We start from the raw sequence: 57,671 nt of genomic DNA on the forward strand, positions 1-57,671 counted from the left end.
GCAGCGCCTTTGCAATAACTTGTAAGGTTATATCGCCTGCAGTATGACCAAATCTATCATTAATTGACTTAAAGTGATCCACATCAATAACCACTAGGGTAACATCCGAGGCTTGGACATTAAATAAGTGAAGCTCGTGATTGTAACGTTCATCAAAAGCCGCTCTATTAGGAAGTTTTGTAAGGCTGTCGAGTAAACTTTTAAAGCGTTGCTCGTTTAGGCGTTTTTTATATTTGGTTAGTTTGCCTTCTAAGCTGCCAATTCGCTCGTTAATTTCATCAAAGCTGGCAATCAGCGTTTCGCGGTCTTTTCTTTCTAGCTGCTCTTTAGCAATAAAGTCTTGGCTGAGTGATTTTAGCTCGTTATCAACTAATTCTTTTAAAGAGGAAATAGACGTAGCAGATTGGGTTTGCTCGTTTAAATGCTTTATTTTTCCTTCAATACGTTTATTTAGTGTATCGAACTCTTCACCCATTGATTTAGAGTGCTGGCTGGTAGATACAATTGATGAGTGCAACTCTTCTAATGTTTGGTTAAGCGAGACTAAAAAGCTTTGTGCCGATTGGCGCTCTTTACTGATATTTTTGACCACGACGCTTATTATATTTAAAGCAGCTTGCAGCAGGGCTTCTAAATTATCGTTTTCGGTAATTGTATTTTTTATTTGTTTAATTTGTTCAGTCGATTCATCCTCTAACACCAGCTCATTTGCAAGCTCTAACAGCTTTTTAGCCATACGAGGAGAAGCATTGGTACTTGTTTCATCCGTGATTGAAAGCTTGCTATGCAAAGCATGGTGATAAAAGTTAATAAGCTGATTTAATATCGGGATGTAGTCGTGCGTAGACTGTACATTATTAATTTCGTGGTCGAGTAAATGTCTTAAGGTGCGGCGGGTATCATCTGGTAAGCCTTTGGTTTTTTGTAAAAGCTTACCGGCTGTTTGTACGCTCGAAAACAGCTCTCGCTGATGGGCTGTTTGTAACGCCTCTTGGTTTTGCAGTAACAATAAAATGTCATCTATTAAAGGGGATAATATTTCAAACCCAACACCTTTATTTAGCGAACTTCTAAATTTGGCGAGTTTATTATCAAGCTCAATATCAAGCCCTTTACAGCTTAAAGACAATTTTGCAGTTAGATTTGATAAAGTATCAACTTGGAGCTTACGCGCATTTTCAATGGCTACCCTTGCTTCAATTGCTTGCTTTAACTTTTTATCTACAGCGTTAGAGTTTTCAGACACCTAAGCATACCGCCATTGTATTAATTACATTACCTTCAGTTTACAACAAAATCATATTAAGTGTAGTTATCTAATTAAAAACTTAGCATTTTTACTTAGACCTTGCATGTAAACTGAGCTATTAGGTTGTTTGTCGTTTTTAATTCACTTTTAATTTATGCCTTGTTAGGCTTATTTCAAATAATAAGTAACCTTGAGTCATTATGAAAAAGCGTTTAGTCCTGTCAATGTTAGCGGCCTGTTGTGCAGCCCCTGCGTTAGCCGATGTAAATTATTCTTTAAGTATTACACAGCCACAACATCATTTAGGTAATGTAAGTGTAGAGTTTCCAAAGTCGGCGCAATCGCATATCGATGTTAAATTGCCTGCATGGCGTACTGGTCGCTACGAAATATTAAACTTAGCCAATGGGGTACGTTACTTTGCGGCCACAGACGACAATGGCAATGCATTAAAATGGGAAAAAATTAATCACAGCACATGGCGAGTGCATTTAGCTGAGCCAACACACGTGAATATTGATTACCAAGTATATGCAAACGAGTTAGGTAAACGTGCACGCCACATAGATGATAGCCATGCCTTTATTGATGCGTCTGGCTTTTTTATGTTTAGTGAATCGTTTCGCCAAGAACCAGTTACCGTAGATTTAAAGGTGCCAAAAGCGTGGCGCTCTGTATCAGGTATGGAAAATGCGAGTAATAAACACAGTTTTAAAGCCGCAGACTACGATGTACTGGTAGACTCACCAATAGAGACAGGAATTAACAAACTTCATAAATTTGAAGTAGATGGCCGCCAATACGAGTTAGTTATATGGGGCGAAGGCAACTACGATGAGCAACTAATGCTTACTGATTTAAAAAAATTAGTCACCACAGGTAATGTTATTTGGAATAGCTACCCGTATGAGCGTTATGTATTTATGGTGCATGCTACATCGGGTGCTGGCGGGGCAACTGAGCATTTAAACTCAACCATTATACAGCGCCCACGGAATCGTTTTGGTAGCCGCGAAGACTACTTAGGCTTTATAAGTACCGCCGCGCATGAATTTATTCATACTTGGAATGTAAAAGCTTACCGCCCTAAAGGGCTGGCGCCTTATGATTACACCAACATGAACTACTCAAATTTATTATGGATTTCGGAAGGTTCTACTAGCTACTTTGAAGATCATCTATTAGTGCGCTCAGGCATAGAAACCACCGATGAGTTTTTTAAAGTGATGAGTAAAACGATTAATCGCCACTTACAAACACCGGGTCGAGAAGTACAAAGTGCCAGCGAAACAAGCTTTGATAAATGGATAAACCAAGGCGGCGACCACGCGCGTAATTACAGCACCAATATATATTTAGAAGGCTCATTGCTTTCTATGTTGTTAGATATACATTTATTAGAAACAACCCAGGCAAAAGTTAATTACCGCCAAGTACACAATGCTTTATACAACAAGCACACGTTACCACAAGGGTTTACTGAGCAAGATGTACTGGCAATATTAAAAGAGCTAACAGGTGAAGACTACACAACGTGGTGGCACGATAACGTGAGCACCCCAGCTAATATCGATTTTGATGCTTTATTAGGTAAAGTTGGCTTAAAGCTTACTCGCCCTGAGAGCGCTAAGCCATTAGCAAGCATTGATGCCACTGCAAAAAATAGCGGTGAGTTATTAACGCTTAGCCACGTTCGCAGAGGCGGAGCAGCATGGCAGGCGGGCCTCACAACAGACGATAAAATTGTGGCGGTTAACAAGCAGCATGTAGGAAAAGATTTAAAATCGAGCTTAGAAGTATTTAAAGCGGGTGAAAAAGTCACTATCGATTTTATTCGTCGCGATGCACTTCAATCGACAACCCTCATTTTATCGCAAGATTATGATAAACCTAAAAAGGTGGTTGCTGATAAAAATGCAACTTTATCTCAACGCGCTTTATTTAAAGCATGGGTGGGGGTAGAGCACCCGATTAATGTGCAAGCTGATTAATCATAATAGCGTTTAAAAAAAGGAGCTTTGGCTCCTTTTTTTATATCTTATGCAAAGGTATATCACTTAAAAACCAACCTAAAAGTGCTAATTTTAAGAGTACGTCCTATTATTGTGTTAATAACGACTCTAGGTTGCGTATAAATGAAGTCATTAAAAACCACTCAAATCCTCTCACATCAATTTGTGCTTAACGATCCGCTGCATCAGTTATTTGATGCGATACACAGTATTTCTGTGCAAGGATACGATGAGCAGCGCCGCGTTATTTATTGGAATAAAGGCAGTGAACTGCTTTATGGCTATACAAAGGAATACGCAACCGGAAAAAAACTAGAAGATTTAATTATCCCACCTCCAATGCAAGATGCGGTTATAGATGCTCATCGTGAGTGGCTCATAAACGATATCGAAATACCCGCGGCTGAGCTTACATTACAGCATCAAAATGGCAGCAATGTTACTGTGTTTTCAAGCCATGTTATGTTTACAAATCAGCATGGGGTAAAACAGATGTACTGCATAGACATAGACTTGAGCGATGTAAAACAAGCACAAGCGCAAGCTATGGATAAACAGCAGATGCTCGAAAAAGTATTTGAAGCCATTCCTGATTTGTACTTTTTACTCAAACCGGATGGCACCATAGTTGATTACCATGCAAATGATTTGAGCAACTTACATTTACAGCCTGAGCAATTTTTAAATAAATCGATGTTTAGCGTATTGCCCTATACTGTAGCCAAAATGTTTAAAGACAATATTCAAGAGCTGTTAATTCACAAAGGTAATGTATGCTTTGAATACGAACTTTTAGTACCCAAAGGCGTGTTGTATTTCGAAGCGCGAGTGAGTTATTTACATCATTCAGACCAAGTAATGGTGATAATTCGCGACATAACAGAGCAGCATGAGTCAAACAAACTTATACGTAAACAAGCCTATTACGATAGCTTAACGCTACTCCCTAATCGTTTTAATTCTTTAAAACGACTTACTCAGCTAATTAACACTGCGAGCGAAAAAAACACTTTAGCCGCTGTTATTTTTATCGACTTAGATGACTTTAAAAAAGTAAACGACACACTCGGGCATGAAATTGGCGATTCATTACTTATCAGCGCCGCTAATAAATTGAGCCAAATAGTTAATGAAAACGCGACCGTAGGCAGGTTGGGGGGCGATGAATTCATTATTTTACAACCAGAGCTACACAGTAAAAAACAGCTAGACGAGATTGTTACACGCTTACTTAAAAGCTTTAGAACCCCCTTTGAAATAGATGGTCGCGAATTGTTATTAACGTTAAGTATTGGCGTGGCTTTGTACCCTGATAATGGGGTAACAGCCTCTGATTTATTACGCCATGCAGACACAGCAATGTACCAAGCAAAAGCGCTTGGCAGAAACACCTACGCCTGCTTTACCAGCGAAATGAATACCGCCATAAAAAGGCGGTTAGCAATAGAAGAGCAGATGCATGTTGCTCTTGAAAAAAATGAATTTGAATTGTATTTCCAACCTAAATGCGATGCTAAAACACTTAAAATAATTGGGGCTGAGGCGCTATTACGCTGGAACAATAGTGTGCTTGGTAAGGTTATGCCCGATGAGTTTATTCCGTTAGCAGAGCAAACAGGTTTAATTATTCCAATTGGAAAGTTTGTTATTGAGCAGGCATTAGCATTTTTAACGCAGTGGCAGGCAAGCTCTCAACAAAACTACAGCATGGCAATTAATTTATCACCAAGCCAATTTAGAGATTCAGAGCTGCTAAGTTTTATAGCAAGCACGTTAGAAAAAACCGGAGTAAGTTCTAAAAATGTCGAGCTTGAAATAACTGAAGGTGTGTTAATGAGCGTACAAACCAATATTACAGAGTCATTGTATGCACTTAATAAGCTCGGTATTAAACTATCCATGGATGACTTTGGCACAGGCTACTCATCGCTTAGCTATTTAAGGCAATATCCGTTTGAGGTATTAAAAATAGATCGCAGCTTTATTTGTGGTATTACCGAAAACCAAGAAGACTACAGCTTAGTTAAAGCCACAATTGCAATGTCGCATAGCTTAGGCTTAAGTGTGGTAGCTGAAGGCGTAGAAACATCAGCACAACAAAAATTACTAGCCGAGCTAAATTGCGATTTGATTCAAGGTTACTATTTTAGTAAACCGCTGCCTGCGGTACAGTTACTTGATTTTAAAGCGTTATAAGTACATTTATTATAAGTGTTAACCTAGACCCATTGAGCTTTAAATAGCGTAAATTGAGGCGCCCACCGCATTTAGTATTTAAACCCTTTAGCCAAATAACGCTACGCATTAATATGATAGGCTTTACTGCTACTGCTTTGGTATTTAGATAAAACAAAACCTACGTAGTTAAATAAAACACCCACTAGATTGAGTAAAACTCATCCCGCAAACTTTAATACCCCTGACACTCATAATTCATTAATTTAATTCATGTGCATTTTATAAGCTAATGATGCTAGGTTTAATCATCACAATATTGAAGGAAATAATTATGAAACTAGAGTCATTAGCACTGCACCATGGTTACGAGTCTGAAGAAACCACTAAATCAGCAGCAGTGCCTATTTATAATACCTCATCTTACACGTTTGATAATACGCAGCATGGCGCTGATTTATTCGACTTAAAAGTACCAGGCAATATTTATACTCGTATTATGAACCCAACCAATGCGGTGCTTGAACAGCGTATTGCTGCAATGGAAGGGGGCATTGGTGCGCTAGCGGTAGCCTCAGGCATGGCAGCTATTACCTATGCTATTCAATGCTTGTGTGAAGTAGGCACTAATATTGTGAGCACCAGCCAAGTATATGGCGGTACATATAACTTATTTGCCCATACGTTACCGCGCCAAGGTATTGAAGCTCGCATGATTAAAGCTGATGATTTTAGCGCCTTTGAAGACGCGATTGATGATAATACCCGCGCAGTATTTTGTGAGTCCATTGGTAACCCGGCAGGTAATATTGTCGATATTGAGCGTTTAGCTAACATTGCTCATAGTAAAGGGGTGCCACTTATTGTTGATAATACCGTTGCGACCCCGTATTTATGCCGCCCATTTGAGTTAGGTGCCGATATAGTGGTTCATTCACTGACAAAGTATATAAACGGACACGGTACAGCTATTGGCGGTATGATTGTTGATTCAGGTAAATTTGATTGGAAAGCCAATGCCACACGCTTTGCAATGATGAATGAGCCCGATCCGTCTTATCACAATGTGGTCTATACCGATGCCTTTGCAGAAGCAGCCTTTATTGGTCGTTGTAGAGTAGTGCCACTTAGAAATACCGGTGCAGCACTTGCGCCCAAAAACGCATCTGACATTTTAATTGGCCTAGAAACCTTAGGTTTACGAATGGATCGTCACTGCGAAAACGCGCAGCAACTGGCTGAATACTTAGAAAATCACCCTAAAGTACTTTGGGTTAACTACGCTGGTTTAACATCAAGCCCACATAATGCAATGAGCCAAAAAATCACCAGTGGTAAAGCCTCAGGCATTTTAAGCTTTGGTATCGCGGGCGGCCTTGAAGCAGGCACGCGCTTTATTGATGCGCTTAATATGATCCTGCGTTTAGTTAATATTGGCGATGCTAAATCGCTGGCTTGTCACCCAGCGTCAACCACGCACCGCCAATTAAATGATGAAGAGCTTGCAAACGCAGGTGTGAGCCGTGATTTAATTCGCCTATCAGTCGGTATTGAAAACATTGCCGATATTATTGCCGATGTAAGCCAAGCGCTCGATAAAGCATAGTTATAAAATTAAGAACCTTGCGTGAGTAAAGAAGGTGCTTTTGTAGCGCCTTTTTTATTAGGTTTAATTTGCTTGGTTTGTTTTATAAATGCATTTGTATAAAGTTTATTTAAAACGCCGCTGTGTAATTGTTGAAACTTACGTATAAAAAAAGCTTTTTTAACCTTGGTTTTAGTAGCGCAGCTTGCAATATCGCTCTGTATGTCTGTATTTTGCGAAACAGGGTATGGCATAAGCGAAAAACCATTTACGTGGGTTTCCCAAATATGCTGTAAGTCGCAATCTACAGGGCGGCCAAATTGAACTGTGGCTTTAAGTAATTGCTTAGCCCCTTCATAGCTTATTGCCGTAGCACAACAGCCGGTCATTAGCTTTTTATGTATGACTAATTGCTGGTGGTTATTTAGGTTTTGCTGATAGGCAATAGGGCGAGTGCGGTTTTCATAAGCGGCGAGTTTAATAAGCTGCCAGGGCTGCTGTAGCTGCTCAATATTTTTTATCGCATTATGAATGCTCTCATCAATATAAAAGTCATCCTCGAGCACAATCGCGTAATCTAGTTTTTCATCAACTATCTTTTGCCATGCTTTACGGTGGCTTAAATAGCAGCCAATTTGGCCATTGCTTAGCGGATAGTGATACTGCTGTTTATTCAATTGCGGGCTGTAATGTAGGAACTTTTGTTGTGTACTTAATTGTGCGCCATCTACGGCATCAATTCGTTCAAATGACAAGTTAACACGTGCCAGTTGCGTTTGAGTATTTGCGAGTCGCTGCGCGGAGCGCGCTAAGTTTATTACAAATAATGCTGCCATGATGTTCACCCCCTACCGTTTTTAGCAATACTAAAGGGGGGCTGTTACACGCAAGTGGCAAATTTATGGCTTTTTTAAGTCAGCTCGCGGCTGCGCTAAAATGGCGTTTTTTTCTTCTTGGCTGAGGATGATCCAATCAAATATTTCTTCATTAGTTCGCCCGCAGCCAGTGCAATAACCGCTGCGGCGCTCACATATGCCTAAACAGTCTGTTTTTAACTTAGTGTTTGAGTGTGTGGGTTTTTGCATTTAATTTCCTAGCGGTGGAGCAATTTCAAAACGGGTAATATAGCGCGTTCTGCTTTGAGAGGTAAATAAGGTGATAACTGGGTGAGCTTCATCCAAAACAAAGTTACTACTGATTGAAGTTGCTGACTCTTTCGTATTTTCGTACCAGCCTTGTGACGCTACACATTGACGTATTTTATCCACTGTTTGTATATGTAGATTTGTGGCATGGGCTTGTTTGTTTTCACTCGTGCATTGATAACTAAACTGCTTATTATGTTGAGTAATGGTGCAGGTATTGCCTATAAAATGGGTATTAGCATGCCACTGGTTTATAAAATCATTCCCCACTTTATTTGCTTTTACTGCATTAAAGCCATTAGCGTGCGCATTAAGTAATGTGTTTAGTGGGCTACACGTGTTTTGCGTTTTTACTATTTTGGGCGCAGGGGCTTTTTGGCTTACACAACCTGTTAATACCAATAAGGATAAGGCTGTGATAATTGATTTATTCATAAGCAACGCTAAAAGAATTAGATAAGCTGCACCATACGCAACCTATGTAAAAAAATAAATACCATAACGTAAAAAGGCCCATAAAATATGGGCCTGTAAATGCGCTAAAACAAAGCAGCTGTATTATTTATGGCGACCTTGTAGGCATTTTACAACGTCTTCAAGGGCTAAGCCTTGGCGTTGTAGCAATACAGTAAGGTGATAAATTAAATCAGCCGATTCGTTAGTAAGTTCATCGTTATCGTGTTTCATTGCAGCAAGCGCTACTTCTACGCCTTCTTCACCTACTTTTTGACAGCTACGGCTTAAGTCTTTAGCAAACAATGAAGCGGTGTAGCTTTTTGCTGGGTCGTCGTTTTTACGCTCAACAATCACATCTTCTAATTGCGCTAAAAAGCTTAGGCTAGGTTTTGCGTCATCACCAAAGCAGCTTTGTGTGCCTAAGTGACATGTTGGGCCTTCTGGATTAGCCAGTACTAAAATTGAGTCGTAGTCACAATCGGTATGCACCGATACTACGTTTAAGTAGTTTTCTGATGACTCACCTTTGGTCCATAAACGTGACTTCGAACGCGAGTAAAAGGTTACTTTGTTACTTTCAAGCGTCGCCTTTAGTGCTTCGCTGTTCATAAAGCCTTGCATTAAAATAACACCAGAGCGAGCATCTTGAACAATCGCAGGGATCATTTCGCTTTTAGCAAAATCTACTTGAGTTTGGTTTTGTTGTGTTACTTGCATAGTCTTGCTGCCACTTGGTTATCAGTTAAAAATTGTTTTAATTCGCCAATGTTAATCACATTTTTGTGAAAAACGCTTGCTGCTAATGCGCCATCGACTTCGCTTTGTTTAAATACATCAACAAAGTCTTGCATACTGCCTGCACCGCCTGATGCGATTAAAGGAATATTACATAATGCGCGCATTTTACTTAACTGCTCATTGTCGTAACCGTTACGTACGCCATCTTGGTTCATACAGTTTAAAACAATTTCGCCTGCGCCTAAGTCTTGTACGCGTTTAACCCATTCTTCGGTTTTGTAACGTGTACGGCTTGATGCATTAGGATCGCCGGTTAATTGATACACTAAGTATTCGCCGGTCACTTCATCGTAAAAGCTATCAATACCTACAACAACACATTGCTTACCAAATTCATCATGCAGCTCTTTTATAAGCTCAGGGCGGGCAATAGCAGGGCTGTTAATACTTATTTTATCAGCGCCACGCTCTAGTACACGTGCTGCATCGGCTACCGATTTAATACCGCCAGCCACACAAAATGGAATATCGATGTGGCGGGCAATGCTCTCTACCCAATTTACATCAAGTAGGCGTTTTTCAACACTTGCGCTGATTTCATAAAAAACCAGTTCATCGGCGCCGGCATCGCTGTATGCTTTTGCCATTGTTAAAATATCGCCCACTATTTCGTGGCCTTTAAATTTAACGCCTTTTACTACTTGGCCGTCTTTTACATCTAAACACGGGATTATGCGTTTTGATAACATGCCAACGCCTCCTCAACACTAAATGCGCCATCAAGTAGTGACTTACCTAAAATAACGCCTCCTACGCCCAGCTCTTTAAGCTTTTTAATGTCATCAAGTGAGCTTACGCCACCCGAAGCTTGCACTTTAATGCTGCTGTTATGGCGACTTAAATCTTCATAAAGCTCAAACGATGGGCCGGTCATGGTGCCATCTTTACTGATGTCCGTACATAAAAAGTCAATAACGCCCAAGCTTACATAAAAATCTACAAGCTCAAGTAAAGCAAACTCAGATTCACTTAACCAACCGTGCGTAGCAGGTGCCCAGCCAGTGGCTGTTTTATTTACATCAAGGGCAATAACAAAGTGCTCGGCGCCAAATTGTTCAATCCAGGCTTTTACTTGCTCGCGTTTTTCTACCGCCATAGAACCAATAACAACTTGGTTAGCACCGGCTTTTAGCCAATCGCTTACATCTTGCTCTGAGCGAATACCGCCGCCCACTTGATACGGTACGTTAAGCGCTTTAGTTGCAGCTTGAATATGTTGCCACTGTTTTTTACTTGGATCGCGTGCGCCTTCTAAATCTACAAGGTGCAATTTACCTGCGCCGCTGTCGGCGTATTCTTTTAAACGTGCGCCAAGCTCAAAAGGGTAAAACTGAGCGGTGTCGTACTTACCTTGGTATAAACGAACAATTTGATTTTGTAATACGTCTAATGCTGGAATAATCACAAATAATCTCTTTATTGTTGGTTAATGGGCCGTTTATAACTGCCAATCAACAAAATTTTGTAATAAACGTGTGCCTACTTTTGCACTGCGCTCTGGGTGAAATTGCATGCCAGCGTAGTTGTCTTTTGCAACTATGGCTGAAAAGGTTTGGCCGTATTCGCCGCTTACAAGTGTTGCATCGTTCACGGTGTGCGCAAAGCTATGTACAAAGTACACTTGCTCGTCTTGTGTTAAGCCTTTGGTGAGTGCATGCTCTTTATTTACGCTTAAGTTATTCCAACCCATATGCGGCGATGTTAAATTGCCAACATCAAGGGCTTTTACTTGGCCTGGTATTTTACCTAAGCATTGTACGTTACCTTCTTCGGTGCTTTCGCACAGTAACTGCATACCTAAGCAAATTCCCATAAGTGGGCGCTGGTATTCGTTTATAGCTTGTTGCCAGCCATTATCTACAAGGCGTTTCATGGCAACAGATGCATGTCCAACGCCTGGTAATATTGCACGCTCAAAACCAGCTAATTGCTCTGGTGAGGTAATGACTGTTGGCGTTTGACCTAAACGTTCAAAGGCAAAACGAACTGAATTTATATTGGCACACCCGGTATTAATTATGGCAATCATAAACATCCCTTAGAGCTGGCTGTTTGTTGGGTCGTGTCTTGTGCTACTGCCATACGAAGGGCACGTGAAAACGCTTTAAATAAGCCTTCTACTTGGTGATGACAGTTACCGTCGCTCACCGATAAAATAAGGCTAATAGCGGCATTATCGCTTAAGCTTTTGAAAAAGTGCTCAACCATTTGTACGTCTAAATCGCCGGCTTTTTCGCGGCTAAAGTTAGCGTTTAATACAAATGAAGCGCGGCCCGATAAATCAATTTGTGCTTCAGCTTTACACTCATCCATAGGTAGCGCAAAACCATAGCGCGCTATTTGCGATTTAGTACCCAGCGCTTGTTTAAGCGCAACACCTAGGGCAATACCAATGTCTTCAACAAGGTGGTGCTCGTCTATGTGTAAATCGCCTTTCGCTTTAATATTTAGACCAATGTTGGCGTGGGTGCGAATTTGATCAAGCATATGATCAAAAAAGCCAAGGCCTGTTTCAATGCTACCGTTTTTAGTTTGATCTAGGTTTATGGCTACATCAATTTGGGTTTCTTTGGTGTTACGCGTAACACGGCCTTCGCGATTGGCAGTTGTAAGCTTTGTAACAATGGCAGGCCAGCTGCCATCATACAAAATGCCTTCACAACATAAGTTTTGAGCAAGGCCAATATCGGTTTGACGATCGCCAATCACGTATGAGCGAGCTAAATCAACCTTGCCTGAGCGCATAAGTTCAGTTAATAAACCTGTTTTAGGTTTACGGCAATCACAGTTTTGCTCGTCAAAGTGTGGACAAATTAATACTTCGTCAAAGCTAATGCCTTGGCTTTGCAGTATGTCCATCATTTTATCTTGTGCTATATCAAAGTCAGCAGTCGGGAAGCTGTCTGTGCCTAAGCCATCTTGGTTAGATACCATTACTAAGCGGTACCCTGCGGCTTGTAACTGTAATAAAGCCGGGATAACACCAGGTAAAAACGCTAATTTTTCTAGGCTGTCTACCTGTTTGTCGGTGATTGGCTCTTCAATTATGGTGCCGTCACGGTCAATAAATAAATAGGGGTTACTCATGATACTTCTTGTCCTGATAAAAGAGGTGAGGTTGCTGGCTTATCAAGGCCATCTAACCAAATTTTTACTTGCTCAAGTTCTTGCTCATTACCAATGGAGATACGTAGCCAATCGTCTTCACCGTATAGGGTAAACGCGCGCATCACTAAACCTTGTTCAAGTGCTACTTTAAAGTAGTTTTTGTCGGCTAATTTTAAGGTAACAAAGTTACCTTCACCAGTGAGAATTTTTAATGCAGCTGGGGATGCGTTTAACCACTGTACAAGTTTAGCTTTTAAACTATTTAAAATAGTCACTTGTCGGCGCATTGATGTTATTGCATCAGGCGCTATGGCTTGTGCTGCAATACTTGCTACCACACCCGATACCGGATACGGCGCAATCACTTTACGAATAGGTGCAAGTACACTTTCTTGTGCAAGTGTAAAGCCGGTTCTTAGCCCTGCAAGCGCAAACGCTTTAGATAAAGTGCGCAGTACCACTACATTACTATATTCGTTAATCAGCGCTGTAGCACTTTGCTTAGGGCAAAACTCAATGTAGGCTTCATCAACAATAACTAAAGCTTTACCGGCAAGTGCTGTTGCAATTGCTTTTACTTTTTCAAGGGGGGTTATGCTACCGGTTGGGTTATTTGGATTACAAATAAACACCAATTTTGAGCTGCCCACTGCCTCAACTATTTCATCAACACTGCCATCAAGTAATAACGCTTGGGTTAAGCCATTGATTGCAACGTTGTGCGTATCAGCGGTTACCTTGTACATACCGTAGGTTGGCAAAAATAACGCGATACTGTCTTTTGCAGGTTCGCAGTAGGTACGTACTAAAAGCTCAATGCCTTCATCGGCGCCACGCGTCATTAATACGTTTTCGCTTTCAAGCTCTGCATACGCAGCATAGCGGTCAATAACCAGTTGCGGTTGTGGATCTGGGTAGCGATTTAAATCTTCAATACTCAGTTCAATATTTTTAGCGTACGGGCTTTCATTGGCATTTAACCACGTTGACCCTGTTAGCTTTTCACTTTTAGCAGAGCTATAGGCAGCAAGAGCTGCAATATTTTGTGGTAATAAGCTAGTCGCTTGTGCGCTCTCATTGCTCATTTTTAATTGCCTCTAAACGAATTGAAACCGCATTTGCGTGTGCATCAAGGCCTTCTGCATCTGCTAGTGGCAAAATAGCTTTTGACAGCTGTGTTAGGCCACTTTTACTTATAGTTTGTACTGTGTAAGTGCGGAAAAAATCAAGCAAGTTTAAGCTTGAATAGGTTGCACTGTAACCGTAGGTAGGTAACACGTGGTTAGTACCCGATGCGTAATCGCCCGCTGATTCTGGCGTGTAGTCGCCAACAAATACCGAGCCTGCATTTTTTACTTTATCTAAGTAAGGTGTTGAATCTGCTAATTGCAAAATTAAGTGCTCAGGGCCATATTGCGCTGATACGTCAAATGCTTGCTCAACAGAGTCGACTAAAATAAGTGATGAATTAGCCAGAGCTTGCTCGGCTGTCTCTTTGCGGCTTAAGTTAGCAAGCTGGCGTGTAAGTGCCCGCTGCGTTTGCTCAATGATACTTTCGCTGTTACATAATAAAATAACTTGCGAGTCTGCGCCGTGCTCAGCTTGCGAGAGTAAATCTGCCGCTATAAATTCTGGGTTTGCACGCTCATCTGCAATAACTAGTACTTCAGAGGGGCCTGCTGGCATATCGATTGCCATTCCAGGGATCGTTTGCGCAACAAGCTGTTTGGCCATCGTTACAAAGCTATTACCTGGGCCAAAAATTTTGTTCACTTTAGGCACTGATTCAGTGCCGTAGGCCATTGCGGCAATTGCACCTGCGCCACCACTTTCAATTAAAGTTGTAATGCCACATAACTTAGCTGCATATAATATCGCAGGGTTAATGCTTTCATCACCTTGTACAGGGGTTGCAAGTACGACGGTTTTAGCACCACTTAATTGTGCAAGTACACCTTGCATAATAACCGATGATGGCAGTGGAGCACTGCCACCTGGTACATAAATACCCACAGCTTCGATGGCCTGATATTTCAGTTCACATTCAACGCCAGGTTGGGTTGATAACTTAATATCTTTAGGCAATTGCGCTTCGTGAAAACGTTTAACGTTTGCATAAGCGGTGTCAATTGCGTATTTAAGCTCTGCGCTTAGTGCTTGCTCTGATGCGTTTATTTCATCAAGCGGTACACGTAAACGAGGGTTAGCTCTATTATCAAACTTTTTAGCCATATCAAGTAAGGATTTATCACCTTGCTCTTTCACATCGCTCATAATTGTTTGGCATATAGCTTCAACCTTTGCGCTGGCAGAAACCGCAGGGCGCATTAGCGCCGCTGCTTGTACTTGTGAAGATTCCTCATTCCAACGAAGCATGGTACTTACTCCATCATTTTTTCAATTGGCATTACTAAAATAGAGTTAGCGCCTAGGGCTTTAAGCTGCTCCATTGTTTCCCAAAATAATGTTTCGCTGCTTACCATGTGTAGCGCTACGTACTCTTCGTTACCAGCAAGTGCAAGTAGAGTAGGTTGGCCAGAGCCTGGTAAAATTTCGCAAATTTCATCAAGTTTAGTTTTTGGCGCGTGTAGCATAATGTATTTGCTTTCTTTAGCTTGTTTAACACCACGAAGGCGCGGCATAAGCTTATTGATTAGTGCTAGTTTGTCTTCATCTTGCAGGTCTTTATTTTGAATTAAACACGCGTTTGATTCTAAAATTGTATCACCTTGAATCAAGCCGTTCGCTTCAAGCGTTGCACCGGTAGAAACTAAATCACAAATTGCATCTGAAAGACCGGCACGTGGGGCTACTTCTACTGAGCCTGTAAGCATTACAGTGCTTGCATTAATGCCTTCGCGCTTTAACCACTGCGTTAAAATTTCTGGGTAGGTTGTTGCAATACGTTTGCCTTCAAACCAGCTTTTATCACGTGGGCCAAGCTCTTGTGGCCATGCAAGTGCAAGGCGGCAGTAACCAAAGTCTAGTTTTGCTAGTTTGCTAACTTCGCTTGGTACACCTTGGCGTTCGCGTTCGGCTTGTACTTCTACTAGTACGTTTTCGCCAACAATACCTAAATCACAAACACCGTCCATTACTAAGCCCGGAATATCGTCATCGCGCACACGAAGTACGTCAATTGGCATATTGGTTGAGTGTGCAATTAAGCGTTGCTCACGTAGGTTTAATTTAACACCTAGTTGCTTTAGTAAATCTTGACAATCTTTAGACAGGCGACCGCCTTTTTGGATGGCGATACGTAGACGATTTGTGTTACTCATTATTCATTTTCCTTTAATTTAAAAACTAAAAACCCCGAGGGGAACCTCAGGGCGAAAATGAATCAATGTGTTTTGAATCGCCAGAGGTTCCTTTTAGGAATAACCTCTCAGCGAAAGACCTGACAGGTTATTCCGGTGAATGGTGGTGATGATGTACTGTTGTCAGGTTTAAGCGCATTTTTGTATCCTATTTTGCTTACCGCTATTTAGTGAGCGTTAAGCTTTAATCTGTTTCAATAAATTTCGCATTCATAAAAACATAAACCGCCTAGCTAAGGCAAGTTTTTTTTTACCAAATTAAAGCATATCTTATAACTGCCGATAATATTGAGAGCTAATCAGTATTTTTAGTTGTTTTAATGTTTAAATTGTAGGCAAATTGGGCTTTGTTGGTCAATTTATCTAATTTTTAATAAACAGGTTAAGGAGGGGAGTATGGATATAATGATCCCTTTTTTAGGGAAAATTTCGCGGTTAGAGCTTGAGCCAAAAAGTACATTTCATATTGCAGGTGTGCAAAATATGCCGCAAGCGCAAAAAATTAAGCTTGAAAATGAAAAAAAGCAGACGCTCAACAAAAAAAGATTAGCGCAGGCGCAGGGCAAAAAAAGTGCAAGTGCAGCTAATGAAAAAGCGATTACCGTAGATGACGAAGGGAATAAACATTTAGATACGTGGGCATGATCTAAACCCTTAATAGTAAAAAGCCACGTACAACTTTTTACTATTAAGGGCGTGTTGTTCTTTACGCTTTATATATTTGTTAGTGCTTTTTAGCTTTAATAATGTAAAAGCTAAATATAACAGCTACGGTAAGTTGCGCTATAAAGCCTTGCCACGTAGATTTTAAACCCAGTAGTGCAATATCGAAGTTTATCGGCATTACACTAATCGCGACTAAATCAGCCTCTTGTAATGCAATGACAGCTTTACCCATTAATACAAAGGCAAGTGCAAATAATAGGTAAGTTGTATACGCAAAAAACTTAGCAATAGGTAATTTAATCGAATATTTAACTAACACCCATGCAATAAGCGCTAATAAAACCACACCCAATGCAAAGCCCATCGCAACCGATGAATACTGTGCTTGCGAGCTTTGCGTTAATAACGACTGATAAAATAATACCGTCTCGAACACTTCACGATATACCGCTATAAACGAGAGGCCCGTGAGCCCCCATAGTGTGCCAGACTCTAATCGCGTATTAATATTTTGCTGAATATATGCCTGCCACTGCTGAGCACTGGTTTTACTGTGCATCCATACCCCAACATATAGCAAAATAATAGCTGCAAATAGGGCGCCTATACCTTCCATTACTTCACGGCTGGCACCACTTATTTGTATTAATGTTTGCGCTGCTGCCCATGTTAAGCCACCTGCTATGAGGGCCATTACCCAGCCAATATGAACGTATTTAAGCGCATCCTGGCGTTTGGTTTTTATAAGTACGGTCATTAGCGCTATAACAACTAATAGTGCCTCTAGGCCTTCGCGCAGCAAAATAACTAAACTGGCTGATAGCAAGGCGCCATCACTAAGTGTGGTGTCATTAAGTAGGTTGTTTGCTTTTGTTAATTGTGCAAGTACAGCATTAACTTGCGCACTGACAAGCTCGGTGTTTTTTTCATTTTTGAATGTGTTACGTAAGTTCATCAATTGTACTTCAATGCTTTTACGCAAGCTTTCATCGTATGCATTTAAGTTATTTTCTATCAGCTCAAAACCATCTAAATAGGCACTGATAGCCAGTTCGCTGGCTTTTGCATATTCACCATTAGCATGTGCATTTTGCGCTGCAATAAGTTGCGAGCGTGCAACGCTAAGTGGCTGAGCTTTGTTTTTAAATAAGTGTTCTGGATTACCGCGCAGCCACTTAATAAATTGAACTTGGGCAGGGGATTGATTTTGTGAAAGCTGCGCAGGGTTAAGATTAATGATGTCTGAAGTGCTGATTGTCTGGTTATTGTGTTGCGGCTTAGTTATATCTTGAAAAGCTAAACTTCCTACATAAAAGGCGAGTGACCAACGTTGTTGCTCATTAAATTGGCTAAAAGCAACCATTGGCGTATCGTCTATGCCATTGGATACAGCTTCATATAATCCCATAATTGTGCGATTTGTGGCTCGCTCTTTATCCGTAAAGTTGGTGGGCTGTGGTGTTAAACCTTTAGCAAGTGGGCCATCACCTTGTCCATTTATGCCATGGCACATAGAGCAATTTTCTGCAAAAAGTGCTTTTGTTTGTTTTAGGGGTAATAAAGATGTAGGCAAAGAAAGCTGTGGCATAAATTCAAGCAAAGACTCCCTAAGCTTTGAGCTGGCAGCACGAACACTTTGTACGCTTTGTTTATTTATAATGGCGTTATGTAAGGCGCCAGCTTGTATTTTTATATGACTGTATTGATTATTAGCACTGCTTAACTGTGTGGCTAGCGTGCTTATTAAATTTGCAAACTCAGACATTTCTTGAAATTCGTCTTTACTGACTACCTCGCCTTTTTGCACCGCGCCAACGTAATCAACCCCTACGTACTCTGCAAGTTGTGATATTTGTTTAATCTTAGCTTGCTCAGCAGGCGTTGAGGCAAAAGCAGAAAAACATAAAAAAGTGAGTAAGAACAAAGGAAAGAGAAAAACGTGGCGACGTGTAATGCCATAAAATAACGAAAAAACACTGGTATACTTACTGGACATAATTAGCCCTATAAAAAACATTTAAAATTAAAACTATTTTTATTACGCTTAAAATAAATAAAACCGTGCTAAAAATAATCCCCCATAAATAACTAACCCGCAGTGAATAGACTGCGGGTTTAATAAAGAAAACTTAGTGACTTTGCTCGGCAGATTTAATACTACTTTGAATGAGAGGAGAGATAGTTAAACCTTGCACAATAATAGAAAATATAACCACAACATAGGTCACAATAACGATTAAATCATGCAGATCACTGCCTGATATAAATACTTGATCCCGAGGAATAGCTGCAGCCATAGCTAATGCTAAACCGCCACGTAAACCACCCCATGTTAAAATTTTAACGCTGTGTTTGTCGTAGTTTTTAAAGCGCTTAAATATTACAAATGGCGCACCAACACTAATAAAACGTGCTAATAAAATAGCAGGGATCATAACAAGGCCTAAGCCAATTTCACCCATTGTTACTGGCATAGTGACAATCAGCATACCAATAATCAAAAACAACAAAGCGTTTAAAAAGCTGTCGGTGGCGTGCCAAAAGTCTTTAATATAGCGCGTGTTTTCAGGCCCTGTGCGCTCGGTTGCTTTTGCGCGAGTAATATTACCTAAAATAATACCACTGGTTACCATGGCAAGCGCACCAGATATTTCCCATACATTGGCAGCGGCAAAGCCCGCAGTTGGAATGGTTAAGGTTATTAATAGGCGTATATTTACATCTTTACAGTTAATAATTAAAAAGTGACCCACAAGGGCCATTGCTAAACCAAACACGATTCCACCTATGGCATCAACAAAAAACAGCTCTGCAATGTCGGCTGGGTTGGCATCGGTGCCAAAAAATGCAACAGAAAACAGCGTAGTAAAAATTACCAAACCAATACCATCGTTAAATAAAGACTCGCCTTCTACCTGTACCGAAATACCTTCAGGGGCGCGTAATTGTTTAATAATTGCCAGTACAGCAATTGGATCGGTTGGGCTTATTAAGGCGCCAAAAAGTAAACAATAAATAAAAGGGACGGGCCAGCCAAGAGCGGCAAAAATATAAAAACTTAAATAGCCAATTAAAAAAGTAGAGACTACGGTAGAGAACAAAACTAAAGCGGTTATTTCCCATCGTTGTTTACGCAGTGCCAACAGGTTAATTTCTAAAGCACCTGCAAATAACAAAAATCCAAGCATGCCTTTTAAAAGCAATTCATTAAAATTAATACTGGCTACAACTTGCGTCATTTCCAATGCAGTTGTATCGCCTAATAACTTAACTGAAATAATTAATAACAACGATATAACAACCGAGCCCGTTGTTATAGCAATCGTTGTTTGCATTTTAAGAACATACTGGTTTGCATAAGCAATAAAAATTGCGATAGCAGAGAGAAAACAAATGAGATACCAAGCATTCATTGGCTAACCTTAAATTTATTTTAGAGAACAAAAAAGAGCGAATTAAACGAGCCGTATATTACTCTTGTGACTAGGCTGTGTCACAGTATTTATGGGGCTTTTAGCACTTTTTTTATGTCTTTAGGAGACATATAGTTAATGCAAATTTACTGGTGTTATTGCTTGTAATGAAGAGATTAATACAAAGTTGCCTAGGCAACGTAGTGGCTAATTAATGCCGTTAATTGAATAAAGTAAACGCGGCTATTTTGCGGGTGTAATAGTGTAATTTAGTGTAAATATATGTATACAATTTGTATCTGTTTAAGGTTTCACTGATTTTGTGTGTTTTTTAACCTACTGTAATTTCTGTTGTTCTTACGTTTCCTAATACTTTACTTGTAAATTAAATGTTTAATTTTCATAACTCAAATTTGTAACATAAGCTTGATCCTTAATCGGGTACAAGTAGTTCCGGTTAATACAAATCCACTACAAACTAAATATTTTGACGGAGCGTAAACGTGAATTTATCAAAAATCACATTAGCAACTTTTGCTGCTTTAACCTTGGTTCAAGCAACAGATGCAGTAGCTGCGAACAAGAAATACCTAAATCAACAAACGGCTTTAAATAACATGATGCAATCAAATTCTGCATCCATTTTATCTACTAGCCCTAAAGACTTGATTGGGTTAAGTGTAAGGAACGAGTTAGTTGTATTAAAAGAGTTTATAAGTAATAACGGTGAAGTAACTCGCCGATATCAGCAAACATATCAAGGTTTACCAGTAATTGGTGACACTTTAAGCCTTTCATTTAAAAATGGCATGCTTAAAAAAGCCCATGGGGCTGCGGTGTACGATATTGAAGGCGATATAAACGATGTAAGCGCTAAATTATCTGTAAAACAAGCCATGCTTCAAAGCCAAAATGTAGGCATAGCTGCAAAAACTAAAGGTTTAAAAAAACACAATGAGAAATCAAGGTTAGCGATTTGGGTTGATCAACAAAGTAAGGCGCATTTGGTGTATGAAGTATCGTATGTAACCTACGGCAAATCGCCATCACGCCCTTATCAAATAATCGATGCTAATACCGGTGAGGTTTTGCTCAGCTACGATAACTTACAACATGCTGATGCTACGGGACCAGGGGGGAATCTCAAAACAGGTAAATACATTTACGGTACTGACTTTAGCAACCTAGATGTGTCTCAATCTGGTAACACCTGTGTTATGGATAATGCCAATGTAAGAACTATAAATCTCAATGGCGGCACAAGTGGCTCTGCTGCCCATTCATTTACTTGCCCAGAGAATACAGTAAAAGAGATAAATGGGGCTTATTCGCCGCTTAACGATGCTCATTATTTTGGTAACGTTATTTTTAATATGTATAACGACTGGGTGGGATCGCCACCGCTAAGTTTTCAGTTAAAAATGCGCGTACATTATTCAAGTAATTATGAAAATGCATTTTGGGATGGCAGTGCAATGACCTTTGGCGACGGGCAAAGCACTTTTTACCCACTCGTAAGCCTTGATGTATCGGCGCATGAGGTAAGCCATGGCTTTACCGAACAGAATTCTGGCTTAATTTACAGCGGTAAGTCTGGTGGCTTAAATGAAGCTTTTTCAGATATGGCTGGTGAAGCGGCTGAGTATTACATGAAAGGCACTAACGATTGGTTAGTCGGACAAGATATTTTTAAAGGCAATGGCGCGCTTCGCTATATGAATAACCCATCACAGGATGGACGCTCTATAGATAATCAAGGTAGTTATACCTCAGGCATGGATGTGCACTATAGCTCGGGTGTATTTAACAAAGCATTTTATAACCTTGCTACTACATCCGGCTGGGATACTAAAAAAGCATTTGTAGTCATGGCACGTGCGAATCAGCTTTATTGGAGTGCGAGTACAAATTGGGATTTGGCCGGTAACGGCGTTATGGACGCTGCGTGTGACTTAAATTACAACCCAAGCGATGTACAAGCTGCTTTGGCGGCAGTGGGAGTTAGTTCAAACCTAAGTGCAGGGAGCGATTGCTCAAGCACACCTGTGCCTACGGATGAGGCGTTAACAAATAAAGTGGCACGTACGGGGATCAGCGGCTCTGCAAAAGCGCAGATGTTTTTTACACTCGATGTACCAGCGGGGGCAACAGATCTTGAGTTTAATACCGCTGGTGGCTCGGGCGATGCAGATTTATATGTAATGTTTGGAAGTAAACCCACACTGAATACGTATGACTGTAAAAGTACCACCTCTTCAAGCACCGAAAATTGCAGTATTTCGAACGTCCAAGCAGGCACCTACTATGTAATGGTAGAAGCATGGAATGCTATAGCTGATGTATCGCTTACTGGGAGTTTTAACAATTCAACAGGAGGCGTCACACCGATTAACAGAACCGAGTCTAATATTAGTGTTTCAACTAATAGCTGGGCTCGATTTACTCAAGACTTAGGAGCGGGCTATAGTAATTTAACCGTTACTATTTCTGGTGGAAGTGGCGATGCCGATCTTTATGTAAATTATGGTTCAGCGTCGAGTACGTCAACTTATTTGTGTAGACCTTATAAAAATGGCAACAGTGAAACGTGTTCGTTTGATAACCCACAATCAGGTACATGGTACCTAGATTTAAGAGGGTACAGTAATGCAAGCGCAGTAACACTGAGTGTGTCTGCTAATTAAACATTGATACCAGGGGCCTAGTGCCCCTTTTTAATTTTATGGATACCAGTATTGCCAATTATAAGGAATACCAATGAAACCTTTTAAACTACTAAGTGCACTGAGCTTATTTACTACAATGGGCGTTGTAGCTCAAAGTGAAACAAACAAAGTGTGGGTAAGCATAGATTCAACTGCAGCGGCACATTATGAGTATACCCAGCATGGATTAGTGCAAAGATTGCCCTATGCACAGCGCTCAACAAGTGCGCTTGAAAATATAGACTTGGTGAATATACCTGCTGATCAGGTAAATAATCTAAGCGAATTTATGCACCACAATTATAATCGGTGCGGTGGGTTTGTGGCACATGATTCATGGCAAGAGGCGAGCAGTTACGCAACACAATTAGCCGCGGCGCATACTATACAAAATACATTAGCATTTAGTTATTCTATTGATAACGAACAAACAGTACAAAATTTAATGTCATCAATTAGCACCGTTAACCTCGATAGCACTGTTAACTCTTTAACCAGTTTTAATAATCGTTATTACACCTCACAAGCTGGGATAGATGCTGCAAATTGGTTAAACACATATTGGCAACAAATAGCGCAAAGTCGCAGTGATATTAGCATTGCAACTTACCCGCATAATTGGGCGCAATCGTCGGTTATAGTGACAATTGAAGGCAATGAAAAAGCAGATGAAATTGTTATTATTGGCGGCCACCTTGATTCGATAAATCAGTCAAACCCAAGTAATGGACGTTCACCCGGTGCTGATGATAACGCCTCAGGCATTGCTGTGCTATCAGAGGCGCTGCGCGCTATTGTACAAACTAATTACAAACCACAGCGTACGATTCAAATTATGGCGTTTGCAGCGGAAGAAGTTGGCCTTAGAGGTTCAAGTGATATTGCGAGCAGCTACCAATCGCAGGGTAAAAATGTAGTGGGCATGGTGCAGTTTGATATGACAGGCAATAATGGCAGCCTTGAAGATATAGTCATGATGACTGATTACTCTAACAATGCACAAAATCAGTTTTTAGCAGCGCTTTTAGATACCTACTTACCGCAATTAAATTATGGATTTGATCAGTGTGGTTATGGTTGTTCTGATCATGCGTCATGGTATCAGCAAGGGTTTGCAGCCTCTATGCCTTTTGAATCAAAAATGGGCGATATAAACCCGCTTATTCACACCCAAAGCGATAACCAATTTGATGCTCAACATGCCAGTAAATTCGCAAAGTTGGCAGTAAGTTATGTTGCCGAAATGGCAAAAAATGCCGGCGATACTTTGCCTCCTACTAATAACCAATTAACCAATGGGCAAACACTTAGTGGGATCACAGGGGTTGCAAAAGAGCAGTTTATTTACACATTAGCTGTGCCACAAAGTGCGAGCAATTTAAATTTTATTACGACTGGGGGCACAGGCGATGCAGACTTATATGTACGCTACAATCAAGCACCTACGCTGAACGATTATGATTGTAAAAGCACTACCTCAAGTAGTAATGAACGTTGCGATATTAATCCCTCTAGTGAAGGAGTTTACTATGTGATGGTACACGCATGGAATGCGATAGAAAATGTATCCCTAACCGGAAGTTACAATGAAGGGGGGAGTATTGAGCCTATCAATCGGAGCATAACAAACATTAGTGTTTCTGCTGGGAGCTGGCAACGCTTTAGCCAAAGTTTAAATACGCAGTACGCATCATTAGATATAACAATGTCTGGTGGCAGTGGCGATGCTGATTTATATGTAAACTTTGGCACTCCTTCTAGTGATTCTGAGTACTTGTGCAGGCCATATAAAAATGGCAATAGCGAAACCTGTTCGTTTTCTGCGCCACAAACAGGTAATTGGTATATCGATTTAAAAGGGTATAGCAATGCCAGCAATGTCACGTTATCTATAAATGCACAATAACGTGTAAAGGGGTGTGAGCCCCTTTGCAAAATTCTAATTTCAATTGGCTTGCCCTTATAGCCAGGCTTACGTAAAATCTCGCTATTATTTTTTGTAAAGTGACTGGTATTATCAAACAGCTGTTTAGTGCAACCGGGCCGTTAGCGTTATCTTTAGATGGATACACGCCTCGCCAACCTCAAATTGATATGGCCGTTGCCGTTAACGATGCATTAAAAAATAGCACGCAGTTAGTGGTTGAAGCGGGCACTGGTACAGGTAAAACGTTTGCCTATTTAGCGCCTGCCCTTAAATCTAAAGGTAAAACAATTATCTCTACAGGCTCTAAGGCCTTGCAAGAGCAGTTATACCACCGCGATTTACCTCAGCTAGTAAAAGCACTTAATGCATCTAAAAAAACCGCATTATTAAAAGGGCGCGCTAATTATCTGTGTACTTATAGGCTAAACCAACATGTAGCCCATGTACCAACAGACGATCCTGATGTAATGCATCAACTTGCTATGGTTGCAAAATTTGCCAGTGAAACACACTCGGGTGATTTAGCTGACTGTATTGGTATTGAAGAAGACGCCAAGGTACTGCCCTATGTTAATTCGACAGCCGATAATTGTTTAGGCAAAGAGTGTCCAGACTTTCAATCATGTTATATACGCAAAGCGCGTTTGAATGCAGCCGAAGCGGATGTAGTGGTTATAAACCATCATTTATTTTTTGCTGATATGGCAGTAAAAGACTCCGGTTTTGCCGAACTTATGCCCACTGCCGACGCTTATATTTTTGACGAAGCACACCAGCTTAGCGAAATTGCCAGTGACTACTTTGGTGAAAGTATTAGCACTAAAAAGCTGGTGGATTTAATTAACGATTTACGCGCTATTTACCGTGCAGAAATTCCCGATATGCTGCAACTTGGCAAAAGCCTTAATAAGCTAGAAACCAGTGTGGCTGATTTACGTTTACAGTTTGGTGTAGATGGTAGCCGAGGTGATTGGCGCGAAAAGCTCAGTGATAAATTAATTTGCGCGGCGCTGCATCGGGTAATTAGCGATTTAGACTTTGTTTATCAGGTATTAAAACTGTGCCTAGAGCGCAGTGATAAAATAGAGCATCCGTTTGAGCGCACTTTAGCGTTTAAAGGTCAGTTAGAGCGTGTTTTTGATACCGCACAAACGGGCTTTAGCTATTGGTACGAAACCACGCGGCGCTATTTAACGGTTAATATTACGCCACTTAATGTCTCCGCTAAATTTGCTCAAATGATGAAAGACACCGGCGCAGGGTTTGTATTTACCTCAGCCACGTTATCGGTTGATAATAAGCTCGATCACTTTAATGCAAGCTTAGGTATTACTCCTGCGCAAAGTATGATGGTTGATAGCCCCTTTGATTATCCTAATCAGGCGCTTTTATGCTTACCACGATATTTGCCTGAATCGCACGCAGAGAACATGCCTCATGCAATTATAAAATTAACCCTAGAGCTGATTAAATCGGCTAAAGGGCGTTGCTTTGTGCTGTTTACAAGTTACCGAATGATGCATTTGGTGGCTGAGGGGTTAACCACACAAATGGACTACCCAGTTTATATGCAAGGGCAAATGTCTAAGCGTATAATACTGGAAAAATTTACGCGCCATGGTAATGCGGTATTGTTAGGTACTGCCTCGTTCTGGGAAGGGGTTGATGTACGTGGTAGCACGCTAAGCTGTGTTATTATCGACAAGTTACCTTTTGCAGCACCGGATGACCCATTACTGCAAGCCAAAATGCAAGATTGCCAAATGCAAGGCAAAGACCCGTTTGCTCATATACAGTTACCGCAAGCTGTTATTGCGCTCAAGCAGGGCGTGGGGCGTTTAATACGAGATAACAAAGATAAAGGCGTGCTGGTTATTTGCGACAACCGATTAGTAACGCGCCAATATGGCCAAGTATTTTTAAAAAGCTTACCGCCGATGCGCCGCACGCGAAGCTTAGAAGATGCAAACACATTTTTAAAACACATTAACTAGAGTACTAAAATGATTAAAAGTAATATTCTTGCCCTAGACGCCTCAACCGAAGCGTTATCTATAGTTTTACACTTTGAGGGGCAAACATTTCATCATTTTGAAGAATGCCCACAGCAACATAGTCAAAAAATACTCCCTTTAGTTGATGAGCTTCTTAATAAAGCACAGTGTAAATTAAAAGACTTAGACGTTATTGGCTTTGGCCAAGGGCCAGGTAGCTTTACCGGTGTACGCATTAGTGTTGCTATTGCACAAGGGTTAGCTTATTCAGCCAATTTACCATTAGTGGGCGTATCAACCTTGGCAATTATGGCCCAGCAAGCGTACGAACAAACGCAGGCACCAGTAGTGTATTCAGCTATAGATGCGCGCATGGGAGAAATTTATTTTGCCCAATACCGAGTAAATAACGCACGCATGGAGTTAGTAAATGAAGAGTGTGTTATAAAACCTGATTTATTAAGCAAAGAGCACATAAGCAGTGAAGAGTTACACGCGATTGCCGTTGGCACGGGATTTAAAAGTTACCCTGATGCACTTAAAAACGTTAGCAATATAACCATAAATACAGTCATTACTTTGCCAGATGCTCGCTATATGCTTAGCCATGTAGACACGGCCTTTTTAAAGGGCGAGGTTGTTAAAGCAAGTGATGCGCAACCTAAATATGTGCGCGATACAGTAACATGGAAAAAACTACCGGGTCGCGAATAAGCACAAGAGTTGCAAATTGGGTGTTTTTAAATCATAATTTTTAATATGTTTATTGTTGGAAGTTATCTATGACTTTGCCAATTGGCGCTGGTTTTTTTACTGGGGATATTCCTGCAAAGGTTACCTCTACAAAAATTATACCCTCTAAACCACAAGGTTTAGCGGATGATAGCGCCACTCAAAAAATAAACACAGATTATGTAAAAACTAGTAAAGCGGGTGTAGAGCTTGCTAATCAATACTTTAGTCAAAGCACTAGTAACGCAAAGTACAGCCAAACTATTTATGACCAACCAAGCCCAACGGTGAGTAAAGCAATTTCAACATATACTGAATTTGCAAATTTAGAGCGTCGCGCCGAAGTACAAGATTTAATAGGCGTCGATATATACGCTTAGCCCCAGTAACAGTAAAAAATAAAAAGCCCGAACACAGGTTCGGGCTTTTTGCGTAAGCTTATGGCTACTGTTTAATAAAGCCAATTAGTTTATCGGCAATATCTGTATTATTTTGAGCACCGTTAAAGTTTTCACTGCCTTTACCGTAGGCAAATACTTGTACATCTACAGCGGTGTGTCCGCCTGTTGTCCAACCAGTAAAGCTGGCGTCACTAATAATACTTTTAATGGCTAAATTAAGCGCTGTTTCGCCCATTTTTTTCGCTTGTTCAAGTTTTACTTTATTAGCCGGTGTATATTCAATACCTGTGTTGGCGCGCCAAATAGGCTCTAGGTCATCAGCAGCGAGTAATTGCTTTGTCAGCTCAACGGCTGTTGCTTTAACGCCTTTAATAACTTCTGTATCCCACTTATATTGTCCGTGCGCACCGAGGGTTAACCCACCAGTTGAATGATCTGCAGTAACCACTAATAAAGTATCAGGGTTTTTATCAATATAGGCTTTTGCTTTTTCAATCGACTGTGCAAAGTCATCCATTTCAGCCATGGCACAGGCTACATCGTTAGCATGTCCACACCAATCAATTTGGCTGCCTTCAATCATTACAAAAAAGCCGTCTTTATTTTGGCCGTCGAGTAAATCAAATGCTTTAGCTGTTAGTTGCGTTAAGTGGTTTGAATTAGCATCAAGCGCAAACGGTAGGCCCATTGGGGCGTATAAGCCAAGTGCCGGTACTTGTGTGATCTGACCAAGGTTTTTTATATCATCGCTATATTGATAACCAGCTGCTTTAAATTCATCAACGAGGTTACGGTCTTCTCTAATAAAATACTGCGTACCGCCCCCTAGCATTAAATCAACAGGGAATTTACCGGCAATTTTGTTATCTATGTATTCATTAGCAATGGCATCGTAATTTCGACGTGATTCGTTATGTGTAGCAAAACTAGCTGGGGTGGCATGGTTAATTTGCGAGGTAGCTACTAATGCCGTTGTCATACCGCGTTCTTTTGCTATTTCTAGCATGGTTTTAACGGGCTTTTTGTCTGTATCGACTGCAATGGCACCATTATAACTTTTGTGGCCGCTACTCAGTGCGGTTGCACCTGCAGCACTGTCGGTAACATAAGTGTGATCGTCAGGGTAAGTACGCGCCATGCCTGTTAAAATAGTATCAAATACGGTTGTTTCAATCTGCTTGGTGGTTGGATCATCTTTAAAATAACGATAAGCGGTTGTATAGGCAGGACCCATCCCGTCACCAATCATATAAATTACATTTTTAGGTGCATCGCTTGCATAAACACTGGTAGATGCACATAAAAGCGCTAATAAGCTAAGTTGGTTTTTCATTTTTATCCCTATGAATGTGCTGTTTAAATAGCACCACAATTGTATATGGTTACGGCGTGTTGAATTTGCAGCATAAATACCAAACATGCGCTGCCCAGAAATTCTTTCTAAGGCGATTAAATTTTTTGCTAGGTTTTTACTCAGCCCACAAGGTTACAAACCTCGTACCAGGATTTAACCGCCCGTAGATTGAACAAGTTTCAATCCACAAAGTTCAATACGCCCTCGTATAATAATGAAATGAAGTAAGAATAAAAAGTAAAGTATATAAACAGGTTTGGCTAATTGTCACTAAAACAATACAGCCATTTTTTTAGCTTATGTTAATTATAGTGTAATGAATATAGTGGTATACATTACCTACCTGAAGAGTATTTAAGCTCTGTTTGTAATTATTTATTGAATTAATGAAACTTAAAATATTTTAAGCTGTTGAAATTAAATACATAATTAAAATTCAAAAGTTAACCTTACAAATAAAGTGGTCTTTATAAATATAAAAAATATAAAAACTTTTGGTATTAGAGGTCTGACAACTAGTATGTTATAAATAATGTCGCACGTTAAAAAGAGGTGTCTGTTGCAGCCATTTGAAATAAAAACAAGAAATATAACATTGCGTGGCTTACAAAAAGGCACTGGCGATGAGCTGGTTATAGCCTTGCATGGGTGGCTAGATAACAGTAATAGTTTTACACCTATGCTAGATAAAGTTAATCCGCAGCATACTTGGTATTGTGTTGACTTTGCTGGGCATGGGCTATCTGATTGGCGTGCACAGGACGCTCATTATTATTTTGTTGATTATATTGACGATGTGTACCAACTTATAAAGAGCTTAGGGGCAAAAAAGGTACATTTAGTCGGCCATTCAATGGGCGCAATGGTGGCTGGTTTATTTGCTAGTTGTTTTAGTGAGTATGTGCATTCAGTTACCTTTATTGAAGGGATTGGCTGTGTTACAACCCCCAGTGATGAAGTATGTGAGCAATTAAAAGGGGCGATACTGAACAGAGAGCGCGCCTTCAACAAAAAAAAGCGCGTTTATAAATCGCAATCAGCGATTATCGAAGCACGTGCAAATACAACAGATTTAAATAACGAACTGATCACCTTATTGATGAGTCGTAATATTAAGCAAAGTGAACTAGGGTATGAGTTAACAACAGACCCTAAGCTTAAAAATCACTCAGGTTTTAGGTTTGATGAAGCGCAATGTATTGGTGCAATAAAACAATTAATTGCACCAAGCCAATTAATTTTAGGTAACCAAGGTTATTCGTTTGTAAAACAAAATTTGGCCAAGTATATTAGCTATTACAACAACTTGAAGGTAATTAATGTAGATGGCGGGCATCATTGCCATATGCAAAGCAGTGGGTTATGTTTTGAGCATATTCAAGCCTTTATGCTGCAAAATGGTGCATGTTAATTGTAAATTAGCGCCAAATGTGGGATTATTCCTGCATTAGAGTATTTGCTCAATTGTTAAAGTGCCTTACTTAGATTAAGGTTAATAAAAATATAATTATAAACAGGGGCTAAGAGTGGAAAAAATCTGGCTTAAGCGCTACCCAGAAGGTATGCCTGAAACAATCGATCCTGAGCATTACAACTCGTTACTCGAAGTGTTCGAAAAAAGTTTTACCGATTACAAAGATTTACCTGCATTTACGAATATGGGTAAAACATTATCGTATGATGAAATAGATACAGCGACACAACGTGTTGCCTCGTATATTCAAAATGATTTAGGTCTTAAAAAAGGCGACAAAGTTGCCGTAATGATGCCTAACTTGTTACAAACGCCTATCGCTATTTTAGGTATTTTACGTGCAGGTTGTGTGGTGGTTAACGTAAACCCACTTTACACAGTACGAGAGCTTGAGCATCAATTAAAAGACTCTGACGCGTCAGCTATTTTTATATTGGCTAATTTTGCAGACACGCTTGAAAAAGCACTTGCAAAAACTGATGTAAAACACATTGTTGTTACCCAAGTGGGCGACATGGTGGGTGGTATTAAAAAGCATATCGTTAATTTTGTGGTTAAATACATAAAAAAAATGGTACCTAGCTACAGCCTACCAAATACAATTAAGTTTTCAGATGTGTTAGCAGGTGACCCTGCAAAGTATACGCGTCCAGAAATGAGCTTATCTGATCTGGCCTTCTTACAATACACAGGTGGTACAACCGGCGTATCTAAAGGGGCGATGTTAAGTCATGGCAACATGGTTGGTAACCTTGAGCAAGTATCGGGCTGTTTAGATAAAGTATTAGACCGTGGTACTGAAGTTGTTGTAACTGCATTACCGCTTTATCATATATTTGCGTTAACGGCTAACTGCTTAACGTTTATGAAATACGGTGGCTTGAATGTATTAATTACAAACCCACGTGACATGCCGGCTTTTGTTAAAGAGCTTAATCAGCATAAATTTACTGCTATTACCGGTGTAAATACCCTGTTTAACGGGTTACTTAATACACCAGGGTTTGCAGAGCTTGATTTTAGTCATTTAAAAATGTCATTAGGTGGCGGTATGGCGGTACAACGTCCTGTAGCTGAAAAATGGCAAAAAGTGACTAATTCTAAATTAATGGAAGGTTACGGTTTAACTGAGTGTGCACCGCTTGTAACTGTAAGCCCGTACGATTTAGAAGCTTATAATGGCTCTATTGGTTTACCTGCTCCTAATACCGAAATTAAGCTAATGCTTGAAAACGGAGAAGAAGCGGCAAAAGGTGAACCCGGTGAGCTATGGGTTAAAGGCCCACAAGTTATGCTAGGTTACTATAACCGCCCAGATGCAACCGCAGAATGTTTGCAAGGTGGCTGGTTTGCTACCGGCGATATTGCCACATACGACGATGAAGGTTTCTTCTATATTGTTGACCGCAAAAAAGACATGATCATTGTATCGGGCTTTAATGTGTTCCCAAATGAGATAGAAGAAGTGGTTGCCATGCACGACGGCGTACTAGAAGTCGCGGCTATTGGTATCCCGCACGATGTAAGTGGCGAACAAGTTAAAGTTTTTGTTGTTAAAAAAGACCCTTCTTTAACTGAAAAAGATATAATAAATCACTGTCGTGATAATTTAACTAATTACAAGGTGCCTAAACTCGTTGAGTTTAAGGATGAGTTACCTAAAACAAATGTAGGTAAAATTCTCAGAAGAGCCCTAAAAGATTAGTAAACTATAAAAAAGCCGGCATTAGCCGGCTTTTTTATTGTAGGAGATTAAGTGCAATACCAATTGATCGAAACACAAAATCAACTCAACACCTTTGTTGAGCAAATAAAAAACAAGCCTATTTTAGCCATAGACACAGAGTTTATGCGCCGCCGTACTTTGTACCCTGAAGTTGCACTTATTCAAGTATATGATGGTGAGCATCTCGCCCTTATAGATCCACTTGCCGAACTCTCGTTATTTGAATTTTGGCAAATATTACAAGATCCATCAGTACTGAAAGTGTTGCATTCACCCTCAGAAGATATTGAAGTATTTCAAAAATATGCAGGCTTTGTACCTGCTCCATTGTTTGATACACAATTTGCTCTTCAGCTTTTAGGCGAAGGCAACTGTATGGGCTTTGCGCTAATGGTAAAAGAGCTATTAGGCATAGAAATAGACAAAAGTGAATCGCGAACTAATTGGCTACAGCGCCCATTAACTAAAAAGCAGCTCGATTATGCAGCCGCTGATACGTTTCATTTACTGCCTTGTTTTGAACTAATAATTGAGCGTATAAATAAAGCTGAGTTATTTGATATTGTAATAAATGAGAGCGAGTTAATTGCAAATAAACGCGCCTTTCAAACCCCAGATGAGCTGCTTTACAAAGATATAAAAAACGCATGGCAACTAAAACCGCACGAGCTCGCGGTATTAAAAGAATTAGCTGTATGGCGTCGTAATAAAGCTATTCGTAAAAATTTAGCGCTTAACTTTGTGCTTAAAGAGCACAACATGACGGAAATTGCTAAACGTGGGCCTTCGAGCTTAAATACGCTAAGACAAATTCCGGGTGTTGAGTCGATGGAAGTAAACCGCTCTGGAGTCGAAATACTAAAGTGTATTGAAAAGGCCAAAGCACTCCCGGTTGATGAGCATCCGCCAGTGCTTAAACGTTTAATTGATTTTCCGGCTTATAAAAAAGTAGCTAAAGATATTAAGCAAAAAATTACGAAAGTGGCAAAAGAGCAGGGTATACCAGAGGATGTAATGGCCTCTAAAAAGCAAATTAATCAGCTTATTAGCTGGAATTGGAAACTCACCGATGAGCAAAAGGTAAATCATATTAAACCTGATTTACTTAATTCTTGGCGCTACAGTTTTGTTAAAGAGGCACTTAAAGAGTGGGATAATTAAACCCACTTTATAAGCTAACAGGCTATGTTATACCAATTCGCAATAATATTTAATCATTTTTAGGGGCTAAACGTGTCGCTATCTGCGTTAAAAAATTCTCATTTAGAACAACTAAATAGCGATTTTTTTGCCTTGCTATCAACACGTTTTTTCATCCTCAAAATAGATCACTTAATTATGCGAATTGGTATTAAAAATCGGGCGCTACGCTGAACGTTAAACGCTTATGTGTAATGGGGTGATCTAGCGCCAAATACTCGGCATGTAAGTGTAACCTGTTGGCTTTTTTACCGTAATGTGTGTCACCAATAATAGGCATATTCAGCCCTAAGTGATGAGCGCAGTGTACCCTTAATTGGTGAGTGCGGCCCGTTTTAGGGTAGAGCTGTAGGCGTGTAATATTGTTTTTACGTTCAAGCACCTGCCATGTAGTAAGTGCGGGTTTGCCGTTTTTATAACAAACAAGCTGGCGTGGCTTATCGTCAAAATCAAGTCGCAATGGCAGCTCTATCTTGCCACTGTCCTTAGGCACAATACCATCAACCAGCGCAATGTAACGTTTATCAATAGTGCGGGCAATAAATTGCTTTTGTAGTGCTTTGTGGGCTCGTTTATTGAGCGCCACCACTAATAAACCTGATGTAGACATATCTAGTCTGTGCACAATTAACGGGCCTGTAGCGTGCGGAAATTGCGTTTGAATACGTAAATACACAGAATCTTCAATATTGACACCTGGTACAGATAAAAACTCGCTGGGCTTGTTTACAATAACAATATCATCATCTTTATAGACAATCGGCAGCGTTTTACCTTCAGCAGGGTTAACGAGTAGCGGGTTATCTTCTATGCTGAGGCCTTTTAACATGTGCGATAAAATAGGTTGGCACTTACTGTAGCAAGAAGGGTAATAGTTTTTATGTTGGCGTATTGCCGATTTAGGTGCGGCCCCCCACCAAAACTCAGCCATAGCCACTGGCTTTAAATTATTAAGATAAGCGTATTGTAATAGCTTGGGTGCAGCGCAATCTCCCGCACCTGATGGCGGAGTATGCTCTGGCAATGCTGCAAATATGGCATTGAGATCTTTAACTTCATGCTCTGCATTTAAAAACTGGTACTGTGCAAACACTTGCTTTTGTAAGTTTTTAGATAAAACTTTACGGCGTTTTTTTAACTGTTTTATTTCGTCGTGTAGAGCATTAAGCGCCTGCTGTTGCTGAGTTATTTTATCATGCCAGTGATCTTTTATGCTTTGATAGTATTTTTTATCTTCTATGCTTTGTTTGGCCAGTTCATTCAAGCTTGCTTGTTGCTCAGGCGTTATTGCTTGGCTGTGCTCAATTACAAGTGCACTGCGCGCCTTTTTACGTGTTTTTCTATTGGCTTGCATTACGCTTTGTTGAGCGTGTAACTGCTGCTCAAACGCGGCTTTATCGGCATTTAATGACGCTGTTAATTTATTCAATGTACTTGCATTTTCTAGGGCATGTATTTGCGAATTTATGTCGTTAATTATTTTACTTTTTTTTAAATAACCCACATCTTCCAGTGCCATTGTAGATACATTAGGCACGCATTTTACATCGGTATTTAAATTTTCAAGCTGGCCTGAATACGCCGCTAAAAAGCCAAGTTGTTGTTGCTGGTTTTGTACAACCAGTACACCAAACATTTTGCCATCATTCGTTGCTGTATTGCTGCTGTCATTTTCGTTATACGGTAAATGCGTTTCAAGTTGCTGCTGCAATTGTGTTGCGGCTAAAACAGATAACGGATGAGGCTGGTAGTAAAACGGAAACGTAAATTTATCTGGAAGCGGTATAGAATCTACAGAGCAATCAAATAAAGTAAAACAAGAAGCGTGATTTAACATAGCAAAGTAATAGCAAGCATAAAGCAAAATAATAGGCCCATAATAACATATTCACTTAAGGGGTACTTGCTTAATCCTCTGCGGTTACTAAACCGCGCTTAGCTAAAAAGCGCACTAATAATAGTGTTAGGTTTTCTCTGCGTGCATTATTTGGCCATACCGCGTAATAACCAAGCGGCTTGAGTTGCCAGTTAGGTAAAATGTGAATGAGCTCTTCTCGTGCTAATTGTTTTTTTACTAGGTTTTCGGGCAATATGCCTAGCCCCAAGTTTTCAGATACAAAGTGACTTATTGCAAGCGCACTATTTACATTTACGCGCGACTTTTCACAAATACACACCACTTCGCCATTTGGAGAGGTAAAATCTACAGTGCTGCCGCGCATACTAAAATGAACCCAATCCCACTGTTTTAAATCGTTTGGGTGCGTAGGGGGTTGATGCTTACTCGCGTACTTACTTGAGGCAACTAAAAAGCGTTTACTCTCTCCAATTTTACGCGCCATGAGTGAGCTGTCTTCTAGCCAGCCAACTCGAATACTTAAATCGAGCCCTTCATCCATTATATTTATTACTTGGTCTGTGTAATTAAGAGACAAGTTCACTTTTGGGTATGTTTGCACAAATTCTGCAATCGCGGCCGAAATTTCGGAGCTTGCTAAAAAGGCGGGCAGCGATATTTTTAAAGACCCTATAGGCTCATCACCCACAGAGTTAATTTCGTTCAAACCTGCCTCTGCGTGTTTTGTTATGTTTTCTACGTGGGCGTAAAATTTTTCACCTTCAGGGGTAAGCGACAATTTACGGGTTGTTCTATGTAATAAAGTGACGCCTAAAAACTGTTCTAAGTCAGAAACACATGGCTAACACGTGAAGGTGCTATGCCAAGCTCCTTAGCTGCAATACGAAATGAGCCGCCAGCAACCACTTTGGCAAAAATAGCCATGTGTCGTAAATAGTTAATCATTGTTCTGAAAGTCGGAATTGTATTGCGCCGTTATTGTATCTATTCGCTTGTAAATCGAAAAGTTATATTAGCTGCGAATTCAACATTAGCTTTACAGCCCAATAATTTGGTTGTTAAAAAAATCAGGAATAACAATGAACACATTACAAAAAACTATAGTTGCCGCAATTGCTTTAGCGTGTACCACACCTACTTTAGCTAGTGCAGAGGGGTTTTATGGAACTGCACATGTTGGCTATAGTTCGCAAGCAAATGACTCTCAAGCCATTGGTAACAATATTGCCGTAGATAGTGATTTTCCATCTGAATTTGATGCCGGTGAGGGTAGTGTAGGCAGTATTGGTTTAGGTTATCAGTTCAATCCTCAATTTAGAGTAGAGGCGCGTATTAGCTATCATGATACTGACTATAGCGATACAAAAGTTGGCGTGGGTGCACGTGAAGGTGAGTAGTATGTATTAAAGGGGGATTTAAAGACCACCACTTATACAATTGAAGGCTTTTACGATTTTGATAACAGCACCGCGTTTACGCCTTATATTAAAGCAGGGTTAGGGGCTTGCCGATAACAGCTATTCTGCAAAATTAGGTGTTGCAGGCATTAGAGCCTTTGACGCGTTCGATGGAAATGTTGATGGCTATTACGATGCGTATGCTGATGACGATTCAACTGAATTTACATGGAATATTGGTGCAGGGGTTAACTATCAAATAACTAAAACTATGTCGTTATACACAGAGTATCAATACATTGAATTTGATGATGTGCAAACGGGACAAGATGCATTTACCGATGGCTTTAAAATTGACAGTGCAGCAAGCCATGAGCTTTTACTTGGTTTACGTGTAAACTTTTAAATTTAAAACACAAAATATTGCACCACATACATGTAGTGAGTGTGTAAAGCAAAAAGCGGCATTTAAAATGCCGCTTTTAGTTGTGCTACTTTTTTTCTTCGTCAGGTAATGTCACGTTGAGCTCAAGTACCGCTAAATCATCTTCGTTTTGATCAAACTGTACCTGCACTGCATCAGTGTTTACATTTACGTACTTACGGATCACATCTAAAATATCTTGTTTTAATTGTGGTAAGTAATCCGGTGTTCCGCGTTGCGAACGCTCGTGCGCGACAATGATCTGCAATCGCTCTTTTGCTAATGACGCGCTATTTTTCTTTTCTGAGCGGAAGTAGTCAAGTAAAGACACATTAACCTCCAAAAATCCGTTTAAATAAGCCTTTTTTCTCAACATCTAAGAATCGAAAATCGACTGTTTCACCGAGTAAGCGATTGATTGCATCAGCGTATGCTTGCCCTGCATCTGAATCACCATCAAGTATTACTGGTTGGCCTGAATTAGACGCACTCAATACCGCTTGCGACTCAGGAATAACACCTAGTAAAGGAATCGACAGAATATCTTTAACATCTTCTACCGATAACATTTCACCTTTTTCAACTCGCTCAGGGTTGTAGCGTGTTAATAATAAGTGTTCTTTAATATTTTCTAGGCCTTCTTCAGCACGTTTCGATTTGCTGTGTAAAATACCTAAAATTCTGTCTGAATCTCGAACCGAAGATACTTCAGGGTTTGTTGTCACAATTGCTTCATCAGCAAAGTACATCGCCATCATTGCGCCGGCTTCAATACCTGCAGGTGAATCACACACAATGTAGTCAAAGTCTTCTTTTAGTTCGTTTAAAACGCGCTCTACGCCTTCACGGGTAAGGGCGTCTTTATCACGTGTTTGTGATGCGGGTAGTAAAAATAATTTTTCAACGCGTTTATCTTTAATAAGCGCTTGATTTAGGTTGGCTTCGCCGTTTATTACGTTTACAAAATCGTATACTACGCGGCGCTCACACCCCATAATTAAATCTAGATTACGTAAGCCAATATCAAAATCGATAATAACTGTTTTATAGCCTTTTAAAGCTAAACCGGTGCCTATTGCAGCACTTGATGTTGTTTTACCAACACCGCCTTTACCAGAGGTAACGACAATTACTTTTGCCATGAGATTTATCCTTTAACCAAAGCTGAAATTTCTAATGATTCGTTTTTTTGTTGTATTTGTACTGCATTGCCCCAGTGCTCACCTTGTAATGAGTCGCTGATCCAGTAATTGCCATCAATTGAAACCAATTCGGCTTCGAGCTTTTGGCAATAAATGCAGGCGTCTTTAATCCCTTTTGCACCTGCAATAGCACGCCCGCGTAAGGTGCCATAAATATGCACATTACCATCGGCTATTACTTCTGCACCATGGCTAACTGCACCAAGTACAATTAAGTCTCTGTCTTTTGCATAAACTTGCTGCCCTGAGCGTACCGTGCCATTAATTACTTGCGCAGGTAGGTACACGTTTTTTTCAACAATAGAGGTATTTGGCGCCTCTTGTTTAACGGGTGCACTTTTAGCATCTTGCGAGTAATTTAGTACAGAAAGGCCAGCGGCTTTAGCTTGCGTGTGTTGCTCATCTGAGCCATTACAAACACCTACAGCATTAAAGCTCATACGCTCAATGAGAGATTTTAAATGTACAAAATCAAGTGAGCTGTTTTTAATTTCTTCTAAATTAACAACAATAGGCGCTCCTTCAAAAAAACGAGGAGCTTGGGCTATTTTTACATACAACTGTTCTGCTAGAAGGGCGATATCAGTGCTATAAAGATGCAATACTGACAACGTGAAAAGGTTCCCTTTTAGCTCAAAAATTTGTTCCGACATACACGCTCAATTGATTTGTCTGATTAGAAATTAATTTTAGATAAACGTAGGCTGAATAAGGCCTTTAATGAAATTTCTAATCTAATTTTTCTAACTTATTATTACTCTCATGTTATAGTGTGCGGCAATGTTAAGCAAGATTAAATAGGGCCATTATGCTCACTGCGGTATATAAAAGTAAGAAAAAAGCGGATACCTTCTTATTTGTTGAAAAAAGAGATGATTTTAGTAAAGTGCCTGAACCTTTACTGGCTATGTTTGGTCAACCTATTTATGTAATGATTATCAATTTAGCAAAGCGTGATCATTTAGGCGGTGCCGACCTTGATACAGTAAAAGCAGCGTTAGCTGACCCAGACAAGGGTTACTATTTGCAAATTCCACCGCCGGAAGAAAATTTACTTAGCCAATTACGAAAAGAAAACGGAGTTGATAGTGATTAAAAAGTTAGCCGTAATTTTATGCTCAGTGTGTTTAAGTGGCTCTGTAGTTGCTAAAACGCAGGCCGAATTTCAAACTTATTTAAGTGACTTAAAACAAGAGGCCATTGCAAAAGGGTACGATAGCAAGTTAATAGACGATGCATTTGCGACTGCCTCATACAAAGAAAAAGTTGTATCGGCTGATAAAAACCAGCCAGAGGTTAAAGAAACCCTCGAAACCTACTTACCAAAACGTGTACCGCAATGGAAAATAGATCGTGCACGTAAACTCTACGCAGAAAATAAAGATGTACTTGAACAAGTTGCAAAAGAGTTTGGCGTACAAGCACGCTTTATAGTGGCATTATGGGGCCTTGAAAGTAACTTTGGCACAATACAAGGTGGCCATAATGTTATTTCATCGCTAGTGACGCTTGCCTTTGATGGTCGTCGTGAAGCACTTTATAAGCGCCAGCTTTGGGCAGCATTAGATATTTTAAAGTCAGGCCATATTACGCTTGATAAATTTAAAGGCTCTTGGGCTGGAGCAATGGGGCAAACTCAGTTTATGCCTACCTCTTTTAACGCCTACGCTGTTGATTACAATAACGACGGCCGTAAAGATATTTGGACCACCAAAGAGGATGCATTTGCATCGATTGCCAATTATTTAAAACAAGAAGGTTGGAATGACTCACTAACTTGGGGTCGCCAGGTAAAATTACCTGAAAATTTTGACAGTAAATACGTGCTAAAACGTGGCACTAAAACACGTAAGCAATGGTTAGAATATTGGAACGACTCAGAGCGCTCGCTTGCAGACTGGCAAGCACTGGGTGTACGCAAAGCTGACGGGTCTGACTTACCTAATGTTGATGTACGCGCTGCACTGGTAATGCCTGATGACATTAATGGGCGTATGTACTTAGCGTATGATAACTACAAAGTGTTTATGCACTGGAACCGCTCATATTACTTTGCCACCAGCGTGGGCTATCTATCAGATAGAATTGGTTATCCAAAAATATAATTTATACGCTGTTGTGAGATAAAAAAAGCCGCTAAGCGGCTTTTTTTATTTGTTTAATCATGTTCTTTTTTAAATATTTTATCTTTTAAATCGATAACCTTGCCAATTCCTGAACCAAGCTTCATTAGCTTATTAAGCTGCTCTGGGCTTAAGCGTTGTAACTCTGAAGACCACTTAGTAACCGTTTCGAGTAGGTTGTGGATTTCGCCCATTTGCTTTTGTGCATAGCGCTCTTCTTCGTTGTTTGCTTCGTCTAAAAGGTTATCACGCAGCAAACTTAGGGTAGGGTCTATTTCACGCTTTTTACGCTCTTCAAATACGCGATTAGCCATATCCCAAATTTCACCCGCTGGGGCGTAATATTCTTTACGATCACCAGGGATATGATGCACTTTAATTAATTGCCATGACTGGAGCTCTTTAATTCCCATGCTTACATTGCCACGCGAGATACTTAGCGCATCGGCAATCTCATTTGCGGTCATGGGCTCTTTGGTGATGATCAGTAAACCGCACATTTGGCCAATCGTACGATTGAAACCCCAACGGCTGCCCATTTCACCACAGTGCATAACAAAGGCTAAGTTTTTTTCAGATAGACTCATAGCTTTTTAAGTTTCAGTAAATTCAGAAAGTAATGCTAGCACGCTGATTTTGGATAGCAAGATTTTAGCTACTTTATAAATCGATTTTAAAGACTAAAGTATGATTTAGATTAATATTTGCACATCTATATTGGGGTATGTTGTACACACAACAATACATAAATAAATCCTTTTTTTATTTTTTTCAATTGCGATGGAATGACTATGAAAGCTGCAATAAATACTCAGTATAAAGGTAAATTACAAATAACAGACCTTCCTAAACCACAGGTGGGTATTAATGATGTGTTAGTTAAAATAGCGGCTTGTGGTGTTTGCCACACCGATTTACACGCATGTCATGGCGACTGGCCTGTAAAACCCAAAATGCCGTTAGTACCCGGGCACGAAGGTGTGGGTATTATTGAAGAAGTCGGCAGTAACATAAAGCATTTATCAGTTGGTGATAGAGTAGGTGTACCATGGCTTTATAGTGCCTGCGGACATTGTGAATTTTGTTTAGAAGGTAAAGAAACCCTCTGTTTATCTCAACATAATACAGGCTACTCAATTGACGGTGGTTATGCAGAGTATTGTTTAGCTCATGGCGATTACGTTATAAAAATTCCTGATGGTTTAGGTTTTGCTGAGGCTGCACCATTATTTTGTGCAGGTGTTACTACGTATAAAGCATTAAAAGTTTCAGGCGCAAAACCGGGCAATTGGGTCGCTATTGTGGGTGTAGGTGGGCTTGGTCATTTAGCCGTGCAATACGCAAAAGCTATGGGCTTTAATGTTATAGCTGTTGATACGGGAGAGTCTAAATTGGCTCTAGCAAAAGAGTTGGGAGCCGATATAACACTTGATTTTAAACATGTTATACCGAGTGAAGCAATATTTGAGCAAGTAGGTGGTGCACACGCGGTTGTGTGTACCGCTGTATCTAAACCAGGTTTTGAACAAGCTTATAAAAGTGTACGCCGTGGTGGTAAGTGTGTATTAGTCGGTTTACCTCCAGAGGATATGCCGCTACCTATTTTTGATACCGTACTTAATGGCGTCTCGGTAGTCGGTTCCATTGTTGGTACACGTAAGGATTTACAAGAATGTTTAGAGTTTGCAGCTCAAGGTAAAATAAAAGCCATTATTGAAGAAAAACGGTTAGAGGATATTAACGAAATTTTTGATGATATGCTTAAAGGTGAAATTAACGGCCGAATTGTTGTTACTATTTAATTAAATAGCTACAGCAAAAAAGCACGGTTTGGAAAAAACAAAACCGTGCTTTTTAAACATCTAAACTATTAAAGTGTGTAGCTAAAACTTAGTTTTGCATTACGCTCTTCGCCTGGCATACCACCTAAAAACATGGCTTTAGAGTAGTACTTTTTATTAAATAAATTGTTTAAATTAAGCTGCATGTGCCACTTATCAGTGGTGTACGAAACTGCTGCGTCGTACACCGTGTAGCTTGGTACATAGCCATCAGGAATACTAAACGAGCTAGAGTTTGTGCTTCTGTTATCTACAAAAGTAATACCGCCACTTATGTTAACAGCCTCAGGTAGGTTAAACATATCGGCGTAGTAGGTAACCCACGTACTTGCCGTTACATACGGTACGCCTTTTTGGCGCGTATCGTAACTGCTGCTATTTGGATTAGATTTATCGCGGGCATCTTGGTATACGCCGTTTACATTTACTTTCCATTGCTCGTTTAAGTGCGCATTTAAATCGAGTTCAACGCCTTTGGTTTGCTCTTCACCATCGTAGTAGCTCTCTACTACATCAGGTCCAGACACACCGGCTTCATACAGTGGGTTTGTGTATTCAAGGTTTGTACGCGCGCTTTCAAATACCACCAGTGATGCTAAAAGCTGATCATCAAATGCTTTAAATCTAAAGCCTAAATCGTTACTGATAGACTCAGAGTCTTCACGGTCGGCCTCTGTACCTGCTACTGAGCCTAATACACTGTAGGCAGTACGGCCTTTAGCGTGGTTAATAAACACGGAAAAGTTTTCAGTAGGCTGATACGTTGCGCCTAAGTTATAAGTTAAGCCACTGTCTGATGTGTTTGCTTCAGGCGTTGGCTCAGCGCGGCTTGAGCTATAACGCTCATCTACACCATAGTGCTCATATGTTTGCTTAATGCGATTATAAGCAACACCAACTCGAGTTGTAAGCTGCTCAGTAATATAGCCTACGTGCTGAATACCTAAGCCCCACGCTTGTACTTTTTTATTGTAGTCACTGGTTTTTAGCGGGTCGTAGTCATCAAAACTACCTGTTGGCCAATTTGGCGAGCGCATATCATAAATATATGGCAGCGTGCCTTGGTAAAGTACATTTCCTTCGCTGTCGTAAATAACTTTGTCTGCATCGTAAATAGAGTACTGTTTAAAGCGAATGTCTCTGTCTTCGTAGTTTGCATTAATCAGTAATTCGTTATCCACGTCGCCTAACATAAAGTCATAGCGTAAATCTAAGAAATACTGCCATGACTTTTCATCAGCTTCGACTTGGCGGTATTCTTGGCGTCGCGCTGCAAACGGGTAAAGCACACCGTCTTCAACTAACGGGGCACGCGGGTCGTTATTTATAATGCCATCGCGTGTTGAATACACGTAATTAAACGCGCCAGTTTGACGAGCAAAGCTTGATGTGTAGTTACGGTACTGTAACTGCTGATTTAAAAATAAATCATCTGTAATAAAGTAATTATGGGTTAGCTTAAAGCGAAGCTCTTCACCTTCATTATCATCCGCCATAGGAGAGATAATACCGTTAGTACCAAAATCGTACGGGGTAAGGCCATCGGTTGATGAAAGCGAATCTGCCAATTGTGTTTGTTGAGCCGCAGTTAATTGAACACCATTACCAGATGGGTCATTTACTAAATCTGCGCCAGTTACTTCACCTGCAGTTAAACCATTGGCGGTTTCTGCATTATAAATTCGAATAGGGTGGCCAATAGAATCTACTGCAATTGAGTCTTTAATATAGGCAGCAGAGAGCATGATATCTTGCTTGTCACTTAGTATGTATTTAAGCGAGGTATAAATTTCGTCGCGGTCTTCTTTTAAATCACGAAAGCCATCGCTTGAGGCCGTTTTAGCCATTACGCGATACGCTAGGTCATCGGTAATCGCATTGGTGCTATCAAAGGCAAGTGAATAACTATCCCACTGGCCAAGTTCGGCAGATATTTTATGTTTTTCTTCAAACTCTGGCTTTTTTTCAATCAGATTTATAACACCACCAGCACTGCCTATACCATATAAACCGGTAGCAGGGCCTTTAAGTACTTCTACCGACTCAACATTAGTGAGTGAACGAGTTGGGTTAAATGTATTACCTAAGCCTGCACCGCCATACATACCATCGTAAGTGTAATTAGCATCAAGACCACGAATGACTAAATTGTCGCCTATACCGTAGTTATTACCGGCTTGAGTTAAACCACTTACATTACGTACAAGCTCTTGTAGGCTATCTACACCTTGTGACTCTATAAGTTCACGGTCAATAATAACAACCGGAGCCGGTGTTTCCATTAACGACATGTCTGATTTAGTTGCAAGGCCTGAGCTCATTACAACTTGGTTTTGCTTTTCGTAAACGCTGATGCGCTCAATGTCTTTTTCAGCCGTTGTTGCAGCAACCGCTAATGATGCGTTTAAACACGCAAGTGTAACAAGAGAGTATTTGAACTTTTTCATATTGATAATTATTCGCATTCCATAAAGTGTGCGAATAGTAATAGTTATTATTCGTTAAGTGAATAAAAAATTCTAAAAAAGTGAAATTAATTGCGTGGTCGGTGGTTTATTGCTCTAAAAAGTAAATTTAAGGTTAAATTGTTGCGGTAAATAAAAAGCATGAAAGTGTAAGCTTTCATGCTTTTGTAAAATAATACATTAATTAGTGACTATTTTTTATAAACAACGCCTGCTTTCATAACAAAAGGAATGCGCTCAAGCACAGAGATATTTTTAAGTGGATTACCTTTTACGGCAATAATGTCGGCTGCAAACCCTGATTTTAGCTGACCCAGTTTATTATCCATTTTTAATAGCTTTGCACTGTTAATGGTGGCAGCCTGTATTGCTTGTAGTTCGCTCATGCCAAATTTAACCATACGGCTAAATTGTTTGGCGTTATCGCCATGAGGGTAAATAGCAGCATCGGTACCAAATACCATATTTACACCTGCTTTTACTGCGCGGTTAAAGCTGTCGCGTTGCTTTTTAGACACTTGACGTTCTTTATTGAGGTTTTCTTCATCTACCCCATTTTGCTCACCAAAGCTCAGTGTGTATTCTGTATTATAAATGTCCATTGATAACCACGTGCCATGTTTTTTAGCAAGTGCGATGGCTTCATCATCTAAAAAGCTGGCATGTTCAATACTATCTACGCCGGCTTTTATAGCTGTTTTAATACCACTTGTGCCATGTGCGTGAGCGGCTACAGGTAAATCACGCATGTGGGCTTCATCTACAATTGCTTTCATTTCTTCAAATGAATACTGCTGTACACCCACTTTTGTCCCTTTAGAAAAAACGCCCCCCGTGGCGCAAAACTTAATGGCATTAGCGCCATACTTTATGTTTTCTCGTACTTTTACACGTGCAGCCCATGGGCCATCGGCTACCCCTGTTGAAGTGTATTTTAGCTCTGGTGGTAAACGGTTATTATCGCAATGTCCGCCTGTGATCCCAAGCGAAGGGCCAGCTGCCCAAATACGCGGGCCTACAATATCTCCGGCGTTAATACCATCACGCACTGCAATCACGCTATAGCCCTCGGCCCCTACATTTCTGAGGGTAGTAAAACCAGCAAGCAATGTTTTTTTAGCAAAGTGCGCGGCTTTAATGGCCATGCGCGGTACCGACTGACTTAAACGCTCACTTCGAGATACCGTAGGGTCGCTGGTCAAATGTACATGCATATCCATAAGGCCCGGCATTAAAGTGAGCTCGGGTAAATCAATATGCTGATCATTTTTGCTCATGCTCGGCTTTTTGTTTTGTGCAACATCAGTGATCACCCCATTATCAATGGTGATCAGCGGCGATTGAATAACCTCGCCTGTGTGTACATCTACCATGGCTTTAGCAGATATATAAGTAAGGGCTTGCGCGTTAAAGCTTCCTAAACACATAAGTGCAACGGAGGCGCTGAGTAGCTTTTTTTTCATTGTTTTTTCTTCTGGTGGCGGTTTAATTAATTGAAATGTAACAACCTAATATAAAAGTGTAAATATAATAGGTTAATCGCCACTTATCGTAATTTCTTTATTAACGCAGGTTAAATGCGCATAATCGGCTGACGATACTAAAAAGGATTACCATGAAATCAATTAAATTAGCCTTAGTTGCCAGTGGCGTTATGTTTGCTTTAAGTGGCTGTATGAACACACAAACCAGTAATAACACTGGCAATAGTGCACAGCTAAACACGTCAAACGCACCTGCAGCTATTGTTTCAGAGCTCTCTTATGAGCAGCAATTAGATGTACTTGTAGCACAGTACTACAACGAGTTACTCAGCTTTAAACCTATAAATGCAACTTATAGTGGTCGCAGTGAATTTAATGATAAGTTTACCCCCGCTATTACCCAAAAGAATAGGGCAAAAAAAGCCGCGTTTTACAAAAAGTATCAACAACGTTTAACACTTATTGATAAGTCGCAGTTAACAGGGCAAGCGTTACTCAGCTATGAAATATTACAAAGAGACCTAGCACTTAATTTAGAGGGAATGCAATTTCCAAGCTATATGCTGCCTATTAACCAAATGGCGGGAGCGCATAATACCTTTGCAGGTTTTGGCTCGGGACAAAGTGCGCAGCCATTTAACACCGTAGAAGATTACAATAATTTTATAAAACGAAGCAAAGGCTTTATTACGTGGCTCAGCAGTGTAGAGCGCGCGATGGCGAAGGGGATTAAAGCGGGCATTACCTTACCAAAACCATTAGCTAAAAAGCTTCAGCCACAATTTGCTGCGCATGTGGTTAAAAATGCAGAGGATTCGTTATTTTGGGGGCCAATTAAAAACTTACCAGCCTCATTTACCGCACAGCAAAAGCAGCAAATAACGGCGCAATATAAAGCACTTATTATGCAGCAATTAGTGCCTGCATATAAAAGTATGAGCGACTTTTTAGCCAATCAATACATTCCTCAAAGCCGAGAAACGGTAGGTTATAGTGACTTGCCTAATGGTAAAGCTTGGTATGAATATCAAATTAAAAAAAATACCACGTTGAGCCTTTCTGCAGATGAAATACATGAGATTGGTTTAAGTGAAGTTTCGCGTATTTTAAGTCAGATGAAAAAAGTAAAACACGAGGTAGGTTTTAACGGCACTTTGGTTGAATTTTTTCAGCACTTACGTGATTCGGACCAATTTTATTACGATACGCCAGAGGCATTAATTGCTGCGTATGAAGATATAAAACAAAAAATAGATGCGCGCGTCCCTTTACTGTTCGATGTTGCGCCTAAAGCCCCTTATGTTGTAAAAGCGGTTGAACCTTATCGAGCCCAATCTGCAGCGGGTGCATCTTATGCAGCGCCGGCACCCGATGGCTCTCGACCAGGTATTTTTTACATCAATACTTATAATTTAAAAGCGCAGCCAAAATTTTTATTAGAAACGCTCTCTATTCACGAAGCCGCACCAGGCCATCACTTTCAAATTGCTTTACAGCAAGAAATAGATGGCCTTCCAGATTTTAGAAAATTTGGCGGCTACACGGTATTTGCCGAGGGCTGGGCGTTGTACGCAGAAAGCCTAGGAAAAGAGCTGGGCTTATTTACCGACCCTTATATGTGGTACGGGCGTTTGGCCGATGAGCAACTTAGAGCAATGCGCTTAGTGCTTGATACAGGCTTTCATGCAAAAGGCTGGACTCGACAGCAAGGTATTGATTACATGCTGGCAAATTCGTCAATGGCTAAAAGCGATGTGATAGCGGAAGTTGAGCGTTATATTGCATGGCCTGGCCAAGCACTGTCGTACAAATTGGGGCAATTTAAAATTCAACAATTACGTGACTACTCTAAAAAAGAGTTAGGTGATAAGTTTGATATTAAAGCGTTTCATACGCAAATATTGATTGATGGCGCCTTGCCTATGCCTATTTTAGAGGAAAAAATTAAACGTTGGGTTGCTGCCAGTAAATAGCAAAACTCACAAAGCCCGTACAAATAAAGGCACGGGCTTTGCGCACGCTGTAGCAATACGTTAGAATGCGCGCTCTTTAGGGGTGCGAGTAAATTATGTTTGATCAAGAGTTAGCAAATACACAGTTTTGGCTTAAAAAAAGCTTAGCCGATATGAACCAAAACGAATGGGAAGCGATTTGTGATGGTTGCGGAAAATGCTGTTTAAATACCTTTATTGACAGTGAAGATGAAGACGAATTTACCGCCACCGATCAACTACGTGAAGGCGAAGAGCTTATTTTCACCAACATTGTTTGCCAATACCTTGATAACAATACCTGTGGTTGTAGCGAATACGAAAACCGCCAAACGCTTGTCCCTTCTTGCGTTAAACTGACCAAAGCCAACCTTAAAGATATCTTTTTTATGCCGCAAAGCTGTAGTTATCGCCGTCTTCACGAGGGGCGAGGTTTAGCCTCTTGGCATCCGCTATTAAATCAGGGTGACAAAACCCAAATGCATGCACTTGGTATTTCTGTTAAAGATAAAACCGTAAAAGACTGTGACGTAAAGCTCGATGACTTTGATTTATACATTGCTGAGTGGCCAACAAAGGATTGCGACTGATGAGCGAGTTTAAGGCTGTAATAGGTTTAATTAATCCTAAAAGCCCGACAAATGTTGGCGGCGTTTTACGTGCCGCGGGTTGTTATGACGCTAAACAAGTATTCTTTACCGGTAGTCGCTACTTAAATGCTAAAAAGTTTCATACCGATACTAAAAATGTTGTTGAGCGTATTGCACTTACCGGCACTGATAACCTACTCAGTGTAAAACCTGAAGGCGCAAAGGTTGTGGTTATTGAGCTGATTGAAGGCGCCACGGCGTTACCTGATTTTAAACACCCTGAAAACGCATTTTATGTATTTGGGCCAGAAGACGGCTCAGTACCAAAAGAGGTTTTAAAATGGTGCGATGAAGTGGTTTACGTACCTACAATTGGTTGTATGAACCTTGCGGCCACCTGCAATGTGGTACTTTACGACCGTTTAGCCAAACTTGGTGGGGTAGAGAGCAGCGACTCAACTATTATTAATTCTCGCGATACCAATAATAAAATGAAGTGGGTAAAAGCTTAAGTACCCACAGCTGTAATTTTAATTAAAATTTCTTTTACTTTATGTACTAAGTTCTACACTTTAGGAACATATTGTAAATGAAATTTAATTATGCGTTTATTTTTAATCCTCATACTCTTTTCATCTTATTGTTTTGCTGAGGTTCCTGTGACCTACATGCAAGATGATACTCGTCACACTGTAATAGGTGAGCGCTATAAATCGGGTTACCTATTTAGCGCGCCAAACAGCAATCAAACAATTCATGTGGTTACATTAGACTGGCCGCCTTACATAGGTAATAAGCTGTGTAACAAAGGCTGGGTATATCAATTTAGTACGGCGATTCTACATAGCGCTGGTTATAGTGCTTATATAGAGTTTGTTCCTTGGGCGAGAGCTGTTCGTTCTGTGGAGCTCGGTAAAGCCGATGTGTTAATGCCAGAGTATTATATTGAAGATACAGCGCCATCTGATTACATAGAAGGTAAAACACGCCGTAAGCTTTTAGGGCTTTCTAATTCGTTTGAAGGCGGTAACATAGGTTTTTTAAAACGCAAAGGCGAGCCCGACAGGTTTAATGGCAATTTAAAGTCGCTTAAAGGCTCGCGTATTGGTGTTGTAAGAGGGTATCAAAATACCCCTGAGTTTGATGCCATGATGGATAACAACGAATTTATCATCATTAATGCCGTTGATGATTTACAGCTGGTAAAGTTACTTGCGGCAAAGCGTGTAGATTTAATTATAGGCGACCCCGCTGTGTTACTTTACTCGGTAAAATATGCAGCTTTACCCGATAGCGAAAAACAGACCCTACTTAGTGCTATCGAACCAGAAAGCAAGGCAATTCAATATAACCCTTTATATTTTGCGATTAGTAAAAAAACACCAAACTGGCTCACTGTATTAGAAGATATTAATACTGCTTTATATAAATTTAAAAATAGCGGCGAAACCCAAAGGATGAAACAGGCCTTATTAAATGAATGTGATTAATTGTAACGTTCCAATTATTTTGTACTTATATTATGTCGCAAACGTGTAAAATCATTTTCAACTTGTTAATGGAGTGAAAATGACGTGAGTGAAATAAATACCAATCAATCATTTGCGGTCAAAGAGCAACAAAATAAAAATTACCTGTTACCGCTGACTGCAATGACCACACTGTTTTTTTTATGGGGTTTTATTACCGTTTTAAACGACGTACTAATCCCTCGTCTAAAAGGCGTTTTTGACCTAACTTACTTTGAAGCAATGCTCGTACAGTTTTGCTTTTTTGGCGCCTATTTTATTGTCTCTATTCCAGCTGGAATTTTGGTTAAACAATTAGGTTATAAAAAAGGCATACTAACCGGCCTAGTGGTTGCCTCAATTGGCTGTATGTTGTTCTACCCTGCGGTGGTGGTGCATGAATACTGGTTGTTTTTAGGTGCTTTATTTGTACTGGCTGCTGGTGTAACTGTTTTGCAGGTTTCTGCGAACCCGTATGTAGCTGCTTTAGGGCCAGAAAAAACCGCCTCATCTAGGCTAAATTTAGCGCAAGCACTTAATGCCTTAGGGACAACAGTAGGCCCGTATGTTGGAGGTATCCTGTTTTTTGGTACCGCAGGTACATTAGCGGCAAGTGCTGCTACTGCTGAATCTGTAAAAGTACCTTATTTAATGTTAGCAGCGGCCTTACTTATTATTGCTATCGTATTTGCCTTTATTAAGCTTCCTGAAATAGAGGGCCATAAAGAAGAAAATAACCCGGTTAATGAAACTCGCTCACTAACACAGGCACCTCATTTAACAATGGGCGTATTTGCTATATTTTGTTATGTCGGTGGTGAAGTGGCTATTGGTAGTTTTTTAGTTAACTTTTTTGGCGAAGCACATATAGCTGGGCTTGAAGAGCACGCTGCTGCTGCACTGATCAGCTACTATTGGGGCGGAGCAATGGTTGGCCGCTTTATTGGCTCTGCTGCACTACAAAAAATAGCGCCATCTAAAGCATTGGCATTTAATGCCTGCATGGTAATTGCCTTATTACTTGTGACTATATTTACGCAAGGCAATGTAGCCCTGTACGCGGTACTGGCCATTGGTTTATTTAACTCAATTATGTTCCCGACTATATTTTCTGTAGCGATAGAGCGCTTAGGCTCATTAACCAGTAAAGGCTCTGGTTGGTTGTGTTTGGCAATAGTAGGGGGTGCCTTGGTGCCTTTATTACAAGGTTACATTGCTGATGTTGTTAATATTCAGCAAAGCTTTTTTGTTCCGCTAGTGTGTTATGTATTTATTGCTTGGTATGGCTTAAACGTGGTTCGTTTAGCTAAAAAGTGGTAAATACTCCCCGATGAAAGAGCGACTGAATACGTATTCAGTCGCTTTTTTATTACTACTTTATAGGAACGTTCCAAGCGCTAGTTTGTTTTAAAAAAAATAGAGTTGTTACAACTATATAGTGAATAGAGCTGGTTCTTTATTCTTATTTTAAGTACATAAACTGCTTATCTACCTCATTAACGACGACATACCTTTAAATTTTTGCTAAAAATATAATTAATAACAAAAAAATAAAAAGGGCAGTCATGCTTAACTCACTTAAATTCACCTCAAAAGTGACTATTGCAGCATCTATGGTACTGGTTATTGTACTGGGTTTATTTGCTATAAATAATTACATCGCTATGCGTAACCAAACGCAACAGCAGCTCGACTTAGTCCTTAAGCAAAATTCAGAATCTACCTCACAAAACATTGCAAGCTGGCTTAACGCTAAACTCACCATAGTAAAATCGATTGCGCAAACTCACAAAAACAGTGATCAAAAACAGTTAACCCTTGCTCAGCTTAATACTGCCAAATACGCTGGTGGCTTTAAAAACACGTATATAGGTAAACCAAGTGGTTTATTTATACTTAACGATCAAAGCATTGTATTGCCCTCTGATTTTGATGCCACCTCGCGACCTTGGTATAAGTTAGTTGAAAATAAAAGCTATACCGCATTTACCACCCCGTATATTGATGTAACCACCAACGAGCTGACTATATCTGCAGTTGTGCCCATTCAAAGCAATGCCCGCTTTAGTGGCGTAGCGGGTGCAGATATAGACATGCACACAGTGACTGAAATAATTAACGATATTGATTTTTTAGGGTTAGGGTATGCTTTTTTAGTAGATAAAAATGGCCAAGTGCTGAGCCATCCTAATAGCGAACTTAATTTAAAAAACACCGCCGAATTATTTGGCCAACCTACCGCGCTTAATAGCGAATTTACACAATATGATATAGCAGGTGAGCCGCAGTTGATATCGTTTACTAAAATACGTGGCATAGACAATGTTGACTGGTATTTAGGTGTCGTTATTGATAAAAACCAAGCCTATGCAGAGGTGTCTCGTTTTGGTATTAACGCGCTTATTTATATGTTAGTGGGAATTGTGGCCATTATTGTGTTTATGCAATTTTTACTGCGTTACTTAATGCAACCTATGGCGCGCCTAAATGATGCACTAGAAGATATTGCAAAAGGCGAAGGCGATTTAACCAAACGTTTAAAGGTTGAAAACAATGATGAATTTGGCCAAATTAGTCACTCGTTTAACATTTTTATTGAAAAAATTCAGCACTCTATTGAACACGTTAAATTAACGACTGAACAACTCGATAGCGTAATAGCCAGCGTGGTGTCGCAAACACATTCTTCACTAGCCATGCACCATGACCAAACAAAACGTACTGATAGTGTGGCCATGGCGGTTAATAATTTTTCGCAATCGGCTATGGCTATTGCTAATAACGCCAGTGACGCTTCTGTAATAGCTAAAAATGCAGATGAGCATTCAACACAAAACCAGCAAACCTTATTGCACAGCGTTAATAGTATTCATCAGTTATCAGCCAATATGGAACAAGCGCAACACACTATTAATAGCCTTAACGCGCATACAATTAGTATTGGGCAAGTGCTTGAGGTGATAAAAGGTGTGAGCGAGCAAACCAATTTACTTGCATTAAATGCGGCAATTGAAGCTGCAAGAGCAGGCGAAGCTGGGCGCGGTTTTGCTGTTGTGGCTGATGAGGTACGCCAGTTAGCTCATCGTACTCAGCAATCTACCCAAGAGATTGAAGATACTGTAGGGCAATTACAAAGAGGCTCAAACCAAGCGGTAGAGCTGATGAAAACAAGCATTCAAGACAGTGAAAAAAGCGTAGAGCACGCTGAAGGTGTGAACGTGTTAATGGGCCAAATAATAGAGTCAATAAAACAAATTAGCAATGCTAATCATAGTGTTGCCAATGCCACTGTTGAGCAAAACGACCTTGTTAAAGTGCTCGACGCAGACATTACAAGCATGAGTGAGTTATCGGTACAAAGCCAAGAAAATTTAAAAAACACCCTCAATGAATGTACTAAACTTAAACAACAATTTAGTGATTTAGAGCAAATGGTTCAAAAGTTTAGAGTTTAAAATATGCCAAAAAAATCGATTACAGGACAAAGTTGGTTAAGCCTTATTAACATAGATAAGGTGTATAGCTCGGATAAACAGCGCCAAGCATTTTCACTATTCACCATGATAGCCATTGCTATTATTGTTATCTCTATGTTGGTGGTGTTTAACTACACGGTGTATTCGCCTATTCTTACCGCGTCGTTAATCGCGGTTGATATTACCCTTATTAGCGGCACTTTTTATTTTATAAAAACAGCCAAGCTTGAAATGGTTGCACTTATAAGTATGTGTATAGTGTTTATTATGTGTGTGGCCCTTACGTATACCGGCGGAAAAGAAAATACCGCGCTTTATTGGCTAATGTTTTACCCTGTAGTGTGTTTTGCCTCTTTAGGTGTAAAGCATGGCTGCAGGCTTGGCTTAGGCTTATTACTGTGCTGCAGTGTTATTTTATACGGGCCTGATTTTGGGCAAGTTAACTATGGCGGTATTGAAAAGTCTCGGTTTTTAGCCTCTTTTACACTGGTGTTTATTTTTTCGTTTATAGGTGAATATTTCAGGCATAAAAGTCACCTGGCAATTGCTGATATAACCCTTGCGCAAACGCAAGATGCTTATACAGATCAGTTAACGGGTGGCGCGAACAGGCGTTTCATCACCGCTCACTTTTTAAAATTAGCTGCTAAAACGCCCGAAAACTACCTGCCGTTTTCTATTTTATTACTTGATTTAGATTATTTTAAACGACTAAACGATACCTATGGTCATGACTTTGGCGATACAGTGTTGATAGAATTTACCAAATTACTTGATTCACAATTTCCAAACTCCGCAGTTAAAGCCCGTTATGGAGGCGAAGAGTTTGTGGTGATTTTACCTAAAGAAACAGCCCCTGTGGCTACAAAATTAGCCGATGATTTTAGACAATGTGTCGCAAAACAAGCTATTTTAACCAGCGATAATAAACGGGTATTTATTACCTGTAGTATTGGTGTGGCACAGGTTGATAATGTGGATCATTACAGCCGTGCACTTAAACAAGCAGACGAATACCTGTACCTAGCTAAAGAGCAAGGGCGTAACAAAGTTGTATCAAATCACACAGGAACACTATGACTCAAACTAAACTTATATATGTACACGACCCTATGTGCAGTTGGTGCTGGGGATATAAACCGACGTGGTTAAAACTAAAAGCCGCATTAGCTTCGCAGCTGACTATAGAATACAAAGTAGGGGGGCTTGCTCCAGATAGCCAAGAACCCATGCCAGAAAATATGCGCGCCATGCTCCAAAGCACGTGGCATAAAATTAGTGCGATGTTGGGCACACAGTTTAATTTTGATTTTTGGCAGGTTTGTCAGCCAAGGCGCTCTACTTACCCAGCCTGCAGAGCGGCGATTATTGCCAGAGTGCATAATAAAGAGCCACAAATGATAGAGGCAATTCAACATGCTTATTATCTACATGCTCAAAACCCATCTGATGAAAGTACTCTAATTACCTTAGCTGAAAAAATAGGCCTTGATAAACAACAGTTTTGCGAGGAACTTTGCTCTGAGGATTTGAATCAAAAATTACATGAGGAGTTAGCATTTAGTGCAAGTTTGCCAATACAAGGCTTTCCTTCGTTAGTATTAATAACTAATAATAAAGCCATTGCAATTAAAATAAATTACACCGATCACCAGCAAACACTAAACACAATTAACGCTTTATTAGCTTAACAACTAGCCAAAATGCGTGTATTTGCTGCTTTAATACACGCTTTGCATATAAACACTCCGATATAAGACGCAAATGTTACAGCTGTAACAAAATAGACTTTTTTGCGCAACATGCCTGTCATTATTCATCTATACAATTTCACTCATTGAAAATCTTTAGCCTAAAACAAGTCAGTTTAGGCTAAAACAACAAACTAGCAAATCCGCTAATTAACGAGTAAAGGTGTATGCGATGAAAGGCGTTAAACCATTGATCTTAGCTGGTATTGTAGCAGCAAGTGCTGCAGTACATGCCAATGATTTAGAAAAGGTTATCGATAAAAGCAGTGAAATAAATAAATCAGCTGCGCAATCACAAACAAAAATAGACAAGATTGCTGATTCAATGCAAGGACGTCTTCAACAGTTTAAAACCCTTAATAAAGAAATTGATGGTTTAACTGTTTATAACGCGCAATTAACTAAACAGTTAAATAACCAAATTGAAGAAATGGAGTCACTTAACCTTTCAATGGATCAGGTCTCTATTATTGAGCGTCAGATCACACCACTAATGTTGCGCATGATTGAAGGGCTTGAGCAATTTGTAGCACTTGATGTGCCATTTTTGCAAGAAGAGCGAACTAAGCGTATTAGCTCTTTAAACGCCATGATGGACCGTGCAGATATTAACTCAAGCGAAAAATTCCGCCGCGTATTAGAAGCATACCAAGTAGAAGTTGATTATGGACGCACTATTGAAGCCTACACCTCACTGTTAACGGTAGACGGTAAAGAGCGTGAAGTAGACTTTTTACGCATTGGCCGCTTAGAGCTTATTTATTTAACACGTGATGGTAAGCAAGCTGGTAGCTGGGATGAAGAAACAAAATCGTTTGTTACTTTACCAGACTCAACAATTAGCCAAATCAACAAAGGTTTACGTATCGCACGTAAGCAACTTGCCCCAGATATGTTAACTCTGCCAGTACACGCAGCAGAATAAGAGGTTGAAGATGAAACTGTTTACTCAAATGACAAAAATGGCCCTTTTTGCTGCAAGCCTAAGCTTTGCAGGCGCAAGTGTGGCAGCTGAGCCTATGGACTTAGACTCACTATTAAAAACACTTGAAGAAGGCAAATCGGCTCAAAGCGCGCAAAACAAGCAACGCGAACAAGAATTTATGGCGCGCCAAAACGAACAAGTGCAAATGCTTAACAACACACAAGCAAAACGTAATCAAATGCTTGCTGAGTCTGAGCGCTTAGAAACACAGTTTGAAGAAAACGAAATTAAACTTGCTAACTTAACAGATACACTGTCTAAACGAATGGGTTCTTTAAAAGAGCTATTTGGTGTGCTTCAGCAAGTTGCTGGTGATTCTAGCAATAAGTTCGCTACCTCTGTGGTATCAGCTGAAATTGCGGGTCGTAGCACATTTATGGATGAGCTAGCACAAAAAATGGGCTCTACTTCAAAGCTTGCCTCTATCGAAGATATTGAAAAAGTATGGTTTGAGCTACAACGCGAAATGACAGAGCAAGGTAAAGTAAGCCGCTTTACTACCGATGTAATTGTACAAGGTGGTGAAAAAGCACAACAAGAAGTGGTACGTGTAGGTGCTTTTAACTTAATCTCTAACGGTAAATACCTAGAATTTAACCCAGTAACAAATACCTTAAGCGAGTTAAATCGCCAGCCTGTCGCACGTTTTACTGCAACAGCCGAGGAGTTACAAAATGCAAAAAATGGTGTTGTGCAATTTGCACTTGACCCAACGGGTGGCTCAATTTTAGGTTTATTAGTGCAAGCACCAGATACCGAAGAGCGTGTACACCAAGGTGGCACAGTCGGTTACGTTATTTTAGGTGTAGGTGTTATTGCTTTACTTATCTCACTTGAACGTTTTTTCTCATTACTGATTATGGGTGGTAAAATTCGTCGTCAACTTAAAGATGATGTAGCACGCGATGACAACCCACTTGGCCGCGTGATGAAAGTTAAAGATCAGTTCCCTGATGTTGCCCACGACACATTAGAGCTTAAATTAAGCGAAGCTATTTTACGTGAAATGCCAAAAGTAACGCGTAATTTAACGCTTATTAAAATCATCTCGGTGGTGGCGCCGCTGCTAGGTTTACTAGGTACAGTAACCGGTATGATCAACACCTTCCAAGCAATCACATTATTTGGTACAGGTG

51 protein-coding genes and 1 pseudogene (2 of these 52 running past the window's edge) are annotated in these 57,671 nt (G+C 40.2%); 28 read left to right on the forward strand and 24 right to left on the reverse strand.

The annotated features are described in order from the left end of the window. Nucleotides 1-1,246 carry the 5' portion of a GGDEF domain-containing protein gene (locus tag CWB60_RS06595; protein WP_138577201.1) on the reverse strand. It extends 290 nt beyond the left edge of the window, so only the first 1,246 of its 1,536 coding nucleotides appear in the window; the start codon lies at nt 1,244-1,246; the stop codon falls past the left edge of the window. A 203-nt stretch (nt 1,247-1,449) separates the two neighbouring features. On the opposite strand from CWB60_RS06595, the gene CWB60_RS06600 reads away from it, so the two are divergent. The 3 genes from CWB60_RS06600 (at nt 1,450) to CWB60_RS06610 (ending at nt 7,042) form a co-directional block, all read left to right on the forward strand. Continuing rightward, the gene (locus tag CWB60_RS06600; protein ID WP_138577199.1) at nt 1,450-3,240 is read left to right on the forward strand and encodes a M61 family metallopeptidase; all 1,791 of its coding nucleotides are present in this window, start codon (nt 1,450-1,452) and stop codon (nt 3,238-3,240) included. A 144-nt stretch (nt 3,241-3,384) separates the two neighbouring features. Further along, nucleotides 3,385-5,457, forward strand: a complete 2,073-nt coding sequence (locus CWB60_RS06605) for a sensor domain-containing protein (protein WP_138577197.1) — start codon at nt 3,385-3,387, stop codon at nt 5,455-5,457. A 313-nt stretch (nt 5,458-5,770) separates the two neighbouring features. Further along, nucleotides 5,771-7,042 carry an O-acetylhomoserine aminocarboxypropyltransferase/cysteine synthase family protein gene (locus CWB60_RS06610; RefSeq protein ID WP_138577195.1) on the forward strand — a complete coding sequence of 424 codons (1,272 nt, stop codon included), beginning with the start codon at nt 5,771-5,773 and terminating at the stop codon, nt 7,040-7,042. Nucleotides 7,043-7,050: 8 nt separating this feature from the next. On the opposite strand, the gene CWB60_RS06615 is transcribed toward CWB60_RS06610, so the two are convergent. From CWB60_RS06615 to hisG, 11 genes are all read right to left on the reverse strand, one after another. Then, on the reverse strand, nt 7,051-7,857 hold the full coding sequence (locus CWB60_RS06615; protein ID WP_138577193.1) for a glycosyltransferase family 25 protein: 807 nt from the start codon (nt 7,855-7,857) through the stop codon (nt 7,051-7,053). A gap of 63 nt (nt 7,858-7,920) precedes the next feature. Then, nucleotides 7,921-8,106 (reverse strand): DUF1289 domain-containing protein, encoded by a 186-nt coding sequence (locus CWB60_RS06620; protein ID WP_024031736.1) that lies wholly within the window; start codon nt 8,104-8,106, stop codon nt 7,921-7,923. Then, nucleotides 8,107-8,601, reverse strand: coding sequence for a lipoprotein (locus CWB60_RS06625; RefSeq protein ID WP_138577191.1), 495 nt, complete (start codon nt 8,599-8,601; stop codon nt 8,107-8,109). A gap of 123 nt (nt 8,602-8,724) precedes the next feature. Further along, entirely contained in the window at nt 8,725-9,339 is a 615-nt protein-coding gene (gene hisIE / locus CWB60_RS06630; protein ID WP_006793442.1) for a bifunctional phosphoribosyl-AMP cyclohydrolase/phosphoribosyl-ATP diphosphatase HisIE, read from the reverse strand. Continuing rightward, on the reverse strand, nt 9,330-10,109 hold the full coding sequence (gene hisF, locus CWB60_RS06635; protein ID WP_006793443.1) for an imidazole glycerol phosphate synthase subunit HisF: 780 nt from the start codon (nt 10,107-10,109) through the stop codon (nt 9,330-9,332). Before hisF ends, hisIE begins: the two co-directional genes overlap by 10 nt. Next, nucleotides 10,091-10,825 (reverse strand): 1-(5-phosphoribosyl)-5-[(5-phosphoribosylamino)methylideneamino] imidazole-4-carboxamide isomerase, encoded by a 735-nt coding sequence (locus CWB60_RS06640; protein WP_138577189.1) that lies wholly within the window; start codon nt 10,823-10,825, stop codon nt 10,091-10,093. Before CWB60_RS06640 ends, hisF begins: the two co-directional genes overlap by 19 nt. Nucleotides 10,826-10,858: 33 nt before the next feature. Further along, nucleotides 10,859-11,449 carry an imidazole glycerol phosphate synthase subunit HisH gene (hisH, locus tag CWB60_RS06645; RefSeq protein WP_004586382.1) on the reverse strand — a complete coding sequence of 197 codons (591 nt, stop codon included), beginning with the start codon at nt 11,447-11,449 and terminating at the stop codon, nt 10,859-10,861. Next, nucleotides 11,446-12,507 (reverse strand): bifunctional histidinol-phosphatase/imidazoleglycerol-phosphate dehydratase HisB, encoded by a 1,062-nt coding sequence (gene hisB, locus CWB60_RS06650; RefSeq protein ID WP_024031732.1) that lies wholly within the window; start codon nt 12,505-12,507, stop codon nt 11,446-11,448. Before hisB ends, hisH begins: the two co-directional genes overlap by 4 nt. Next, nucleotides 12,504-13,613: a histidinol-phosphate transaminase gene (gene hisC, locus CWB60_RS06655; RefSeq protein WP_138577187.1), complete on the reverse strand. Its 1,110-nt coding sequence runs from the start codon at nt 13,611-13,613 to the stop codon at nt 12,504-12,506. The genes hisB and hisC overlap by 4 nt, the downstream gene beginning before the upstream one ends. Next, on the reverse strand, nt 13,603-14,904 hold the full coding sequence (gene hisD / locus CWB60_RS06660; protein WP_138577185.1) for a histidinol dehydrogenase: 1,302 nt from the start codon (nt 14,902-14,904) through the stop codon (nt 13,603-13,605). Before hisD ends, hisC begins: the two co-directional genes overlap by 11 nt. 5 nt (nt 14,905-14,909) lie before the next feature. Beyond that, on the reverse strand, nt 14,910-15,809 hold the full coding sequence (gene hisG, locus CWB60_RS06665) for an ATP phosphoribosyltransferase (RefSeq protein WP_004586378.1): 900 nt from the start codon (nt 15,807-15,809) through the stop codon (nt 14,910-14,912). Nucleotides 15,810-16,244: 435 nt separating this feature from the next. Here hisG and CWB60_RS06670 point away from each other — a divergent pair, with 435 nt between their 5' ends. Next, nucleotides 16,245-16,493 (forward strand): hypothetical protein, encoded by a 249-nt coding sequence (locus CWB60_RS06670; protein ID WP_004586377.1) that lies wholly within the window; start codon nt 16,245-16,247, stop codon nt 16,491-16,493. Nucleotides 16,494-16,572: 79 nt separating this feature from the next. On the opposite strand, the gene CWB60_RS06675 is transcribed toward CWB60_RS06670, so the two are convergent. Further along, complete coding sequence (locus CWB60_RS06675) at nt 16,573-18,510, reverse strand: cytochrome c/FTR1 family iron permease (RefSeq protein ID WP_249318347.1); 1,938 nt, start codon at nt 18,508-18,510, stop codon at nt 16,573-16,575. Nucleotides 18,511-18,643: 133 nt separating this feature from the next. Further along, the gene (locus CWB60_RS06680) at nt 18,644-19,927 is read right to left on the reverse strand and encodes a cation:proton antiporter (RefSeq protein ID WP_064387250.1); all 1,284 of its coding nucleotides are present in this window, start codon (nt 19,925-19,927) and stop codon (nt 18,644-18,646) included. A gap of 503 nt (nt 19,928-20,430) precedes the next feature. Between CWB60_RS06680 and CWB60_RS06685 the strand changes: the two genes are divergently transcribed. The 5 genes from CWB60_RS06685 (at nt 20,431) to CWB60_RS06705 (ending at nt 27,665) form a co-directional block, all read left to right on the forward strand. Continuing rightward, nucleotides 20,431-22,611: a M4 family metallopeptidase gene (locus tag CWB60_RS06685; protein WP_138577183.1), complete on the forward strand. Its 2,181-nt coding sequence runs from the start codon at nt 20,431-20,433 to the stop codon at nt 22,609-22,611. A 73-nt stretch (nt 22,612-22,684) separates the two neighbouring features. Next, entirely contained in the window at nt 22,685-24,538 is a 1,854-nt protein-coding gene (locus tag CWB60_RS06690; protein ID WP_171036123.1) for a M20/M25/M40 family metallo-hydrolase, read from the forward strand. Nucleotides 24,539-24,636: 98 nt separating this feature from the next. Next, nucleotides 24,637-26,553 carry a DNA repair helicase YoaA gene (gene yoaA, locus CWB60_RS06695; RefSeq protein WP_029772969.1) on the forward strand — a complete coding sequence of 639 codons (1,917 nt, stop codon included), beginning with the start codon at nt 24,637-24,639 and terminating at the stop codon, nt 26,551-26,553. A 9-nt stretch (nt 26,554-26,562) separates the two neighbouring features. Next, nucleotides 26,563-27,267 carry a tRNA (adenosine(37)-N6)-threonylcarbamoyltransferase complex dimerization subunit type 1 TsaB gene (tsaB, locus tag CWB60_RS06700; protein ID WP_138577181.1) on the forward strand — a complete coding sequence of 235 codons (705 nt, stop codon included), beginning with the start codon at nt 26,563-26,565 and terminating at the stop codon, nt 27,265-27,267. Between the two features lie 68 nt (nt 27,268-27,335). Beyond that, on the forward strand, nt 27,336-27,665 hold the full coding sequence (locus tag CWB60_RS06705) for a hypothetical protein (RefSeq protein WP_138577179.1): 330 nt from the start codon (nt 27,336-27,338) through the stop codon (nt 27,663-27,665). Nucleotides 27,666-27,729: 64 nt separating this feature from the next. Here the strand turns inward: CWB60_RS06705 and CWB60_RS06710 are convergent, their stop codons facing one another. Next, nucleotides 27,730-29,019: an alkaline phosphatase gene (locus CWB60_RS06710; protein WP_138577177.1), complete on the reverse strand. Its 1,290-nt coding sequence runs from the start codon at nt 29,017-29,019 to the stop codon at nt 27,730-27,732. Between the two features lie 580 nt (nt 29,020-29,599). Between CWB60_RS06710 and CWB60_RS06715 the strand changes: the two genes are divergently transcribed. The 3 genes from CWB60_RS06715 to rnd all read left to right on the forward strand — a co-directional run bounded on the left by CWB60_RS06715 (nt 29,600) and on the right by rnd (nt 33,401). Then, entirely contained in the window at nt 29,600-30,451 is an 852-nt protein-coding gene (locus CWB60_RS06715) for an alpha/beta hydrolase (RefSeq protein ID WP_138577175.1), read from the forward strand. A 115-nt stretch (nt 30,452-30,566) separates the two neighbouring features. Beyond that, nucleotides 30,567-32,219 (forward strand): long-chain-fatty-acid--CoA ligase FadD, encoded by a 1,653-nt coding sequence (fadD, locus tag CWB60_RS06720; protein ID WP_138577173.1) that lies wholly within the window; start codon nt 30,567-30,569, stop codon nt 32,217-32,219. A 51-nt stretch (nt 32,220-32,270) separates the two neighbouring features. Continuing rightward, nucleotides 32,271-33,401, forward strand: coding sequence for a ribonuclease D (rnd, locus tag CWB60_RS06725; protein WP_138577171.1), 1,131 nt, complete (start codon nt 32,271-32,273; stop codon nt 33,399-33,401). 190 nt (nt 33,402-33,591) lie between these two features. On the opposite strand, the gene CWB60_RS06735 is transcribed toward rnd, so the two are convergent. From CWB60_RS06735 to CWB60_RS20935, 3 genes are all read right to left on the reverse strand, one after another. Further along, nucleotides 33,592-35,277: a pseudouridine synthase gene (locus CWB60_RS06735; protein WP_138577169.1), complete on the reverse strand. Its 1,686-nt coding sequence runs from the start codon at nt 35,275-35,277 to the stop codon at nt 33,592-33,594. Between the two features lie 70 nt (nt 35,278-35,347). Continuing rightward, nucleotides 35,348-36,076, reverse strand: coding sequence for a substrate binding domain-containing protein (locus CWB60_RS06740; protein WP_249318349.1), 729 nt, complete (start codon nt 36,074-36,076; stop codon nt 35,348-35,350). Between the two features lie 44 nt (nt 36,077-36,120). Continuing rightward, nucleotides 36,121-36,243 carry a helix-turn-helix domain-containing protein gene (locus CWB60_RS20935; protein ID WP_273606172.1) on the reverse strand — a complete coding sequence of 41 codons (123 nt, stop codon included), beginning with the start codon at nt 36,241-36,243 and terminating at the stop codon, nt 36,121-36,123. A 134-nt stretch (nt 36,244-36,377) separates the two neighbouring features. On the opposite strand from CWB60_RS20935, the gene CWB60_RS20940 reads away from it, so the two are divergent. From CWB60_RS20940 to CWB60_RS21170, 3 genes and pseudogenes are all read left to right on the forward strand, one after another. Next, a complete protein-coding gene (locus CWB60_RS20940; RefSeq protein WP_249318351.1) occupies nt 36,378-36,695 on the forward strand; it encodes an outer membrane beta-barrel protein in 318 nt (105 codons plus the stop codon). Nucleotides 36,696-36,843: 148 nt separating this feature from the next. Beyond that, a pseudogene (locus tag CWB60_RS21165) lies at nt 36,844-36,963 on the forward strand (outer membrane protein); the annotation flags it as partial. A gap of 3 nt (nt 36,964-36,966) precedes the next feature. After that, entirely contained in the window at nt 36,967-37,101 is a 135-nt protein-coding gene (locus tag CWB60_RS21170; RefSeq protein WP_417655228.1) for a hypothetical protein, read from the forward strand. 85 nt (nt 37,102-37,186) lie between these two features. Here the strand turns inward: CWB60_RS21170 and minE are convergent, their stop codons facing one another. Genes minE through minC form a run of 3 tightly spaced genes read right to left on the reverse strand, consistent with a single transcriptional unit; the run spans nt 37,187 to nt 38,974 of the window. Then, entirely contained in the window at nt 37,187-37,450 is a 264-nt protein-coding gene (gene minE, locus CWB60_RS06750) for a cell division topological specificity factor MinE (RefSeq protein ID WP_004586362.1), read from the reverse strand. Nucleotide 37,451: 1 nt separating this feature from the next. Beyond that, a complete protein-coding gene (gene minD, locus CWB60_RS06755) occupies nt 37,452-38,261 on the reverse strand; it encodes a septum site-determining protein MinD (RefSeq protein WP_024031716.1) in 810 nt (269 codons plus the stop codon). A 5-nt stretch (nt 38,262-38,266) separates the two neighbouring features. Further along, the gene (minC, locus tag CWB60_RS06760) at nt 38,267-38,974 is read right to left on the reverse strand and encodes a septum site-determining protein MinC (RefSeq protein ID WP_004586360.1); all 708 of its coding nucleotides are present in this window, start codon (nt 38,972-38,974) and stop codon (nt 38,267-38,269) included. A 155-nt stretch (nt 38,975-39,129) separates the two neighbouring features. On the opposite strand from minC, the gene CWB60_RS06765 reads away from it, so the two are divergent. Together CWB60_RS06765 and CWB60_RS06770 are read left to right on the forward strand one after the other, a co-directional pair. Then, on the forward strand, nt 39,130-39,417 hold the full coding sequence (locus tag CWB60_RS06765; RefSeq protein ID WP_064387256.1) for a YcgL domain-containing protein: 288 nt from the start codon (nt 39,130-39,132) through the stop codon (nt 39,415-39,417). Further along, nucleotides 39,410-40,426 carry a lytic murein transglycosylase gene (locus CWB60_RS06770; protein ID WP_004586358.1) on the forward strand — a complete coding sequence of 339 codons (1,017 nt, stop codon included), beginning with the start codon at nt 39,410-39,412 and terminating at the stop codon, nt 40,424-40,426. The genes CWB60_RS06765 and CWB60_RS06770 overlap by 8 nt, the downstream gene beginning before the upstream one ends. A gap of 53 nt (nt 40,427-40,479) precedes the next feature. Here the strand turns inward: CWB60_RS06770 and CWB60_RS06775 are convergent, their stop codons facing one another. Next, the gene (locus CWB60_RS06775) at nt 40,480-41,031 is read right to left on the reverse strand and encodes a GbsR/MarR family transcriptional regulator (RefSeq protein ID WP_004586357.1); all 552 of its coding nucleotides are present in this window, start codon (nt 41,029-41,031) and stop codon (nt 40,480-40,482) included. Between the two features lie 204 nt (nt 41,032-41,235). Here CWB60_RS06775 and adhP point away from each other — a divergent pair, with 204 nt between their 5' ends. Next, complete coding sequence (gene adhP / locus CWB60_RS06780; RefSeq protein ID WP_138577167.1) at nt 41,236-42,246, forward strand: alcohol dehydrogenase AdhP; 1,011 nt, start codon at nt 41,236-41,238, stop codon at nt 42,244-42,246. A 68-nt stretch (nt 42,247-42,314) separates the two neighbouring features. Here adhP and CWB60_RS06785 read toward each other — a convergent pair whose 3' ends face one another. Further along, nucleotides 42,315-44,732, reverse strand: a complete 2,418-nt coding sequence (locus CWB60_RS06785; protein WP_138577165.1) for a TonB-dependent receptor — start codon at nt 44,730-44,732, stop codon at nt 42,315-42,317. A gap of 209 nt (nt 44,733-44,941) precedes the next feature. Further along, nucleotides 44,942-46,213, reverse strand: a complete 1,272-nt coding sequence (locus CWB60_RS06790) for a Xaa-Pro dipeptidase (protein ID WP_138577163.1) — start codon at nt 46,211-46,213, stop codon at nt 44,942-44,944. Nucleotides 46,214-46,365: 152 nt separating this feature from the next. Between CWB60_RS06790 and CWB60_RS06795 the strand changes: the two genes are divergently transcribed. The 10 genes from CWB60_RS06795 to CWB60_RS06840 form a co-directional block, all read left to right on the forward strand. Beyond that, entirely contained in the window at nt 46,366-48,207 is a 1,842-nt protein-coding gene (locus CWB60_RS06795; RefSeq protein WP_138577161.1) for a DUF885 domain-containing protein, read from the forward strand. 95 nt (nt 48,208-48,302) lie between these two features. Beyond that, on the forward strand, nt 48,303-48,815 hold the full coding sequence (locus CWB60_RS06800; RefSeq protein WP_024031710.1) for a YcgN family cysteine cluster protein: 513 nt from the start codon (nt 48,303-48,305) through the stop codon (nt 48,813-48,815). Further along, complete coding sequence (locus CWB60_RS06805; protein WP_126008849.1) at nt 48,815-49,327, forward strand: RNA methyltransferase; 513 nt, start codon at nt 48,815-48,817, stop codon at nt 49,325-49,327. The genes CWB60_RS06800 and CWB60_RS06805 overlap by 1 nt, the downstream gene beginning before the upstream one ends. 90 nt (nt 49,328-49,417) lie before the next feature. Then, on the forward strand, nt 49,418-50,305 hold the full coding sequence (locus CWB60_RS06810; protein WP_138577159.1) for a substrate-binding periplasmic protein: 888 nt from the start codon (nt 49,418-49,420) through the stop codon (nt 50,303-50,305). Nucleotides 50,306-50,389: 84 nt separating this feature from the next. Beyond that, entirely contained in the window at nt 50,390-51,643 is a 1,254-nt protein-coding gene (locus CWB60_RS06815; protein ID WP_055254170.1) for a sugar MFS transporter, read from the forward strand. 245 nt (nt 51,644-51,888) lie between these two features. Continuing rightward, the gene (locus CWB60_RS06820) at nt 51,889-53,778 is read left to right on the forward strand and encodes a methyl-accepting chemotaxis protein (RefSeq protein WP_138577157.1); all 1,890 of its coding nucleotides are present in this window, start codon (nt 51,889-51,891) and stop codon (nt 53,776-53,778) included. 3 nt (nt 53,779-53,781) lie between these two features. Then, nucleotides 53,782-54,879, forward strand: a complete 1,098-nt coding sequence (locus CWB60_RS06825; protein WP_138577151.1) for a GGDEF domain-containing protein — start codon at nt 53,782-53,784, stop codon at nt 54,877-54,879. Next, on the forward strand, nt 54,876-55,490 hold the full coding sequence (locus CWB60_RS06830; RefSeq protein ID WP_138577149.1) for a DsbA family protein: 615 nt from the start codon (nt 54,876-54,878) through the stop codon (nt 55,488-55,490). The genes CWB60_RS06825 and CWB60_RS06830 overlap by 4 nt, the downstream gene beginning before the upstream one ends. A 232-nt stretch (nt 55,491-55,722) precedes the next feature. Beyond that, the gene (locus tag CWB60_RS06835; RefSeq protein ID WP_004586345.1) at nt 55,723-56,475 is read left to right on the forward strand and encodes a DUF3450 domain-containing protein; all 753 of its coding nucleotides are present in this window, start codon (nt 55,723-55,725) and stop codon (nt 56,473-56,475) included. 10 nt (nt 56,476-56,485) lie between these two features. Next, nucleotides 56,486-57,671, forward strand: the 5' portion of a protein-coding gene (locus tag CWB60_RS06840; RefSeq protein WP_064387264.1) for a MotA/TolQ/ExbB proton channel family protein. 182 nt of this gene lie beyond the right edge of the window; only the first 1,186 of its 1,368 coding nucleotides appear in the window; its start codon is at nt 56,486-56,488; its stop codon lies beyond the right edge, outside the window.

The organism is Pseudoalteromonas sp. S327, assembly GCF_005886415.1.
Classification (GTDB): Bacteria; Pseudomonadota; Gammaproteobacteria; order Enterobacterales; family Alteromonadaceae; genus Pseudoalteromonas; species Pseudoalteromonas atlantica.

Bases quoted from the DNA above. Each gene is read 5' to 3' on its own strand.
- hisG (WP_004586378.1), bottom strand. From the start codon at position 15,809: ATGAGTAACACAAATCGTCTACGTATCGCCATCCAAAAAGGCGGTCGC.
- hisIE (WP_006793442.1), bottom strand. From the start codon at position 9,339: ATGCAAGTAACACAACAAAACCAAACTCAAGTAGATTTTGCTAAAAGC.
- CWB60_RS06835 (WP_004586345.1), top strand. From the start codon at position 55,723: ATGAAAGGCGTTAAACCATTGATCTTAGCTGGTATTGTAGCAGCAAGT.
- CWB60_RS06800 (WP_024031710.1), top strand. From the start codon at position 48,303: ATGTTTGATCAAGAGTTAGCAAATACACAGTTTTGGCTTAAAAAAAGC.
- hisD (WP_138577185.1), bottom strand. From the start codon at position 14,904: ATGCTTCGTTGGAATGAGGAATCTTCACAAGTACAAGCAGCGGCGCTA.
- CWB60_RS06805 (WP_126008849.1), top strand. From the start codon at position 48,815: ATGAGCGAGTTTAAGGCTGTAATAGGTTTAATTAATCCTAAAAGCCCG.
- CWB60_RS21170 (WP_417655228.1), top strand. From the start codon at position 36,967: ATGTCGTTATACACAGAGTATCAATACATTGAATTTGATGATGTGCAA.
- CWB60_RS06680 (WP_064387250.1), bottom strand. From the start codon at position 19,927: ATGAATGCTTGGTATCTCATTTGTTTTCTCTCTGCTATCGCAATTTTT.
- CWB60_RS20935 (WP_273606172.1), bottom strand. From the start codon at position 36,243: ATGATTAACTATTTACGACACATGGCTATTTTTGCCAAAGTGGTTGCT.
- CWB60_RS06765 (WP_064387256.1), top strand. From the start codon at position 39,130: ATGCTCACTGCGGTATATAAAAGTAAGAAAAAAGCGGATACCTTCTTA.
- minD (WP_024031716.1), bottom strand. From the start codon at position 38,261: ATGGCAAAAGTAATTGTCGTTACCTCTGGTAAAGGCGGTGTTGGTAAA.
- hisH (WP_004586382.1), bottom strand. From the start codon at position 11,449: ATGATTGCCATAATTAATACCGGGTGTGCCAATATAAATTCAGTTCGT.
- CWB60_RS06830 (WP_138577149.1), top strand. From the start codon at position 54,876: ATGACTCAAACTAAACTTATATATGTACACGACCCTATGTGCAGTTGG.
- CWB60_RS06810 (WP_138577159.1), top strand. From the start codon at position 49,418: ATGCGTTTATTTTTAATCCTCATACTCTTTTCATCTTATTGTTTTGCT.
- CWB60_RS06785 (WP_138577165.1), bottom strand. From the start codon at position 44,732: ATGAAAAAGTTCAAATACTCTCTTGTTACACTTGCGTGTTTAAACGCA.
- CWB60_RS06620 (WP_024031736.1), bottom strand. From the start codon at position 8,106: ATGCAAAAACCCACACACTCAAACACTAAGTTAAAAACAGACTGTTTA.
- CWB60_RS06625 (WP_138577191.1), bottom strand. From the start codon at position 8,601: ATGAATAAATCAATTATCACAGCCTTATCCTTATTGGTATTAACAGGT.
- CWB60_RS06735 (WP_138577169.1), bottom strand. From the start codon at position 35,277: ATGTTAAATCACGCTTCTTGTTTTACTTTATTTGATTGCTCTGTAGAT.
- tsaB (WP_138577181.1), top strand. From the start codon at position 26,563: ATGATTAAAAGTAATATTCTTGCCCTAGACGCCTCAACCGAAGCGTTA.
- minC (WP_004586360.1), bottom strand. From the start codon at position 38,974: ATGTCGGAACAAATTTTTGAGCTAAAAGGGAACCTTTTCACGTTGTCA.
- CWB60_RS06710 (WP_138577177.1), bottom strand. From the start codon at position 29,019: ATGAAAAACCAACTTAGCTTATTAGCGCTTTTATGTGCATCTACCAGT.
- adhP (WP_138577167.1), top strand. From the start codon at position 41,236: ATGAAAGCTGCAATAAATACTCAGTATAAAGGTAAATTACAAATAACA.
- hisF (WP_006793443.1), bottom strand. From the start codon at position 10,109: ATGTTATCAAAACGCATAATCCCGTGTTTAGATGTAAAAGACGGCCAA.
- CWB60_RS06790 (WP_138577163.1), bottom strand. From the start codon at position 46,213: ATGAAAAAAAAGCTACTCAGCGCCTCCGTTGCACTTATGTGTTTAGGA.
- CWB60_RS06670 (WP_004586377.1), top strand. From the start codon at position 16,245: ATGGATATAATGATCCCTTTTTTAGGGAAAATTTCGCGGTTAGAGCTT.
- CWB60_RS06615 (WP_138577193.1), bottom strand. From the start codon at position 7,857: ATGGCAGCATTATTTGTAATAAACTTAGCGCGCTCCGCGCAGCGACTC.
- hisB (WP_024031732.1), bottom strand. From the start codon at position 12,507: ATGAGTAACCCCTATTTATTTATTGACCGTGACGGCACCATAATTGAA.
- CWB60_RS06820 (WP_138577157.1), top strand. From the start codon at position 51,889: ATGCTTAACTCACTTAAATTCACCTCAAAAGTGACTATTGCAGCATCT.
- CWB60_RS20940 (WP_249318351.1), top strand. From the start codon at position 36,378: ATGAACACATTACAAAAAACTATAGTTGCCGCAATTGCTTTAGCGTGT.
- CWB60_RS06600 (WP_138577199.1), top strand. From the start codon at position 1,450: ATGAAAAAGCGTTTAGTCCTGTCAATGTTAGCGGCCTGTTGTGCAGCC.
- CWB60_RS06705 (WP_138577179.1), top strand. From the start codon at position 27,336: ATGACTTTGCCAATTGGCGCTGGTTTTTTTACTGGGGATATTCCTGCA.
- CWB60_RS06825 (WP_138577151.1), top strand. From the start codon at position 53,782: ATGCCAAAAAAATCGATTACAGGACAAAGTTGGTTAAGCCTTATTAAC.
- CWB60_RS06610 (WP_138577195.1), top strand. From the start codon at position 5,771: ATGAAACTAGAGTCATTAGCACTGCACCATGGTTACGAGTCTGAAGAA.
- CWB60_RS06795 (WP_138577161.1), top strand. From the start codon at position 46,366: ATGAAATCAATTAAATTAGCCTTAGTTGCCAGTGGCGTTATGTTTGCT.
- CWB60_RS06690 (WP_171036123.1), top strand. From the start codon at position 22,685: ATGAAACCTTTTAAACTACTAAGTGCACTGAGCTTATTTACTACAATG.
- CWB60_RS06675 (WP_249318347.1), bottom strand. From the start codon at position 18,510: ATGTCCAGTAAGTATACCAGTGTTTTTTCGTTATTTTATGGCATTACA.
- hisC (WP_138577187.1), bottom strand. From the start codon at position 13,613: ATGAGCAATGAGAGCGCACAAGCGACTAGCTTATTACCACAAAATATT.
- CWB60_RS06775 (WP_004586357.1), bottom strand. From the start codon at position 41,031: ATGAGTCTATCTGAAAAAAACTTAGCCTTTGTTATGCACTGTGGTGAA.
- CWB60_RS06605 (WP_138577197.1), top strand. From the start codon at position 3,385: ATGAAGTCATTAAAAACCACTCAAATCCTCTCACATCAATTTGTGCTT.